This is a genomic window from Pseudomonas sp. GW821-FHT02A08 (genome assembly GCF_059422045.1).
This window is the reverse complement of the sequence record NZ_JBWKWD010000004.1, coordinates 1-57,671: the sequence shown is the minus strand read 5'-3', so window position 1 is coordinate 57,671 and position 57,671 is coordinate 1. Positions and strand designations below refer to the sequence as shown.

The 57,671-nt window shown below is 61.0% G+C and carries 47 protein-coding genes and 1 riboswitch (1 of these 48 running past the window's edge); of the genes, 34 read left to right on the top strand and 13 right to left on the bottom strand.

Features of this window, described 5'->3' with window-relative positions:
• The 8 genes from glnE to AC07W4_RS04495 all read left to right on the top strand — a co-directional run.
• Positions 1-2,860, top strand: the 3' portion of a protein-coding gene (glnE, locus tag AC07W4_RS04530) for a bifunctional [glutamate--ammonia ligase]-adenylyl-L-tyrosine phosphorylase/[glutamate--ammonia-ligase] adenylyltransferase (protein ID WP_495031662.1). It extends 80 nt beyond the left edge of the window; only the last 2,860 of its 2,940 coding nucleotides appear in the window; its start codon lies off the left edge, out of view; its stop codon occupies positions 2,858-2,860.
• A gap of 306 nt (positions 2,861-3,166) precedes the next feature.
• Positions 3,167-4,201, top strand: a complete 1,035-nt coding sequence (waaF, locus tag AC07W4_RS04525) for a lipopolysaccharide heptosyltransferase II (RefSeq protein WP_495031661.1) — start codon at positions 3,167-3,169, stop codon at positions 4,199-4,201.
• A gap of 1 nt (position 4,202) precedes the next feature.
• Positions 4,203-5,264 (top strand): lipopolysaccharide heptosyltransferase I, encoded by a 1,062-nt coding sequence (gene waaC / locus AC07W4_RS04520; RefSeq protein ID WP_495031660.1) that lies wholly within the window; start codon positions 4,203-4,205, stop codon positions 5,262-5,264.
• Positions 5,264-6,385, top strand: coding sequence for a glycosyltransferase family 4 protein (locus tag AC07W4_RS04515; protein ID WP_495031659.1), 1,122 nt, complete (start codon positions 5,264-5,266; stop codon positions 6,383-6,385). Before waaC ends, AC07W4_RS04515 begins: the two co-directional genes overlap by 1 nt.
• Positions 6,386-7,192, top strand: coding sequence for a lipopolysaccharide core heptose(I) kinase RfaP (gene rfaP / locus AC07W4_RS04510; RefSeq protein WP_008047971.1), 807 nt, complete (start codon positions 6,386-6,388; stop codon positions 7,190-7,192). It abuts the gene before it with no gap.
• Complete coding sequence (locus AC07W4_RS04505; RefSeq protein ID WP_008047973.1) at positions 7,192-7,926, top strand: lipopolysaccharide kinase InaA family protein; 735 nt, start codon at positions 7,192-7,194, stop codon at positions 7,924-7,926. The genes rfaP and AC07W4_RS04505 overlap by 1 nt, the downstream gene beginning before the upstream one ends.
• Positions 7,923-8,675, top strand: a complete 753-nt coding sequence (locus tag AC07W4_RS04500) for a lipopolysaccharide kinase InaA family protein (protein WP_495031658.1) — start codon at positions 7,923-7,925, stop codon at positions 8,673-8,675. The genes AC07W4_RS04505 and AC07W4_RS04500 overlap by 4 nt, the downstream gene beginning before the upstream one ends.
• Positions 8,675-10,126, top strand: a complete 1,452-nt coding sequence (locus AC07W4_RS04495; protein WP_495031657.1) for a lipopolysaccharide kinase InaA family protein — start codon at positions 8,675-8,677, stop codon at positions 10,124-10,126. Before AC07W4_RS04500 ends, AC07W4_RS04495 begins: the two co-directional genes overlap by 1 nt.
• 276 nt (positions 10,127-10,402) lie before the next feature.
• Here AC07W4_RS04495 and AC07W4_RS04490 read toward each other — a convergent pair whose 3' ends face one another.
• On the bottom strand, positions 10,403-11,608 hold the full coding sequence (locus tag AC07W4_RS04490) for a hypothetical protein (RefSeq protein WP_495031656.1): 1,206 nt from the start codon (positions 11,606-11,608) through the stop codon (positions 10,403-10,405).
• A gap of 377 nt (positions 11,609-11,985) precedes the next feature.
• On the opposite strand from AC07W4_RS04490, the gene AC07W4_RS04485 reads away from it, so the two are divergent.
• From AC07W4_RS04485 to AC07W4_RS04460, 6 genes are read left to right on the top strand one after another with little or no spacing between them, the layout of a single operon-like run.
• Positions 11,986-13,743, top strand: a complete 1,758-nt coding sequence (locus AC07W4_RS04485; RefSeq protein WP_495031655.1) for a carbamoyltransferase family protein — start codon at positions 11,986-11,988, stop codon at positions 13,741-13,743.
• Positions 13,727-14,857 carry a glycosyltransferase gene (locus tag AC07W4_RS04480; protein ID WP_495031654.1) on the top strand — a complete coding sequence of 377 codons (1,131 nt, stop codon included), beginning with the start codon at positions 13,727-13,729 and terminating at the stop codon, positions 14,855-14,857. Before AC07W4_RS04485 ends, AC07W4_RS04480 begins: the two co-directional genes overlap by 17 nt.
• Complete coding sequence (locus AC07W4_RS04475; protein WP_495031653.1) at positions 14,857-15,753, top strand: antimicrobial resistance protein Mig-14; 897 nt, start codon at positions 14,857-14,859, stop codon at positions 15,751-15,753. The genes AC07W4_RS04480 and AC07W4_RS04475 overlap by 1 nt, the downstream gene beginning before the upstream one ends.
• An 8-nt stretch (positions 15,754-15,761) precedes the next feature.
• Positions 15,762-17,204: a PIG-L deacetylase family protein gene (locus AC07W4_RS04470; RefSeq protein ID WP_495031652.1), complete on the top strand. Its 1,443-nt coding sequence runs from the start codon at positions 15,762-15,764 to the stop codon at positions 17,202-17,204.
• A complete protein-coding gene (locus tag AC07W4_RS04465) occupies positions 17,201-18,355 on the top strand; it encodes a glycosyltransferase family 4 protein (protein ID WP_056725537.1) in 1,155 nt (384 codons plus the stop codon). Before AC07W4_RS04470 ends, AC07W4_RS04465 begins: the two co-directional genes overlap by 4 nt.
• Positions 18,352-19,236 (top strand): glycosyltransferase, encoded by an 885-nt coding sequence (locus AC07W4_RS04460; protein WP_495031651.1) that lies wholly within the window; start codon positions 18,352-18,354, stop codon positions 19,234-19,236. The genes AC07W4_RS04465 and AC07W4_RS04460 overlap by 4 nt, the downstream gene beginning before the upstream one ends.
• 69 nt (positions 19,237-19,305) lie before the next feature.
• On the opposite strand, the gene AC07W4_RS04455 is transcribed toward AC07W4_RS04460, so the two are convergent.
• Both AC07W4_RS04455 and AC07W4_RS04450 read right to left on the bottom strand, forming a co-directional pair.
• Positions 19,306-20,529 carry an acyltransferase family protein gene (locus AC07W4_RS04455; protein WP_495031650.1) on the bottom strand — a complete coding sequence of 408 codons (1,224 nt, stop codon included), beginning with the start codon at positions 20,527-20,529 and terminating at the stop codon, positions 19,306-19,308.
• The gene (locus AC07W4_RS04450) at positions 20,529-22,391 is read right to left on the bottom strand and encodes an O-antigen ligase family protein (protein ID WP_495031649.1); all 1,863 of its coding nucleotides are present in this window, start codon (positions 22,389-22,391) and stop codon (positions 20,529-20,531) included. Before AC07W4_RS04450 ends, AC07W4_RS04455 begins: the two co-directional genes overlap by 1 nt.
• 154 nt (positions 22,392-22,545) lie before the next feature.
• Between AC07W4_RS04450 and msbA the strand changes: the two genes are divergently transcribed.
• The 3 genes from msbA to hldE all read left to right on the top strand — a co-directional run bounded on the left by msbA (position 22,546) and on the right by hldE (position 26,803).
• The gene (gene msbA / locus AC07W4_RS04445; protein ID WP_495031648.1) at positions 22,546-24,348 is read left to right on the top strand and encodes a lipid A export permease/ATP-binding protein MsbA; all 1,803 of its coding nucleotides are present in this window, start codon (positions 22,546-22,548) and stop codon (positions 24,346-24,348) included.
• Between the two features lie 184 nt (positions 24,349-24,532).
• Complete coding sequence (locus AC07W4_RS04440; protein WP_495031647.1) at positions 24,533-25,237, top strand: sulfotransferase family 2 domain-containing protein; 705 nt, start codon at positions 24,533-24,535, stop codon at positions 25,235-25,237.
• Between the two features lie 144 nt (positions 25,238-25,381).
• Positions 25,382-26,803, top strand: a complete 1,422-nt coding sequence (gene hldE / locus AC07W4_RS04435) for a bifunctional D-glycero-beta-D-manno-heptose-7-phosphate kinase/D-glycero-beta-D-manno-heptose 1-phosphate adenylyltransferase HldE (protein ID WP_032829477.1) — start codon at positions 25,382-25,384, stop codon at positions 26,801-26,803.
• Between the two features lie 109 nt (positions 26,804-26,912).
• Here hldE and AC07W4_RS04430 read toward each other — a convergent pair whose 3' ends face one another.
• The 4 genes from AC07W4_RS04430 to AC07W4_RS04415 form a co-directional block, all read right to left on the bottom strand.
• A complete protein-coding gene (locus AC07W4_RS04430) occupies positions 26,913-27,881 on the bottom strand; it encodes a metal ABC transporter ATPase (protein ID WP_495031646.1) in 969 nt (322 codons plus the stop codon).
• Between the two features lie 32 nt (positions 27,882-27,913).
• Positions 27,914-28,726, bottom strand: a complete 813-nt coding sequence (locus AC07W4_RS04425; protein WP_495031645.1) for an aldo/keto reductase — start codon at positions 28,724-28,726, stop codon at positions 27,914-27,916.
• Positions 28,723-29,898: an NAD(P)/FAD-dependent oxidoreductase gene (locus AC07W4_RS04420; RefSeq protein WP_495031644.1), complete on the bottom strand. Its 1,176-nt coding sequence runs from the start codon at positions 29,896-29,898 to the stop codon at positions 28,723-28,725. The genes AC07W4_RS04425 and AC07W4_RS04420 overlap by 4 nt, the downstream gene beginning before the upstream one ends.
• A 197-nt stretch (positions 29,899-30,095) precedes the next feature.
• Entirely contained in the window at positions 30,096-30,428 is a 333-nt protein-coding gene (locus tag AC07W4_RS04415; RefSeq protein ID WP_008048004.1) for a DMT family transporter, read from the bottom strand.
• 103 nt (positions 30,429-30,531) lie between these two features.
• Between AC07W4_RS04415 and AC07W4_RS04410 the strand changes: the two genes are divergently transcribed.
• Positions 30,532-31,434 (top strand): LysR family transcriptional regulator, encoded by a 903-nt coding sequence (locus tag AC07W4_RS04410; RefSeq protein ID WP_008048005.1) that lies wholly within the window; start codon positions 30,532-30,534, stop codon positions 31,432-31,434.
• An 11-nt stretch (positions 31,435-31,445) separates the two neighbouring features.
• The gene (waaA, locus tag AC07W4_RS04405) at positions 31,446-32,723 is read left to right on the top strand and encodes a lipid IV(A) 3-deoxy-D-manno-octulosonic acid transferase (protein WP_495031643.1); all 1,278 of its coding nucleotides are present in this window, start codon (positions 31,446-31,448) and stop codon (positions 32,721-32,723) included.
• A 118-nt stretch (positions 32,724-32,841) separates the two neighbouring features.
• Here the strand turns inward: waaA and AC07W4_RS04400 are convergent, their stop codons facing one another.
• Positions 32,842-34,281: a TolC family outer membrane protein gene (locus AC07W4_RS04400; RefSeq protein WP_495031642.1), complete on the bottom strand. Its 1,440-nt coding sequence runs from the start codon at positions 34,279-34,281 to the stop codon at positions 32,842-32,844.
• A gap of 204 nt (positions 34,282-34,485) precedes the next feature.
• Positions 34,486-34,591: riboswitch (TPP riboswitch) on the top strand.
• 165 nt (positions 34,592-34,756) lie between these two features.
• Here AC07W4_RS04400 and thiC point away from each other — a divergent pair.
• Together thiC and cytX are read left to right on the top strand one after the other, a co-directional pair.
• Complete coding sequence (gene thiC, locus AC07W4_RS04395; RefSeq protein WP_008048009.1) at positions 34,757-36,646, top strand: phosphomethylpyrimidine synthase ThiC; 1,890 nt, start codon at positions 34,757-34,759, stop codon at positions 36,644-36,646.
• A 167-nt stretch (positions 36,647-36,813) separates the two neighbouring features.
• Complete coding sequence (gene cytX, locus AC07W4_RS04390) at positions 36,814-38,106, top strand: putative hydroxymethylpyrimidine transporter CytX (RefSeq protein ID WP_495031641.1); 1,293 nt, start codon at positions 36,814-36,816, stop codon at positions 38,104-38,106.
• On the opposite strand, the gene AC07W4_RS04385 is transcribed toward cytX, so the two are convergent.
• Positions 38,075-38,821 carry an RsiV family protein gene (locus AC07W4_RS04385; protein ID WP_008048013.1) on the bottom strand — a complete coding sequence of 249 codons (747 nt, stop codon included), beginning with the start codon at positions 38,819-38,821 and terminating at the stop codon, positions 38,075-38,077. The genes cytX and AC07W4_RS04385 overlap by 32 nt on opposite strands.
• Positions 38,822-39,046: 225 nt before the next feature.
• Here AC07W4_RS04385 and AC07W4_RS04380 point away from each other — a divergent pair, with 225 nt between their 5' ends.
• From AC07W4_RS04380 to AC07W4_RS04340, 9 genes are all read left to right on the top strand, one after another.
• Positions 39,047-39,664, top strand: a complete 618-nt coding sequence (locus AC07W4_RS04380; RefSeq protein ID WP_495031640.1) for an NUDIX domain-containing protein — start codon at positions 39,047-39,049, stop codon at positions 39,662-39,664.
• Positions 39,655-40,107 carry a DUF1249 domain-containing protein gene (locus AC07W4_RS04375; RefSeq protein WP_007977461.1) on the top strand — a complete coding sequence of 151 codons (453 nt, stop codon included), beginning with the start codon at positions 39,655-39,657 and terminating at the stop codon, positions 40,105-40,107. The genes AC07W4_RS04380 and AC07W4_RS04375 overlap by 10 nt, the downstream gene beginning before the upstream one ends.
• Positions 40,108-40,219: 112 nt before the next feature.
• Complete coding sequence (gene cpdA, locus AC07W4_RS04370; RefSeq protein WP_495031639.1) at positions 40,220-41,035, top strand: 3',5'-cyclic-AMP phosphodiesterase; 816 nt, start codon at positions 40,220-40,222, stop codon at positions 41,033-41,035.
• A gap of 202 nt (positions 41,036-41,237) precedes the next feature.
• Positions 41,238-41,846, top strand: a complete 609-nt coding sequence (locus tag AC07W4_RS04365; protein WP_495031638.1) for a YqiA/YcfP family alpha/beta fold hydrolase — start codon at positions 41,238-41,240, stop codon at positions 41,844-41,846.
• 50 nt (positions 41,847-41,896) lie between these two features.
• A complete protein-coding gene (parE, locus tag AC07W4_RS04360; protein WP_008048017.1) occupies positions 41,897-43,801 on the top strand; it encodes a DNA topoisomerase IV subunit B in 1,905 nt (634 codons plus the stop codon).
• Positions 43,801-44,790, top strand: a complete 990-nt coding sequence (locus AC07W4_RS04355; RefSeq protein WP_495031637.1) for an esterase-like activity of phytase family protein — start codon at positions 43,801-43,803, stop codon at positions 44,788-44,790. The genes parE and AC07W4_RS04355 overlap by 1 nt, the downstream gene beginning before the upstream one ends.
• Positions 44,787-45,311 (top strand): retropepsin-like aspartic protease family protein, encoded by a 525-nt coding sequence (locus AC07W4_RS04350; protein ID WP_495031636.1) that lies wholly within the window; start codon positions 44,787-44,789, stop codon positions 45,309-45,311. Before AC07W4_RS04355 ends, AC07W4_RS04350 begins: the two co-directional genes overlap by 4 nt.
• 7 nt (positions 45,312-45,318) lie before the next feature.
• Entirely contained in the window at positions 45,319-47,586 is a 2,268-nt protein-coding gene (gene parC / locus AC07W4_RS04345; RefSeq protein ID WP_495031635.1) for a DNA topoisomerase IV subunit A, read from the top strand.
• A gap of 175 nt (positions 47,587-47,761) precedes the next feature.
• Entirely contained in the window at positions 47,762-48,475 is a 714-nt protein-coding gene (locus AC07W4_RS04340) for a PqiC family protein (protein ID WP_008048031.1), read from the top strand.
• Between the two features lie 286 nt (positions 48,476-48,761).
• Here the strand turns inward: AC07W4_RS04340 and AC07W4_RS04335 are convergent, their stop codons facing one another.
• Positions 48,762-50,285, bottom strand: a complete 1,524-nt coding sequence (locus AC07W4_RS04335; protein WP_495031634.1) for an AhpA/YtjB family protein — start codon at positions 50,283-50,285, stop codon at positions 48,762-48,764.
• A gap of 135 nt (positions 50,286-50,420) precedes the next feature.
• On the opposite strand from AC07W4_RS04335, the gene serB reads away from it, so the two are divergent.
• Complete coding sequence (serB, locus tag AC07W4_RS04330; RefSeq protein WP_008048033.1) at positions 50,421-51,635, top strand: phosphoserine phosphatase SerB; 1,215 nt, start codon at positions 50,421-50,423, stop codon at positions 51,633-51,635.
• A gap of 122 nt (positions 51,636-51,757) precedes the next feature.
• On the opposite strand, the gene asd is transcribed toward serB, so the two are convergent.
• The 3 genes from asd to AC07W4_RS04315 are packed head-to-tail and all read right to left on the bottom strand — an operon-like array spanning position 51,758 to position 55,032.
• Positions 51,758-52,618: an archaetidylserine decarboxylase gene (gene asd / locus AC07W4_RS04325; RefSeq protein ID WP_495031633.1), complete on the bottom strand. Its 861-nt coding sequence runs from the start codon at positions 52,616-52,618 to the stop codon at positions 51,758-51,760.
• 9 nt (positions 52,619-52,627) lie between these two features.
• Positions 52,628-53,452, bottom strand: a complete 825-nt coding sequence (locus AC07W4_RS04320) for a rhodanese-like domain-containing protein (protein WP_495031632.1) — start codon at positions 53,450-53,452, stop codon at positions 52,628-52,630.
• 41 nt (positions 53,453-53,493) lie between these two features.
• Positions 53,494-55,032 carry an HDOD domain-containing protein gene (locus AC07W4_RS04315; RefSeq protein ID WP_495031631.1) on the bottom strand — a complete coding sequence of 513 codons (1,539 nt, stop codon included), beginning with the start codon at positions 55,030-55,032 and terminating at the stop codon, positions 53,494-53,496.
• Between the two features lie 167 nt (positions 55,033-55,199).
• Between AC07W4_RS04315 and motA the strand changes: the two genes are divergently transcribed.
• The 3 genes from motA to AC07W4_RS04300 all read left to right on the top strand — a co-directional run.
• Complete coding sequence (gene motA / locus AC07W4_RS04310; protein WP_495031630.1) at positions 55,200-56,051, top strand: flagellar motor stator protein MotA; 852 nt, start codon at positions 55,200-55,202, stop codon at positions 56,049-56,051.
• 3 nt (positions 56,052-56,054) lie between these two features.
• A complete protein-coding gene (gene motB, locus AC07W4_RS04305; RefSeq protein WP_495031629.1) occupies positions 56,055-57,101 on the top strand; it encodes a flagellar motor protein MotB in 1,047 nt (348 codons plus the stop codon).
• A 262-nt stretch (positions 57,102-57,363) separates the two neighbouring features.
• The coding region (locus AC07W4_RS04300; protein WP_495031738.1) for a contractile injection system protein, VgrG/Pvc8 family at positions 57,364-57,671 on the top strand (308 nt) is incomplete at its 3' end.

Genomic DNA, 57,671 nt, shown 5'->3' with positions numbered 1-57,671 from the left:
CGTCGCCGCTCTGGACAATGACCACGGTCTGTCTGCCTGGACGCCGGAGCGCTGGGCGCAATTTTCCCGCGTCACCGCCGCCAGCGATTTCGTGATTGAACAGTGCGTTCGTGACCCTTTGATGTTGCTGGAGCTGGTGCAGTCCGGCGAACTGGACCGCCGCTTCGCGCCGGGTGAGTTGTGCGCGCAGATTGCGGCCGCCGTGAGCGAGGCCGAGACCGACGACCAATTGGGCCGCGCCCTGCGCCGCCAGCGCGCACGCCATCAGGTGCGGATCATCTGGCGCGACCTGACCCGCCAGGCCGATTTGATCCAGACCTGCCGCGACCTTTCGGACATGGCCGATGCCAGCATCGATCAGGCCTATCAATGGTTGTACGTGCGGCATTGTCAGCAGTTCGGCGTGCCGACCGGACGGCGCAGCGGCGAGCCGCAGCAGATGGTCATTCTCGGCATGGGCAAGCTCGGTGCCGTGGAATTGAACCTGTCGTCGGACATCGACCTGATTTTCGCCTATCCCGAGGGTGGCGAAACCGTTGGCGTGAAACGCCCGCTGGATAACCAGGAGTTCTTCATTCGTCTGGGCCAGCGGCTGATCAAGGCCTTGGACCCGATGACTGTCGACGGCTTTGTATTCCGCGTCGACATGCGCTTGCGTCCCTACGGTTCGGCGGGCGCGCTGGTGCTGAGCTTCAACGCACTGGAGCAGTATTACCAGGACCAGGGCCGCGACTGGGAACGCTACGCGATGATCAAGTCGCGGGTGGTGGCCGGCGATCAGGTGGCCGGCGCGCAATTGCAAGAGATGCTGCGCCCGTTCGTTTACCGGCGTTACCTGGACTTCTCCGCCATTGAAGCGCTGCGCACCATGAAGCAGCTGATCCAGCAGGAAGTGCGGCGCAAGGGCATGGCCGACAACATCAAGCTTGGTTCCGGCGGTATTCGCGAAGTCGAGTTCATTGCCCAGGCGTTCCAGTTGATCCACGGCGGCCGCGATCTGAGCTTGCAGCAGCGCCCACTATTAAAGGTACTGAGCACGCTGGAAGGTCAGGGTTACCTGCCGCCGGCCGTGATCGGCGAGCTGCGTGAAGGTTACGAATTCCTGCGTTACACCGAACACGCGATTCAGGCGATTGCCGATCGCCAGACGCAAATGTTGCCCGATGGCGAGCAGGATCAGGCGCGTATTGCCTTTATGTTGGGTTTCGCCAACTGGACGGCGTTCCACGAGCAACTGATGTACTGGCGCGGCCGTATTGCCTGGCACTTCGGGCAGGTGATCGCCGATCCCGATGAAGAGCAGGGCGCCGAAAACGAAGTGGTGGTCGGTGGTGAGTGGTTGCCGCTGTGGGAAGAGGCTCAGGACGATGAGGCCGCCTGCCGCCAATTGGAGGAGGGGGGTTTCAAGGATGCCCCAAAAGCCTTGAAAGCCCTGGCCGGCTTGCGCGGCAGCCCGCAATTGAGGGCGATGCAGCGTCTGGGGCGCGAACGTCTCGATGCTTTTATTCCGCGATTGCTGGCACAGGCCGTGGAGCATGACAATCCGGACCTGGTACTGGAACGGGTGCTGCCGCTGGTCGAAGCCGTGGCCCGTCGTTCGGCGTACCTGGTGCTGTTGACCGAGAACCCCAGTGCGTTGCGGCGGCTGCTGACACTGTGCGCGGCGAGCCCGTGGATCGCCGAGCAAATCACCCGTTTCCCGCTGTTGCTCGACGAATTGCTCAACGAAGGCCGGCTGTTCAAACCGCCGCTGGCGCCAGAGCTGGCAGCCGAATTGCGCGAGCGCCTGACACGGATTCCCGAGGACGACCTCGAACAGCAAATGGAAGCCCTGCGTCACTTCAAGCTGGCGCACCGCTTGCGGGTGGCCGCTTCGGAAATCGCCGGCAGCCTGCCGTTGATGAAAGTCAGCGATTACCTGACCTGGCTCGCCGAAGCGATCCTGGAGCAAGTGCTGGCACTGGCCTGGCGCCAGACCGTGGCCAAGTACGGCACGCCGCTGCGTACCGATGGCACCTTGTGCGATCCCGGCTTCATCATTGTCGGTTATGGGAAAGTCGGCGGCCTGGAACTCGGGCATGGTTCGGACCTGGACCTGGTGTTCATCCACGACGGCGATCCGCAGGCTGAGACCGATGGCGTCAAACCCATCGATGGCGCGCAATTCTTCACCCGGCTGGGGCAGCGGATCATTCACTTGCTGACGGCACAGACCAACTCCGGGCAGTTGTATGAAGTGGACATGCGTCTGCGGCCATCCGGCGCGTCGGGCTTGCTGGTGAGTTCCCTGGGCGCGTTTGCCCGTTATCAGGAGAACGAGGCCTGGACCTGGGAACACCAGGCGCTGGTACGGGCGCGGGTGCTGGTGGGCAGTCAGGATGTCGGCCAGGCCTTCGAGAAAGTCCGCGCCGCGATATTGGGCAAGACGCGTGACCTGCCGACCCTGCGCCAGGAGGTCAGCGAGATGCGCGCCAAGATGCGCGATAACCTGGGCAGCAAAAGCACCGCGGCCGGCACCGGGGCAAATGCCTTCGAAGCCACGGCGCCGTTCGATATCAAGCAGGACGCCGGAGGTATCGTCGATATTGAATTTATGGTGCAATACGCGGCCTTGGCGTGGTCCGAAACACACCCGCCATTGCTGCGCTGGACGGACAACATCCGCATTCTGGAAGAGCTGGAGCATGAAGGGCTGATGCCCGTCGAAGATGCCGGCCTGTTGCGTGAAGCGTATAAAGCGTACCGTTCCGCCGCCCACCGGCAGGCCTTGCAGAAGGACCCGGGGGTGATTCCGGGTGACCAGTTCGCGGACGAACGGCGGCAGGTCATGCGGATCTGGCGTGAGCTGGGGCTACGCTGAAACGCGTCATTGGAGCAACTGGATTCAAATGTGGGAGCGGGCTTGCTCGCGAAGGCGGAGTGTCAGTCGATAGAGATATTGAATGTGATGGCCCCTTCGCGAGCAAGCCCGCTCTCACAGTAGATCTGCAGTGTCATGCCGATCGAAGTACATCAATACCCAATGTGGGAGCGAGCCTGCTCGCGATAGCGGAGTGACAGTCGACAGCAATGTTGAAGGTGATGACCCATCGCAAGCCACCATGCTCCCGCAGAGATTTTCGAGGCGGGGAGGCGTAGGCCTCCCCGGTTCGTTTATGGAAACCACATGAAAATTCTGATCGTTGGGCCCAGTTGGGTCGGTGACATGGTGATGGCGCAGACACTCTTTCAGTGTCTGAAACAACGCCACCCGCATTGCGAAATCGACGTGCTGGCCCCCGAGTGGAGCCGGCCGATTCTTGAGCGCATGCCCGAAGTTCGCCAGGCCTTGAGCTTTCCGCTCGGCCACGGTGTACTGGAGCTGGCAACGCGTCGACGCATCGGCAAATCCCTGGCTGGCCAGTACGACCAGGCGATCCTGTTGCCCAACTCCCTGAAGTCGGCGCTGGTGCCATTCTTTGCCGGCATCCCGAAACGCACCGGCTGGCGTGGCGAATTCCGCTATGGCCTGCTCAACGACGTGCGCACGCTGGACAAGGATCGTTATCCGCTGATGATCGAGCGCTTCATGGCCCTGGCTTACGAGTCGGGCGTCGAGTTGCCAAAACCCTATCCGCGCCCGACGCTGCAGATCGACCCGGTTACCCGCGAAGCGGCACTGGCCAGGTTCGGCCTGACCCTCGACCGCCCGGTATTGGCCCTGTGCCCCGGCGCCGAGTTTGGCGAGTCCAAGCGCTGGCCGTCCGAGCATTACGCCAAGGTTGCCGAGGCGAAGATCCGCGAAGGCTGGCAAGTGTGGCTGTTCGGTTCGAAAAACGATCACGCCGTGGGCGAAGACATCCGCGCGCGGCTGATTCCCGGTCTGCGTGAGGAGTCAGTGAACCTCAGTGGCGGCACCTCGCTGGCCGAAGCCATCGACCTGATGTCCTGCGCCGATGCCGTGGTGTCCAACGACTCTGGATTGATGCACGTTGCCGCCGCCCTGAACCGCCCGTTGGTGGCGGTCTACGGCTCGACGTCGCCAGGTTTCACGCCACCGTTGGCCGAGCACGTCGAAGTCGTTCGCCTGGGCATCGAGTGCAGCCCATGCTTCGACCGAACCTGCCGTTTCGGCCATTACAACTGCCTGCGCCAGCTCATGCCGCAAGCCGTGAACGAAGCCTTGCAGCGGTTGCAAGGCACTGTGGTCGAGGTCAAATAGCTTGCGGGTTCTGTTGATCAAGACGTCTTCGCTGGGCGACGTCATTCATGCGCTGCCGGCGTTGACCGACGCTGCGCGGGCGATTCCCGGCATCAAATTCGACTGGGTGGTGGAAGAAGGCTTTGCCGAGATCCCGACCTGGCATCCGGCGGTGGGCAAGGTGATTCCGGTGGCGATCCGTCGCTGGCGCAAAAACATCTGGCAGACCATCAAGAGCGGTGAGTGGAAGCGCTTCAAGCAAAGCGTTCGCGCCACGAAATATGACCTGGTGATCGACGCCCAGGGCTTGCTGAAAAGCGCCTGGTTGACCCGTTACGTCAAGGCGCCGGTGGCCGGCTTCGATAAAAGCTCGGCGCGTGAGCCCATCGCCGCGCGCTTCTACAATCGCCGCCTGGCCGTTGCCCGTGGGCAGCATGCGGTGGAGCGAGTGCGTCAATTGTTCGCCATCGCGTTGGGCTATGACTTGCCCAAAGGCCTGGGTGACTACGGCCTGAATATCGAGCGCCTGGTGGAATTGCCGCGCAAGAATCCATACGTGGTGTTTCTGCACGGCACCACCTGGGACACCAAGCACTGGCCCGAAGCCTACTGGCGCGAACTGACCGAGCGGGTCGGCTACCTTGGCGTCGGGGTGAAGCTGCCGTGGGGTAATGCGCTGGAGAAGGCACGGGCCGAGCGCATCGCTGCCGGTTTCAAACACGCCGAAGTGTTGCCCAAACTGAACCTGGCCGGTGTCGGCAAGGTGCTGGCGGGCGCACAGGCCTGCGTAGCGGTGGACACCGGCCTGGGCCATCTGGCCGCCGCGCTGGATGTGCCGACGCTGTCGCTGTTCGGCCCGACCAACCCGGGCCTGACCGGCGCCTATGGCAAGGTGCAGATTCACCTGGCCAGCGACTTCCCCTGCGCGCCGTGCCTGCAAAAGAAATGCACTTACCAACCGACGGCCGAAGATGCCCGTCAGTTTGACCTGAAACGCGAGTGGCCATTGTGCTTCACGCGACTGAATCCCGAGCGTGTCGCCAGCCGACTGAGCACGTTGTTAATGGCTGAGGAGCTGCGCTGATGCAATTGGCATTTGTCTTGTACAAGTATTTTCCGTTTGGCGGCTTGCAGCGCGATTTCATGCGAATCGCCCTGGAGTGCCAGAAACGCGGCCATCAGATTCGTGTCTACACGCTGATCTGGGAAGGCGACGTCCCTGCGGGTTTCGAAGTGCTGGTGGCGCCGGTCAAGGCGTTCTTCAACCATAGGCGCAACGAAAAACTCAGCGAATGGATGGAGGCGGACCTGGCCAAGCGCCCGGTGGACCGCCTGATCGGCTTCAACAAGATGCCGGGCCTGGACGTCTACTACGCCGCCGACGGCTGCTTCGAAGACAAGGCGCAGAACCTGCGTAACTCGCTGTATCGCCGTTGGGGACGCTATCGCCACTTCGCCGAATACGAGCGGGCGGTGTTCGCCAGGGACGCGAAGACCGAAGTGTTGATGATTTCCGAGGTCCAGCAGCCGCTGTTCATCAAGCATTACGACACGCCGCTGGCGCGCTTCCACCTGCTGCCACCGGGTATCGCCCAGGACCGTCGCCGGCCGGCGGATGCCGATGAAATTCGTGCAGGGTTCCGCGCTGAGTTCAATCTCAAGGACGACGAGCTGCTGCTGGTGCAGATCGGCTCCGGGTTCAAGACCAAGGGTGTCGATCGCAGCCTCAAGGCGTTGGCGGCATTGCCCGCTGATCTCAAGAAACGCACCCGGCTGTTTGTAATTGGCCAGGATGACCCCAAGTTATTCCAGATGCAGAGTGCGACATTGGGGCTGGGCGACAACGTCACGTTCCTCAAGGGGCGCAGCGACATTCCGCGTTTCCTGTTGGGTGCCGACCTGTTGATCCACCCGGCGTACAACGAAAACACCGGCACGGTTTTGCTCGAAGCCCTGGTGGCCGGTCTGCCGGTGCTGGTGAGTGCGGTGTGCGGTTACGCCCATTACATCGCCGAGGCCGATGCGGGCCTGGTGCTGGACGAACCGTTCGATCAGGCACAACTGACGCAATACCTGACCGGCATGTTGAACGACGCTCAAGCAAGGGCGGCCTGGAGCCGCAATGGTCTGGCCTTCGCCGAAACGGCCGACCTCTACAGCATGCCGCAGCACGCGGCCGATGTGATTCTGGCGGAGCACGCTTAAATGAAGTTGATGCTGGCTGAACCGTTCAAGAGCCTCTGGGCCGGACGCGACCCGTTCGCCGAAGTCGAGGGGCTCAAGGGCGAGGTGTACCGCGAGCTGGAAGCGCGCCGGACATTACGCACGGAAGTCGACGGCAGCGGGTTTTTCGTGAAAATCCACCGTGGCATCGGCTGGGGCGAAATCTTCAAGAACCTGCTCACTGCCAAGCTTCCTGTACTGGGTGCCGGTCAGGAGTGGAAGGCGATTCAGCGCCTGCAGGAAGTCGGGGTGCCGACCATGACCGCCGTCGCGTATGGCGAGAAGGGCAGCAACCCGGCCGACCAGCACTCGTTCATCGTCACCCAAGAGCTGGCGCCGACGGTCAGCCTGGAAGATTTCAGCATCAACTGGACCCGACAGCCGCCCGAGCCAAAACTCAAGCGCGCGCTGATCGCCGAAGTCGCACGCATGACCGGCATGATGCACCGCGCCGGGGTCAACCACCGCGACTGCTACATCTGCCATTTCCTGCTGCACACCGACAAGCCGGTGACCTTTGATGACTTCAAGCTCTCGGTGATTGACCTGCACCGCGCCCAGACCCGCCCGGCGATTACCTCGCGCTGGCGCAACAAGGATCTGGCGGCGCTGTACTTTTCCGCGCTGGACATCGGCCTGACCCGCCGCGACAAGCTGCGTTTCCTCAAAGGCTATTTCCAGCAGCCGCTGCGTCAGATCCTGATTGAAGAGGCGTCTTTGCTGGCATGGCTCGACGGCAAGGCCAACAAGCTCTACGAGCGTAAACAGCGATACGGGGATGCGCTCTGATGTCGGGTTGGAAACTGGATCCGGCCTACAGCGAGCTGGCCGATGACTTTGGCAGCCTCGAGGCTGTGTTTGCGCTGCAAGGCGAGCGTTTGACCAGTGACGTGCTCTCGGAGGTCATCCGTGTCGAGCGCAATGGCGTCAACTATTACGTAAAGCGGTATGTGGGCGCTGGCAAAGGCTTGCGGCGTTACCTGGGCAAGCCTCGGGTGAAGATGGAATGGCAGAACCTCAAGCGGTTCGCCAAGTGGGGCATCCCCACTGCCGAAGTGGTGGCCTGGGGGCTGGAGCGGCGCGGTGCGGCTTACGCTCGTGGTGCGATGATTACCCGGGAACTGCCGCGTACCGAAGACTTGTCGGCACTGGCCGAGCGCCGCGACCCGAAACTGTCGGATCGCGTCTGGGTCGATACCGTCAGCCGTCAGTTGGCCCAATACACCCGGACCATGCACGACCACCACTTCACCCATAATGATTTGAAGTGGCGCAACCTGCTGATTGACGATGAGGCGCGAGTGTTTTTGATCGACTGCCCCAACGGCGATTTCTGGCGCGGTTTCTGGCTCAAGTACCGTATTACCAAGGATCTGGCGTGCCTGGACAAGGTCGCCAAGTATCAATTGTCGGCTACCCAGCGCCTGCGCTTTTACCTGCAATACCGCAACCGGACCCGGCTCAACGCCGCGGACAAAAAACGTATCCGGCATGTGGTGAGATTTTTCGAGGGACGCGAATGACTGATTTTCTGGCCGCTGAGGACCGTGCGCTGCTTGAGCGCCATGGCCTCGGCACGTTCGAGGCACTCTGGGCCAAGCAGCTCGATGCGGTGGACGAACCCAACACCGGTCGCGGCGGCTGGAGCAGCGTGTTTCGGCTGGATCTGGAAGGTCATGGTTTCTACCTCAAGCGCCAAAGCAACTACCTGACCCGCACCTTGCGCGCCCCGTTCGGCGAGCCGAGCTTCGCTCGCGAGTTCCGCAACATCTCCCGTTACCGGAAGATGGGCATTCCGGCGCTGGACGCGGTGTTCTACGGTGAGCGCAAGGTCAATGGCGAAGTCCGCGCGATCCTGATGACTCGTGCCCTGGACGGCTGGGACGACCTCGACTCGCTGTTGCAGCGCTGGGCTCAACTGAGTCCTGAGCAGCACTCGGAAATCCTCAGGGCCAGTGGCGAACTGGCCCGGCAGCTGCACGCCGCACGCCAGGTGCATGGGTGCTTCTACCCCAAGCACATTTTCATGCGCGCCACCGGCAACGGCTATCAGGCGCAATTGATCGACCTGGAAAAGACCCGGCCGCTGCTGTACGGACAGCGTGACCGAATCAAGGATCTGGAACCGTTGACGCGGCGCGCGCCCGAGTGGGGCGAGTTGCAACTGCGGCAATTGTTGGCCGCCTATCTGGATCAGCCGCAGGACAGCTCGCTGATCGACAGCTGGCTGCAGCGTCTGACCGCGCGGCGCAGCCAGAAGGGGCCGCGCTGATGCGTTTGTCCGAACTGAAGTCTGCCGGCCGTGCCCCGAGCTTACCGCTGAGCGTTTCGCTGGCCGACGCCGCCGGCCCCGCCGAGTTGCAACTGCTGAGCCTGTTGCGAGTGTTGCCGGGGCAGCGCTATGTCGGTGCCGGCGTCTGGCGTGGCCGGCCGGTATTGGCCAAATTGCTGGTCGGCAGCAAGGCCGCACGGCATTTTCAGCGTGAACTGGATGGAGTGCGCCTGCTGTCTGCCCAGGGGCTGACCACGCCGCAGCTGTTGGCCGATGGTCTGAAGGATGGCGAAGGTGGCTGGCTGCTGTTTGATTTCCTTGAGCAGGCCGAAAGCCTGGGCGACACCTGGAAGCAGGTTGAGCAGCAGCCCGTACTGTCCGATGGACAAGGGGCGGTGCTGGCCGAGGCGTTGGGCGCGATCGGTCAGATGCATCGCAAGGGCCTGTGGCAGGAAGACCTGCACCTGGACAACTTGCTGCGCCAGGGCGGGCGCCTGTACCTGATCGATGGCGCGGGCATCAGCTGCGAGACGCCTGGCCAGCCGCTGTCCCGGCAGAAGGTCCTGGAAAACCTGGGGGTGTTCTTCGCCCAGTTGCCGAAGTCGATCGAGCCCTTCATTGAAGAGTTGCTGGTGTACTACCTGCTAAGCAATGGCGAACACGCCTTGCCCATGGAAACGTTGCAGAAGCAGATCGATAAGGTCCGCAGCTGGCGCCTCAAGGACTTCCTGATCAAGGTCGGCCGCGAGTGCACACTGTTCAGTGTCCAGCGCGGGGCCTTCGAATTGCGGGCGATTCGCCGGGAGGAAGTCCCGTCGATGGTGCCTGTGCTGGAGCAGGCCGATGCCTTGCTCGATCAGGGGCATCTGTACAAGACAGGGGGTGCGGCGAGCGTCGGCAAGGTCGAGGTGGATGGTCGCACGCTGGTGATCAAGCGCTACAACATCAAGGGTTTTGCCCACTGGCTCAAGCGTTTCTGGCGCCCGAGCCGGGCCTGGCATTCATGGCGCGAAGGCAACCGCCTGGCGTTCCTCGGGATTGCCACGCCCAAGCCGCTGGCGTTGCTGGAGAAGCGTTTCTTGTGGCTGCGCAGCCGGGCTTACCTGATCACCGAGTATCTGCCGGGGCCGGACATCATCGAGCGTTTTGCGCCCTATGTTGAAAGCGGTGATGCACCGGAAACCGAGCTGGCGGCACTGGATCATCTGTTCGCCGAGCTGATTCGTTTGCGTATCAGTCATGGCGACTTCAAGGGTCATAACCTGTTCTGGCAGCAGGATCGCTGGGCGTTGATCGACCTCGACTCGATGTGCCAGCACGGTTCCCTCGGTAGCTTCGCCCCGGCGTATGCCAGGGATCGCGCGCGGTTCATGCGCAATTGGCCTGAAGACAGTGCCCTTTACCAGGTCATCGATCAGCGGTTGCCCAAAGACATCTCCAGCGCGGCCTGAATCGGACCTTCGGTCCTTTCGCGGGCAAGCCCGCTCCCACACTTGAATGCAATCAAATGTGGGAGCGGGCTTGCTCGCGAAGAGGCCCGAACAGCCAACCGAGAAAGCAGACAAGTTCTTGTGAACCGTCCTACGCGATCTTGGTAAGCCATGAACTGTGGCCGAAATCGCTCCGATGCTAGTTTGCCTGACGTTCTCGGAGGGCAGGCTTTGACGATCAAAATGGCAGTTTCATCGGGTGTTTTATCCCCGGGTCTATAGCGGCCTCGCTTATGTTTACGTGTTCAGATAGCGCACCATTCCAAGGTGGCTTCCGTTTGGGTGTGCAATCACATTTCCTGTTACTAGAAGCTTTGCGTCGTTTTGTATATGGATGCGATAGGCCATATCAATCCCCCCAAGGTCCGTCATGATCCGCCCGTCGGTGCCAAAAGTGGAGTCTACTTTTCCATTTTCGAGATAGCGCATCAGCGTGAAGTTGGATGTCTCGGCATCGCCGAACGACGATCCAGCAGCTATAGCTTTGTTGTCGGACTGTATGGCTATTGCAAAGTGTAGGGCGTCGCGGTCAAACCCTTCCGTGTTAGGTGTCCCCCCGTAAAATGAATCGTCCAACTTTCCATCTGGATGGATGCGAGTTACCAGAGGCCGATTCTTGCTCTCAAAGCGGGCGTGACCCGAGGCGACAATTTTTCCATCCGATTGTTGTGCAATTCCTGCGATCTCTGCTCCAGAACTCCTCTCTACAGGAATGATGGCAACTCCGGCGTTGCCAAAGTAGGTATCAAGCTCGCCATTTTCCAAGTAGCGGGTAAACATCAGCTCGCCATTTCTTGAGCCTGCAAACAGCAATCGACCAAACGCCAATGTGAGTATTGACGAGATGTAAACCCTGCCGGCATTCACGACTCCATTCGAGCCAAAGCTGATATCAGGCTTACCGTTATCGCGAAGACGTCGGATAATTACCTCATAGTCATCAAGGCCGTAAACCATTGTGCTCACGAACACAATTTTCCTATCGGCCTGTATTGCAACACGATTAGAGTTTTCCCTTCCAGACTGTTGTTCAAAGATGAGTCGACCATCCGTGCCAAATGTGAGGTCAAGATCACCTTCAGGCAGAACCCTGATCAGATACACCTTATGCACGGGCTCATCATCATTGCCGAAAGAGCCAAATATAACGGCTTTGCCATCGGGCTGCAGGGTAATCCCTGCTTGTATGATGTGCTGTCCAGGGACAAGGTCGATGTACTTTATTCCCTGATTGCCAAAAAGACCGTCTACAGCGCCGGTATCCAGATGTCGCACGAGCACCAGGCGGTCTCCGGCTCGAGTGACGCTGAGGATTTTTCCATCGGTCTGTAATACGGAAGAGCCAAGAGTTGTTATGCCTGGAATATTGAACAGTACCTTGCCTTCATTACCAAAAGTCGGGTCAGGGGCGTTGTTGTTTTTATGGCTGGTGAGTATGTTCATTGTCGGCTTCCCTGTACTGAATTAATAACAATTGCGCGAGTGGCAATACCTCCCCTCTAGATGTAAGCGTAATGTTTTGTAGTGGGCTACTGTCAGAAATGACAGTGGCGACCAGCGGTAGTAAGGCAGTATTTGTTATCGCTACCGTGCCAGAGAAGTTCTTCAGGAAGTGCGTGAAGGGACGGCGCCGTGGGTGGACATGCCTGCCTGTCGCTCAGGCAAGGCGAAAGCGTTCTCCCCGCGTCAATCAACCTCTGGGTCATTCCCGTCATCTTTACGCTATAATCCCGCCCTTTAGCTGTCTCTCGCCCCTTGCGAGGGCACATTAATTTTTGAGGCGCTTGCGCCTGCATGCAGACTAAAGAGGCTAGACCCCTGTGGCATTGACGATTCTTGGCCTGTCCGGCGCCCTTAGCCATGATCCTTCCGCAGCCCTGTATATCGACGGCAAGCTGGTCGCGGCGGCTGAAGAGGAGCGCTTCGTACGCGATAAACATGCAAAGAACCGCATGCCCTACGAATCGGCGAAATTCTGCCTGGAACAGGCCGGTATCAAGCCGTCCGACGTTGACGTGGTCGCGATTCCGTTCGCACCGATCAGCCTGTTCGGCAAGGCCCGCTGGCAGTACGCCAAGCGTTACTGGTACGCCCCGGACCGCGCCCTCGACGCGATCCTGATGGGCAACCGTCGCTACAAGCGCTATCGCAACAAGATCGTCTGGTGCCTGGAGCAACTGGGTTTTGATCCGAAGAAGATCAAGATCGAGCCGGTCGAACACCACCTGGCCCACGCCTCCAGCGCCTATCACTGCTCCGGTTTCAAAGAGAAAACCGCGATCCTGGGCATCGACGGCAAGGGCGAGTACGCCACGACCTTCTTCGGTTATGGCGAAAACGGCAAGATCCACAAGATCAAGGAATTCTTCGATCCGGACTCCCTCGGCGGCCTGTACGGCGCGATCACCGAGTTCCTCGGTTTCGACATGCTCGACGGTGAGTTCAAGGTCATGGGCATGGCGCCGTACGGCGACGCCAGCAAATACGATTTCTCGCGCCTGGCTTCGTTCGAAAACGGCGAGCTGGTGATCAACACCGACTACGCCAACGTCATCGGCCTGCGTCGCTATAAAGAGAAGGGCAAGGGTTACTACTTCTCGCCGAAGCTGATCGAGTGGCTGGGTCCCAAGCGCGAAGGCGACGTCGCCGACGAGCCTTACATCCACTACGCCGCCAGCATTCAAGCGCTGTTCGAAAAAATTGCGTTGCAGATGATCGACTACTACCTGGGCGATGTGCTCAAGCAAACCGGGAAGCTTGCCTACGCCGGTGGCTGTGCGTTGAACGTCAAGCTCAACCAGAAAATCATCGCCCGCGACGACGTCAAAGAGCTTTTCGTACAGCCGGCCTCCGGTGACGCCGGCACCGCAGTGGGCGCCGCGGCCTATGTGTCCCACGCCCGTGGCGTACCGGTCGAGAAGATGGAACACGTCTACCTCGGCCCGTCGTACAGCAACGAAGACGTGATTGCCGCATGCGCCCGTCACGAGAACAAGCCGACCTGGCGCAAGCTCGACAACATGCCGGAGCAGATCGCCAGGATCATGGTCGATGGCAACCCGGTGGCCTGGTTCCAGGGCCGCATGGAGTTCGGTCCGCGTGCACTGGGCGGTCGTTCGATCATCGGTTGCCCGAGCGTGCCCGGCGTGGCCGACCGCATCAACCACCAGATCAAGTTCCGCGAGCGCTGGAGGCCTTTCTGCCCGTCGATGCTCGACACCGTGGCGCCGCAGATGATCAAGATCGATCACCCGGCTCCGTTCATGACCTTCACCTTCGAAGTGGCGGAAGAATGGAAAACCCGCGTGCCGGAAGTCGTCCACGAAGACGGCACCTCCCGCGCCCAGGTGCTCAAGCGCGAATACAACCCGCGCTACTACGACATGATGAAAGCGCTGGAAGTGCTCACCGGCAACGGCGTGTCGCTCAACACCTCGCTCAACCGTCGCGGCGAGCCGATGATCTGCTCGCCGACCGACGCCCTGAACATGTTCTTCGGTTCGGATCTACAGTATCTGATCATGGAAGACATCCTGGTGGTCAAAGAGGGCGCGAACGCCTATGACACGTTCGGCTGAACGCCATGTGCTGCAGTTCTGCCACGGCTATGACGGGCCGTTCCTGGACTGCGCACGGCAGTACGCCAGCCTGTTCGCGGGGACCGGTTATCGAGTGACCACGGTGTTTCTCACCGGGGTTGCCGATGCCGAAGTCGCTGCGGGCTGCGCTTCCGATGAAGTGCTGTTCATGGAGTACAGCTCCAAGGCCATTCGTGGCCTGAAGCTGGGTGCCATCGGCGATCTGCGCAAGATCGCTGCCTCGCGCAACTTCAGTTTCTGCATCGCCCACCGCTTCAAGCCGATCTATATCGCCTTGCTCGGCACGTCGTTGCCGGTCATTGGCGTGCATCACGCTTTTGACGATTACAAACGTGGCAGCCGCAAACTGTTCGCGCATATCTTCCGCAAGCGTTTGAGTCTGCTCGGTGTGTCCGACGCCGTGCGCGACGACATGCGCCAATGCCTGCCGAAGTGGCCGGCTTCGCGGATCCAGACCTTATACAACCGTATCGACGTGGACGCCTTGCAGGCGACCCAGGTGTCGGCTCGCGAGGCCCGGGAAACCCTCGGTTTGGCGGCGGATGCCTGGATCGTCGGCAACGTCGGGCGGCTGCATCCGGACAAGGACCAGGCCACGCTGCTGCAGGGTTTCGCCGAGGCGTTGCCGGGGTTACCCGCCAACAGCCAGCTGGTGATTCTCGGCAAGGGGCGCCTGGAGGAAAACCTCAAGGCCCAGTCCCGGGAGCTGGGTATCGGTGACCGGGTTCTGTTCCTCGGTCAGGTGCCGGATGCGCGCAACTACTTCCGGGCCTTCGATGTGTTCGCCCTGAGTTCCGATCACGAACCGTTCGGCATGGTGCTGCTGGAGGCCATGGCCGCTGGCGTGCCTTTGCTGGCCACGGCGTGCGGCGGAGCGAAAGAGGTGGTTGAAGGCGTGGGCATCCTGTTCCCGTTGGGCGATGCCGAGCGTCTGGCCCAGGGGCTGCAACATCTGGCCGGCATGGATGATCAGCAACGCCGGCAGTGTGCCGAGTTGATGCTTGAGCGCTTGCGCGAAAGCTTCTCCGATCGCGCAGTGCGCGATGCTTTCTGGCACTTGCCGCATGTTACCGAACTGGCACAGAGGGGCTGATGCTCAACCGATTTCAAGGCTGGCGCGAGCGTGGCTGGGCGGTCGTCGACGCCTCGACTTACGCCGAAACCTGGCAGCGTTATGGCGGCAGCGTCGCGACTCATCCCATGGTGGTCGAGCGGCTGGCGCAACTGGCTGACATTCCGGTGCGTTACCTGGCCTGGGTGCAGGGCGACGAGGTCAAGGCGGCGATCCCGACCTGGGGCCGCGACCTGGCCTTGTCCAAGGACGTGCTCAAGCGTCGCGGCAAGAAAGGTCTGTTCGACCTGGGCAACGCCGAAATCATCCTGCCGGCCGCTGCCGATACCCAGGCGCCTTTGCGCCATCGAGCGCGGTATCTGTCGGCGCTGAATGAAGGCCGTTTCGCGGGTATCAAGTTGCAAGCCGAACAACTGGCCATGGCCCGCACTCCCGAAGAGTTGTCGAAAAAGTTTCGCTACAACCAGCGCCGCGAATTGCGCTTGCTGGAAGAGGCCGGTGGCGTGGTGCGGCCGGTGTCCGAATTCTCCAGCACTGAGCTGGCGGCGATTTACTGCGATCTGTTCCAGCGCCGCTGGGGTTTCCCGGCGACGGGTGCCGAACGCATGGCCGAGGTCATCGAGTTGTTGCGCGAGTTGCTGATCGGCTCGGTGATTTTTCTCAACGATGCGCCGATTGCGATTCAATTGGTGTACCGCGTCGAAACCCCGCAGTGGATCAGCGTCGAGTACATCAACGGCGGGGTCGATCCCGAGACTCGCGAGTTCAGCCCTGGCAGTGTGTTGAGTTTCCTCAATACCCAAAGCGCCTGGGAGCATGCCCGGGCGCAGGACAAGCCACTACGCTTTTCCTTCGGTCGCGCCGACCGTGAATACAAGGATCGCTGGTGCAACCCCGTGCCGGTCTTCACCGTATGAGCCAAGCCATGAGCCGCAAACAGCAACTGCTCAAGCGCCATCGGCGCAATAAACGTATCGGCCTGCTGATTGCGCTGGTGCTGTTGATCCTCATGGGTGTAGTGGTGGCCTGGTGGTTACCGCTGGTGCTCGCGGTTCTGGGCTGGGTTGCCCACGAAGCCTGGTTTGCCGACCATCTGTTCTACTCACCGAAAGACGATTACCAGTACAGCTTTCCCCCCTACACGCCCCAGCCCAAGGTGCACCTGAACGGTGAACATTTGCGGCTGGACGAGGGCGTGATGCTGGTCGACGATGCGACGCTGGTGCTGGCCCTGCGGGTGAAAAGCACCTGGCTGGGTCGTTTTCTCGATCCGGTGGTCGAGTTGGCGGGGGGCGAAAACCCTGACCGACAAACCTTCGAACGGGGCGTGAACGGCCTGCGTTACCTCAATCTCAGTGGTCAGGCTCAGGCGCTGTCCCGTGGTGACCTGCGCTTGCGCGGGCGTTTCTGTCGTGTGTTCGGTGAGCCTGTGCTGTGGGCGCTGGAACATCCGGATTTCCGACGTCAGCGGGTCATGGTCATCGCGCCCCACGCCGATGACGCCGAGCTGGCGGCCTACGGTTTGTACAGCCAGGCCGACGAAACCTGGATCGTCACGCTGACGGCGGGTGAAATCGAAGCCGAACATTATCAGCAGATGGGCTTGAACAAGGTCGATGCGGCCCGCTTGAAAGGGCGCCTGCGCACCTGGGACAGCATCGCCGTGCCACGTTGGGCCGGTGTGCCCGAGTCCCGCTGCGTACAGCTGGGTTATTTCTGCCTGCAGCTGGCGAGCATGCAGGCCACGCCTGCGGTGGCGGCGGGGTCGCGGGAAGCGGACTTGAGCGACATCCGGCTGTTCCGTCAGTTGAATCCTTTCACGCTGCCGGGCGATGCCGATGGCGCGCCGACCTGGAACAATCTGCTGGCGGATCTGCGAGAGTTGCTGCTGCGGGCCCGGCCCGAAGTCATCGTCCTGCCGCATCCGGCCCTGGATCCGCATCCCGATCATATCTGCGCCCAGGCGGCAGTCCTCGAAGCCTTGCAAGGCCTGGACTGGCAGCCGACCACGCTCTTGGGCTATGCCAACCACCTGCACGACAACGACCGCTGGCCGATGGGCGATACCGGTGATGGCATCGCCTTGCCGCCTGCCTTCGATCCGGCCCAACCGATGCAGCCTTATTGCCTGCCCTTGCCGCTGGAGCAACAGAGAGACAAGGCCATGGCGTTGGGCATGATGCACGACCTGCAACCGGCGATGCCGTTCAAGCGTCGCTTGCGCCGGTTGATACAACGCTTGTTGGCCGGCCGGTTGCCGCCCACCTATGGCGAGAACGAATTCTTTCGCAAGGCAGTCCGGCGCCACGAGCTTTTGTGGTCTATCAAGCACACACCAGGCAATGTTTCTCAGCGGGGAGAGTTATGAGTCAGCGGTCAAAGGTCCTGCAACTGCAGCCTGACTACAACGTCAAAGCCCATGATTTCGCCGACCTCGCGGAGCAAATCGTCAAGGCCCTGCCCAGTGATCGCTATGAGGTGACCGCTGCTTTTCTGCGCGGCAAGCCCGGGCCGGGCGAAGCGGTGAGCCGGGCCGACCGTTCGGTGTACTTCGAGTTTTCCGACAAGTCCCTCAAGGGAATGCGCCTGCGGGCCATGTGGCAGCTGTACAAGTTCTGCCGTCGGGAAAAATTCGATGTGGTGATCTGCAACCGCTTCAAGCCGGTGAACATGATGCTGGCGCTCAACCGCTGGTTGAAGGTGCCATTGTGCATCGGCATTTCCCACGGCTTTGGCGAGTACGACCGTTTTTACCGGCGCCGCCAGACTCAGCGCCTGATCGATCGTCACTGGCGTTTCGTCGGTGTGTCGCCAGCGGTGAAGCAGTATCTGCTGGACTGTGACTGCGGCTTCACCGACCAGAACACCTACGCCATCACTAATGCCATCGACATCGAGCAAGCCGAAGGCCTGCAACACAGCCGTGAAAAGGCCCGTGAAATGCTGGGCATCGATCCGTCGGTGCGGCTGATCGGTGCGTTGGGGCGACTGGTGCCGGTCAAGGGCCATGTCTATTTGCTGCAGGCCTTTGCCGCGCTCAAGGACAAATACCCCAATACCCAGCTGGCGATCATTGGTGCCGGCCGCGAAGAGTCGCGCCTGGCGGCGGAAATCGACCGCCTCGGCCTCAGCGGTCGCGCCCATTTACTGGGGTTCAAGGAAATTGCCCTGCAGTACATTCGCGCTTTCGATATCTGGACCATGCCTTCTTTGGCCGAAGGCCTCGGGTTGGCGCTGCTTGAAGGCATGAGCGGACATTTGCCGGTGATTGCCTCGAACGTGCCGGCCATGCTGCCGCTCATCGAGGGCGCCGGTGGCCTGGCGATTACGCCGAAGGATGTACCGACGCTGCAGGCGGCGCTGGACACTTACCTTGGCCTTTCGGATGACGAGCTCAAGGCCAAGGGCGAGCAGGCCTTCCGTTATCTGCAACAACACCATGACATCGAGGAGTTCCGTCGCGAATACCTCAACCTGATCGACTCCGGCCTGGAACAGGCCCGCAAGGAACAGCCATGAACGACGCGCAGCCCATCGTCACGGTCATTATCGCGTCGTACAATCACGCTCCTTACATCGAGGAAAGCATTCTCAGCGTCCTCAACCAGACCTATCGGAACATCGAGTTGCTGGTGATCGACGATGGCTCGAAGGATGACAGCGTTGAGCGGATCAAGGCGTTGCAGGCCATCCATGGTTTCGACTTCCGGGTCCAGGAAAACCAGGGGCTGACCAACACCCTCAACGGTGCGATTGCCCGGGCCAAGGGCAGCCTGATCGTGCCGTTCGGTTCGGATGACATCATGCTGCCGGAGCGAATCGCCGCCCAGGTCGCGCATATGGACGGCAAGCCCGAGGTCGGCATTTGCGCCGGTAACATCGAACTGATCGATGCCGACGGCAATCTCTACCCAGAGAAGCGCCAGCGCCGGGATGTGCCGTTCCGTCGTCTGGACTTCGATGACATGTTCCTGGAGCGCAAGCCCTACCCTCCGGCACCCACCCTGATGATCCGCCGCGAAGCGCTGGACAAGGTGGGCGGTTTCGACCCGACCATTCGCCTGGAAGACTTGCTGATCGAGTTGAAGGTGACCCACGCCGGTTACTTCATCGATGGTCTGAATATGTTGATGGCGCGCTATCGCAAGCACTCCACCAATTCCTACAAGAACCACCGCTTCATGATCGACAGCATCCTGCGCACCTACGCGCTCTTCAGCGATCACCCGCTGTATGACGAGGTGCGCTACAAGTTTCTCAATTCCATGTTCCTCAAGACCGCCAACCGTGATCGCAAGCTGGCGCGGGAGTTGCTGGCGCAGATTCCGCTCAAGGCCTGGAACAAGAAAACCTGGCGTGGGTTGGGCCGTATGTTCTTCTCACGGCTGGAGAAAGGCTGAGCCAAAGGCTGGATCAAGGGGGGGATAAAAGGCGGGGCATTGTCCTCGGCGACATGCCCTGGTGATTGCTCAACGTTGTTGAGCCGCCTCCTCCGGAAGTTCTTTGCTCGGCTTCCTGTTCTGGCGCAACCAGTGCAGGGTTTTCTTGCCGGCATTGATACCGGGCTTTTCGATGTACAGGTAAGTCAGGCTGCTGATGATGATCAGCAGGCAACTGCACACGGCCAGCAACGGCAGGAAGACCCAGGCTTGCCGGGCGTCCAGGTGCAATATCGGCGGCAGTCGCTGCACCAGTACCCAGAGCACGAAACCGTGCAGCAAATACGTGCTGTAGCTGATTTCCCCCAGCCAGCGGATGCTGCGTGGTCTCAGGGCACCGAACAGGGTGTTGCCGGACGCCACGATCACAAAGAACAGTGAAAGCAGCAGCAGCGCTCCCGGGTTGAATGCCCGGTTGAACGCCGTAAAGGCGATCGCCAAGGCGAGCAGGGCGATGATGCCTGCCAGCGGAGACAGGCTCCAGGCGACGAACTGTGGACGGCGAATCCAGTACGCCGCAGCGATGCCGCCGAGGAAGCTGGCCAGGAAGTGCTTCTTCAGCGAGTGTTCCCAGCCGACCACCTGGTACAGGGTGTAGATGCCGATCAGGCACAGCACCGTCTGCATCCAGCCCGCGCGATATATGAACACCATGGCGGCCAGTGGCAGGGCCAGGTAGAAAAACACCTCGTACCCCAGCGTCCAGGTGACGTTGGAGATCAGCATGCCGGTCTGGTGGTACTGGTTGACGTCTGGCCGGTCGAAGGTCAGCCAGGCCAGAGCCTGGCCGATGACCTGGGCGCCGGAGTCTTTGAGTTCCCAGTCCTGCAAATAGAACACACAGACAAATACGGTCAACATCAGCGGCAGGTAGAGCGGATAGAGGCGAAACAGCCGCGATACCGCAAATGCCAGCCAGTCGTGTTGCCGCCCGTGGGTGAGCAAGCGGTCCCAGAACAGAAAGCTGGTGATCATGAAAAAGAGGGCGACGCTGCCCTGGCCGAGCTGCGAGTAAAAGTTGCTCGGCGGAAAATCGATCACGCCGGTTTGCAGAAAGATCCAGGTAATGATCGAGTGGTGCACGAACACGCCGAAGGCCAGGTACCCGCGCAAGCCGTCGATGCCGGCAAAGCGGCTTTCGCCCGAATGCTCCAGCTGTCGGGTGAATCTCGGCACGCTGCGCAACAGTAGCGCAGCGGTCGCGATGGCGAGCAGGTAGGCCGTCATCGCGATAAGCGGGCTGGTTTCTATCATCAGTGAACCTGGGCCGGAGGACTCCCGGCCAGCACGTGCCTGTGCAAATGATCCACGTCGGCTTTCGAAGCCGCCGCGGCGTATCCCTGCAGCAGTGCTTCGAAGTGATCCTCGAACAGCCAGTGGCGATCCGATGCGTACCGCTGCATGTGGCGCAGATTACGCCGACGCAGGGAAGGGCTCAACGATGAAGGGTAAATTCGCAGGTCGGCCAGATCGATCAGGCCGAACTCGCCGTCCTCCAGCACCAGCACATTGCCCAGGTGCAGGGAGCGGAAGTAGACCCCTTGCTGGTGCAGTTGAGCCATGAATTTGCCGAAACGCTCCACCAGTGCCTGGCGCACCGCCGGGGCGGTGATGCCTTGCAGGATCTGGCGCAGCGTGTTGCCCGGCAACGGGGAGTAATGCACAGCGGTGCTGCCGTCTTCGAACCGGTAAAGGTCGAGGATGTGCGGCGTCGGGATGCCCAGGCTACGCAGTTGCACGCTATTGACGGCAAAGCGATCGGAGTAGGGCGTGAAACTGCCCGAGGTATACCAGCGGCGGCGCCGGAACAGCTTAAGAAAGCTGCCATCGGTCAGGCGCAGGACCTTGGGGCCAAGACCATCCTCTTCGATGACTCGGGCATCGGCTGTCAGCTGTTGCAGGGCGCTTGGCGTCGCGGTCTTGATCGGCATGTCCAGCAGGCGCCGGGCCCGTTGATTGATGCTCAATGCGGCAATCAGCGCCAAGGGGATCCACAGCAGGAACCAGTGCTCCTTGGGGCGGGAGATGATCCCGCCACCTTCGGTCAGGCCTGCACCGATACCGAAGGCCAGCCAGGCTGAGGCAATGATGAACAGCGGTTGCACGCGATGGCGTCGGCTGCTGATGAAGCCCCATACGAGAAAGAACAACCATGGCAGCAGGCCGATAATGCCGACGTAGTAGAGCACGCCCAAGGCGAAGCTATGGGGTTCCTGAAGGCTGTAACCGACGCCGGGGTCCAGGGTCAGCCTGGCGTTGTAACCATGTCCGATCCACGGGTGCTCCGCGATCTTGCCCAGGGTCAATTGCCAGAGTTCGATGCGGAAGGAGCTGCCTCTTTCGATGATCTTGTCGGCAAATAACGCGAAAGTTGCGGAACCGGCGAAAAATATGGTGCCAAGCATGAAGGCCGAGCGTCGATTCCAGCAGATGAAACACAGCCAAAGCGCAGCCAGTGTCAGTGCAACCAGTGGCGTCCTGGACCCAGTGGCCAGCACTGTGGCGAACATGATCGCCATCGCCGGTACGCTCAGCCAAAGTATCTGGCGTCGCTTGCAGGTCATGCTCAGGCTCAGCCAGTAGGTACAGAAAAAACCGAAAACGTGGGAACTGAGCAACGGATTGTCGAAAGCACCCAGGCCGATCAGACGCATTTCCGGTTGATACACCAGGTCGAACCAGTACAGGTTGTAGACAGAGAGGACCAGCGCCACCATTGCGGCGCAGAACAGCAGGGGCTGGATGATTTCACTGCGAAAGCGCACCAGCAGGTAGCAGCCAACGAACAGCAACAGGGTATGCAATGGCGGTTTGAACTGACCAAAGTCGATGTCGTCGCCCGGCCCCCACCACAAGCTCAACAGTGCCCACGCCACAAACAGCAGGGCTGCAATGACGATCGGTTCTTGCAGCAGCTCTTTGCCGATCCGTGGACGCAGGCACAGTGCGATCAGTGCGGGAATGCTGAACAGACCGTAGTAAAGTTTGTGATGCACACTGCGCCCCGGCAGGAAAAACAGCGCACAAAGCAGTAATAAATAACCGAGCGGAAGGATCCACAAGCAAATGAAATCGAAGATTCTGTTGGATGTGCTGTTCAAAGCGTTTAATTGCATGCTGGGTAACTTATTCCTGAATTGAGCGACCATACCAAGGCAGGGACAACTGGTAGCTATTTGACGCGCCACAATACACAGACTTTATGCGATTGCCAGAACCCTGGGGAAGCTGTGGTAAAGTCAGCGTCCTTTTCATCGACATTCGCGTGATATGACCGACTCCAGTCTCTGCGCAAGCCCATCAAGCTTGAAAATCTACTTCCGTCTGCTCGGCTATGTCCGGCCGTATATCAGTCTGTTTCTGATCAGCATCGTCGGTTTCCTGATTTTCGCTTCGACGCAGCCAATGCTGGGCTACATACTCAAGTACTTCGTCGACGGTCTATCCAACCCTGAAGCAGTGCTGTTTCCAACCGTGCCCTACCTGCGGGATCTGCAACTGCTGCAGGCGGTGCCATTGTTGATCATCCTGATCGCCGCGTGGCAGGGGTTGGGGTCGTACCTGGGCAACTACTTCCTGGCCAAGGTTTCCCTGGGTCTGGTCCATGACTTGCGGGTCCAGTTGTTCAACAACCTGCTGGTTTTGCCAAACCGGTATTTCGACAAGCATAACTCGGGACACCTGATTTCACGTATCACCTTCAACGTGACCATGGTCACGGGGGCGGCAACAGATGCGATCAAGGTCGTAATCCGTGAAGGCATGACGGTGATCTTCCTGTTTGCCTCGCTGTTGTACATGAACTGGCGCCTGACGCTGGTCATGGTCGCCATCCTGCCGCTGATCGCCCTCATGGTGCGCACGGCCAGCAAGAAATTCCGCAAGCAGAGCAAGAAAATCCAGCTGGCCATGGGGGACGTGACGCATGTGGCGTCCGAAACGATCCAGGGCTATCGCGTTGTGCGCAGCTTCGGCGGTGAAAAATACGAAGAGAAACGCTTCTTCGACGCCAGCCAGGGTAATACCGACAAGCAACTGCGCATGACCCGCACCGGCGCCATCTACACGCCGCTGCTGCAACTGGTGATCTACACCGCCATGGCCGTACTGATGTTCCTGGTGCTGTTCCTGCGTGGCGATGCGTCCGCTGGCGACATGGTGGCCTACATCACGCTGGCCGGCCTGTTGCCCAAGCCGATTCGCCAGCTGTCCGAAGTCAGCTCGACCATCCAGAAGGGCGTGGCCGGTGCCGAAAGTATCTTCGAGCAACTGGATGTCGAGCCTGAAGTCGATTCCGGCACCGTCGAGCGCGATACCGTCAGCGGTCGGCTGGATGTGCGCAACCTCAGCTTCACCTACCCCGACACCGAGCGTCAGGTGCTCAATGACATCAGTTTCTCGGTCGAGCCCGGGCAAATGGTGGCGCTGGTGGGACGTTCGGGCAGCGGCAAGTCGACCCTGGCCAACCTGATTCCGCGTTTCTATCACCACGACAAGGGCGAAATCCTCATCGATGGCGTCGAAGTGGAGCAGTACAAGCTGTTGAACCTGCGTCGGCATATCGCCCAGGTGACTCAGCATGTGACCCTGTTCAGCGACACTGTGGCCAACAACATTGCCTATGGCGACCTGGCTGGCGCCCCCCGTGAAGACATCGAAAAAGCGGCCAAGGATGCCTACGCGATGGACTTCATTGCTCAATTGCCAGAAGGCCTGGACACCCAGGTCGGGGAAAACGGCGTGCTGCTTTCCGGTGGCCAGCGCCAGCGCCTGGCGATTGCCCGGGCACTGTTGAAGAATGCTCCGCTGCTGATTCTCGATGAGGCGACTTCGGCACTCGATACCGAATCCGAGCGGCATATCCAGGCAGCCCTGGATCAGGTCATGAAAGGTCGCACCACGCTGGTGATCGCTCACCGCCTGTCGACCATCGAGAAGGCCGACCTGATCCTGGTCATGGATCAGGGGAAAATCGTCGAGCGCGGCACCCATGAACAACTGCTGGCGCAAAACGGCTACTACTCGCGCCTCAACGCGATGGGCCTCGACGCCCCGGCCGAAGACATCGCCTGACCCCGAAAGGGCGAGCGTGGCTCGCCCTTTCGCACACCGGGCGCGCAACGCGCCCGGTGATTTGTATCCAGTCCTTTACGCTTCTTGACCAAACCGGAATAAATCTCGGCAACTTGCTTGTTAAGGTTCCTGAACGAACTTTGACTTGAATGGAGAGGGCCATCCCTTTCCCGCGGGTGTCTGGATGTTGCAACGTTATCTCTGGAAGCTGTTGCCCAAGTCGCAACGGGCTTTTCTGCTGGGGCGCCTGTCGGTCGTGGACCGTCAAGTGGTGAACAAGTCGATGTCGGCCAACGTCAGTTTCCCCGAGCCCTTCGAGCAGCGTTCCTGTCTGTTCATCCACGTCCCCAAATGTGCCGGCAGCAGTGTCTGTGCAGCCATGTTTGACGACTGGAGCCCGGGCCACTTGCCGTTGTACTGGTACGAGCAGCAATTTCCCGAGCAGTTTGCCGCCAGTTTCAAGTTCGCGTTCGTCCGCGATCCCCTGGAAAGGGCCTACTCGGCCTACGCATTCCTGCGGGGCAACGCCTTGGGTAAACGGGATCACGCGGCGCAGAAACTGGTCAACCACTACCGTGACTTTGATGATTTCGTCGGCCGCTGGTTGCACCCGCAGACGATCCAGCGACAGTTGCACTTCGCCGCGCAAACGGATTTCCTGACGGATTCAATGGGCCATCTGGCGCTGGACTTCGTTGGCTACCAGGAACACCTGGAGCGGGATTTCAGGCTGGTTTGCGAGCAATTGGGCTATCCGGTGGAATTGCCCCACGTGAACCGGTCGCAGCAGCGGCGGCCGATGCTGGCGCGCGAGTTCTGCACGGTACGTACCCGCAGGCTGGTGCGGCGGGTCTATCAGCGGGATTACGAGATGCTTGGGTATGAATGAAGTCGAAGCGTATTCTCTCCCGGTTTGTTGCTCAAAAAATGAGCAATAAACCCCGGCGAATCATCCGGTTGCAGCCACCGCACAAGCCGACACCAACCCTGTGTTAATATCGCGCCCCTGTTCATTCTGTATGTGGGTTTCACCATGAAGTTGTCCATGCCGCGATTCGATCAAGCCCCTGTCTTGGTAGTCGGCGATGTCATGCTCGACCGTTACTGGCATGGTGGTACCTCACGGATTTCTCCTGAGGCACCGGTGCCGGTGGTCAAGGTCGATCACATCGAAGACCGCCCGGGCGGTGCTGCCAACGTTGCCTTGAACATTGCCGCCCTGGGGGCTCCGGCCTCGCTGGTCGGTGTCACCGGCGACGATGAAGCCGCCAACAGCCTGGTCAACAGCCTCAAGGGCGCTGGCGTACGTGCCATCTTCCAGCGCATTGCGCACCAGCCGACCATCGTCAAGCTGCGGGTCATGAGCCGTCACCAGCAGCTGCTGCGCATCGACTTCGAAGAACCCTTCGCCACCGACGCGCTGGCGCTGGTCGCGCAGGTCGATGAGTTGCTCGAAGGTATCAAGGTGCTGGTGCTGTCCGACTACGGCAAAGGCGCGCTGAAAAACCATCAGGCGCTGATCCAGGCCGCCCGTGCCCGTGGCATTCCGGTGCTGGCCGATCCCAAGGGCAAGGATTTCTCGATCTACCGCGGTGCGAGCCTGATCACGCCAAACCTCAACGAATTCGAAACCATCGTCGGTGGTTGCGCCGACGAGCACGAATTGGTAAGCAAGGGCGCGCAGTTGATGCACGACCTGGACCTCGGTGCCTTGCTGGTGACCCGTGGTGAGCACGGCATGACCTTGCTGCGCCCGGATCATCCGGCGCTGCACTTGCCGGCCCGGGCCCGTGAAGTGTTCGACGTGACCGGTGCCGGCGATACGGTAATTTCCACCCTGGCGGCCGCGATTGCCGCTGGCGAAGAACTGCCCCATGCGGTGGCCCTGGCCAACCTGGCGGCGGGCATCGTGGTCGGCAAGCTCGGTACGGCGGCCATCAGTGCGCCGGAACTGCGTCGTGCGATTCAGCGAGAGGAAGGTTCCGAGCGCGGTGTGCTGGGTCTTGAGCAGCTGTTGCTGGCGGTCGATGACGCCCGCGCGCACAACGAGCGGATCGTGTTCACCAACGGTTGCTTCGACATCCTGCACGCCGGCCACGTGACCTATCTGGAACAGGCGCGGGCCCAGGGCGATCGACTGATCGTGGCGATCAACGACGATGCATCGGTCAGCCGCCTGAAAGGGCCGGGCCGTCCGATCAACAGTGTCGACCGGCGCATGGCCGTATTGGCCGGCCTGGGTGCGGTGGACTGGGTGATCAGTTTCTCGGAGGGCACCCCGGAAAACCTGCTGAGCGCGGTCAAGCCGGACGTGTTGGTCAAGGGCGGCGACTACGGGATCGACCAGGTGGTCGGTGCGGACATCGTGACGGCCTATGGCGGTACCGTGAAAGTGCTGGGGCTGGTGGAAAACAGCTCCACTACCGCGATTGTCGAGAAGATCCGCAAGTCGTAGGCGCTGGCGTAGCCTGCGATCTATTCAGGTGGCCAGGGGCTCGTAAAATCAAAAGATCGCAGCCTGCGGCAGCTCCTGCATGGAGTACGCAGACTGCGATCTTTTGCGTTTAAGAGCTTACCTTTTTACGCGGGACGATTTTCTTCAGCAGCAATTTGGCCTTGCCGCCCAACCGCGCCAGGCCCGAATCCTTCCCCGGCGGGGTCAGACCCTGCTGCCTCACCCAGTCCTTCCAGCGAATTCGCTCGTCGCGAACCAGCCAGCCTTCCTGCCGGGCAAAACTCTCGGCCAGGTACAGTCCGCGAGTGCTGGCGGGGTATAGCTGATCCTTTTTCAGGGTGTACAACTCAGCCATAGGGTGGCCGTCCTGCAAGGGCATCAAGTACAGATCGGGGCGCTTGCGGTCGAGGCGGGCGACGAGTTGATCGCCTTCCAGTCGTTCGTCGACATGGAACAGGCTCAGGGATTTGGCATCCTTGGGAACGTCCAGGCGCAAGTCGTAGATCAGTTGCAGCGAGGCCGTTGGCAAATGCACGTAAGCCCGCGGACGCTCCATCAGCATCAGGTTGGCGCAACGTACCGGCCGCGCCGAACCGGATAGTGGCGACAAGCGAAACGGCAGGGCTTCACGGTAATGCAGGGCGGCCGAGTAGGGCGCCGGCAGCCAGGTGTCGTTGAACCGCCCACCGAGCCAGCCTTCCGGGGTTTCGAGCAGGCATTCTTCGGCTATCTCCTGGATTGCCGTGTGCAAGGGCAGGTTCAGTTCATGGGCCGGCACGTACCCCGAGATCAGCTTGAGCACCACATCGCCACGGTCCTGCCGGCGTTGGCGCACCAGCACCCAATAGTCGCGATTCTGCCAATGCAGGGTCAGGCGCACCGAAACCCCGAGGTTGGCCAGCTCCAGGGCAAACCGTTCGCTGTCGCCAACCGTCACCGGGCGACGACGTTGCAGGGTCTGGGAGAAATTCAGCGGCCTGCCGACGCTCTGATAAGCCAGGCCTTCGGGGGTCGCTTCGACGAATAACGGCAGGGTCTTGAAGTTGCTCGGGTTCTTTCTGATGAGCGTACGCGACATGTCGGCTCCTGCTTAAGGCCGCGCGGGCGGCGTCAGTGGCTACGTAGGACCTGGGCAACGGTCGCGACATTGTGGGCGAGGTGCAGCGGATTGATGGTCCCGACAATAGCACTGGCAACACCCGGATGTTCAAACAGCAACTCGAAACTGGCGCGCACCGGATCCACGCCCGGACTCAGGCAAACATGACCACTGGCGAGGGCTTTCTTGACCAGAATGGCTTTGCCGTGTGCAGCAGCATAGTCAATGACGGCCTTCTCGTTTTGTTCGTTCAGATTGTAGGTGACCATCGCGCAATCGCCTTGCTCCAGTGCTTTGAGGCCACCGTCGACGGTTTTGCCGGAAAAGCCGAAACCGCGAATCTTGCCTTCGGCCTTGAGCTTGGCGAGGGTGTCGTAGACTTCGCAGTCATTGAGGATCACCAGGTCGTTGCCATCGGAGTGCACCAGCACCAGGTCGATGAAGTCTGTTTCCAGGCGTTGCAGGCTGCGCTCCACCGACATACGTGTGTGCGCGGCGCTGAAATCGTGACGGGACTGGCCGTCGGCAAACTCTTCGCCGACCTTGCTGACAATCACCCAATCCTGACGCTGACCACGCAGCAGCGGGCCGAGGCGTTCTTCGCTGCGACCGTAGGCCGGGGCGGTATCGATCAGGTTGATGCCCATGTCGCGGGCGAGTTTGAGCAGCATGCGTGCTTCGTCGTCATCGGGAATCTGGAAGCCGTTGGGGTACTTCACCCCTTGGTCGCGGCCCAGTTTTACCGTGCCCAGGCCCAGGGGTGAAACCAGCAGGCCGGTGCTGCCCAGCGGGCGATGCAAGTCGTGCAGGGTCGGCTGGTTCATGGCAGCAGTTGCTCCCAGGCCGGTACGCCCATCGGCGGCTTCGGCAGTTCAGGCAGCGCGGCCGGGTGGCTTGGCTGGATGCCGTCGCGGGTCAGGCTGGCGATCACACGGTCGGCGAAGTCCGGCGCCAGGGCGAGTTTGGTCGGCCAGCCCACCAGCAGTCGGCCTTCCTCGGCCACAAAGGCGTTGTCGGGACGGGTCAGGCCTGATTGCAAGGGTTCGGCGCGATCCACGCGCAAGGTGGCCCATTGCACCGTGCTCAGGTCGATCCATGGCAGCAACTGGCCGAGTTCTTTCTGTGCGGTGGCGATTTGCTCGGCGGGCTCACGGGTCACGCCTTCGGATTCCGCGATATCGCCGCCGAGGTACCAGACCCATTGGCCATCCGCCGCCGGGTGGGTGGTCACGGTGATGCGCGGTTTGGTACCACCACCCAGGCAGTGGGCGTACAGCGGTTTGAGGCTTGGCCCCTTGGCGATGATCATGTGCAGCGGGCGGCGTTGCATGGCGGGTTGGCTCAGGCCCAGGGTTTCAAGCAAGGCCGCGGTGCCGGCGCCGGCGCTCAGGACGATGCGCTGGGCGCGGATCTCGCGTTCGTCCACCTTCAGGCCGACCAGCACGCCGCCATCGAGCAGCGGCTCGATCTTCTGCCCGGCGAGCAAGCCATCTCCGGCCAGATCGGCCAGGCGCTGGATCAGGCTCGGCACATCGACCACCAGTTCCGCCAGGCGATAGACCTTGCCCTTGAAGCGCTTGTCCTGCAGGGCTGGCGGCAATTGCTCGCCCTTGACCTGATCGACGCGACCGCGCACGGCTTTGCTGGCAAAGAAACTGGTGAGGTTGCCGGCCAGGGTGCCGGGGGACCAGAGGTAATGGGCCTCGGACAGCAGGCGCACGCCGGACAGGTCCAGCTCGCCGTCACCGGCCAAGGCTTCACGCCAGCGGCGCGGCATGTCGGCGATGGCTTCCGAGGCACCGGTCAGTGCGCCATGCAGCGCGTATTTGGCGCCGCCGTGGATGATGCCCTGGGACTTCACGCTCTGCCCGCCGCCGAGGCTGGCGCTTTCCACCAGCACGGTCGAAAAACCCTGGCGACGCAGGCGTGCATTCAGCCAGAGGCCGGCGACACCAGCGCCGACAATCAGAACGTCGGTGGAAATAACGGATGGCATGCAGCGACCTCTGTGTTCAAGACGAGGGCGCAGTATACAGACTCGAAGTGCAGGGGAGAGGTGATCGCAGAACCTGTGGGAGCGGTGGTGCGGCATTCCGACTTGCTCGCGAAGGCGGTGTGTCATTCAACATTGATATTGACTGAACTGACACCTTCGCGAGCAAGCCCGCTCCCACAATGGACCTCAGTTCGGGCTTAGTGACCGGCCGTTTTGGAGAACAGCTGGATGACCACGACGCCCAGCACGATCAACGCCATCCCCAGCATCGCCGGCACGTCCAGCTTCTGCCCATAGATAAACAGCGCCGCGACGCTGACCATCACGATCCCCATGCCGGCCCACACGGCGTACGCCACGCCCACCGGAACGCTGCGCACCACCAGGGTCAGCATCCAGAAGGCAATGCCGTAGCCAATGATGACCAGCACTAGTGGCAGCGGAGTGCTGAGGCCTTTGACGGCTTTCATCGAAACAGTGGCAATCACTTCGGCGCAGATGGCAATGGCCAGGTAGTAGTAAGCGGTCATGGGTCAATCCTCGTGTGAAGTGTTGCTCTCTGAGGTCGGCATTCTAGAGATTCGCCAGATGCGGTAAAGTCATTACCTATCTGTTTTGAAGATGGGTTTAGCCATGAGCATGCAATGGAATCTGGAGCAGCTGCGGTTGTTTGTCAGCGTAGCGGAGCAGCGGTCGTTTTCTGCCGTGGCGCGGGATCAGCGCAAGGCGCAGTCGGCGGTCAGCAGCTCGATAGCGTTGCTGGAGGAAGACCTGGGCGTCAGCCTGTTCGATCGCAGCAGCGGCCGTCAGCCGAAACTCACTGAGGCTGGTACGGCTTTGCTGGACGAAGCGCGGGAAGTGTTGCGCCAGTGCGAACGGCTCAACGGCCGGGCGCTGGCGATGATGCGCGGGCAGGAAGCGCGTCTGCGCGTGGCACAGGATGAGGCGATGCCTTATCAACCGATCATCGAAAGCTTCGAAGCCCTGGCGGAAAAATTCCCCAGTCTTGAAGTGCAACTGACCAGCGCCGCCCAAGGTGATGTCGCGCGCAAGCTGGTGGAGCGGCGCGCCGATCTGGGTCTGCTGTTTTTTCACGATCAGATTCCTGAGGCACTTGAGCGGCGGGTGCTGGGCAGCGTGGAAATGGTCACGGTGTGCGGCAAGGATCATCCATTGGCGCGCAAAGGCGCAGTGGACGACCAACAACTGGCACAGCATCGGCAGTTGCTGATGTCCACGGAGTCGAGCATTTATCCCGGCAGTGACCCGGCCAGCCCGCAAGTCTGGCGTGCCGACAGCTTCTATGTGATGGCCGAATGGCTGGTGCGTGGCCTGGGCTGGGCCTGGTTGCCGCGTCACGTGGTGCAGTACCCGACCTATCAGAATCAGATGGTCGAACTGGTCAGCGAATGGACCCCGCCGGCCCTGGTGGTGGAACTGGTGTGGCGCCGGGATGAGCCGCTCGGTCCGGCCGCGCGCTGGCTCGCCGAACGTTTTGCCGTGCACTTGCAGACGATAGGCGAAAAAAGCCGATAAACTCCGCCGCCATGAATAGAACTCTCTACACCACTCTGTTTTATCTGGGGCTGCCATTGGTGGCGATTCGGCTTTGGCTGCGCGCGCGCAAGGCGCCGGCGTATGCCAGGCGCATCGGCGAGCGCTTCTCCTACGGGATGCCGGTGATGAAACCGGGCGGCATCTGGGTGCACGCCGTGTCGGTGGGCGAAAGCATTGCAGCGGCACCGATGATTCGTGCCTTGCTGGCGCGTTATCCGGATCTGCCGATCACCGTGACCTGCATGACCCCGACCGGTTCGGAACGCATCCATGCACTGTTCGCCAATGAGCCGCGCATCCAGCACTGCTATCTGCCTTATGACCTGCCTTGCGCTGCCCGGCGTTTCCTCGATCGGGTCCGGCCGAAACTGGCGGTGATCATGGAAACAGAGCTGTGGCCCAACCATATCCATCAATGCGCCAAACGCGGGATCCCCGTGGCGCTGGCCAATGCGCGGCTGTCCGAGCGTTCGGCCAGGGGTTACGGCCGGTTCCCCAGGCTGACCCGGCCGATGCTGGCTGAGATGAGCCTGTTCGCGGTGCAGACCGAAGCCGAGGCCCAGCGCTTGCGCGACCTGGGTGCACGGACGGATACCGTCGAAGTGACCGGTTCGATCAAGTTCGACCTGACCATCGACCCGCAACTGCTCAAACGCGCTGTTGAGCTGCGCGGGCAATGGCAGGCGCTGGAACGACCGGTGTGGATCGCGGCCAGTACCCATGACGGCGAAGACGAGGTGGTACTGGCGGCTCATCGTCAGTTGTTGGCCAGTCACCCCGATGCTCTGCTGATTCTGGTACCGCGTCATCCGGAACGCTTCAATTCGGTGTACGGGTTGTGCCAGCAACAAGGCTTTGCCACGGTCCGGCGTTCCAGCGGCGATGCGGTCAGCGCGAATGTTTCAGTGCTGCTGGGCGACACCATGGGCGAGTTGCTGTTTCTCTACGCCCTGGCTGACAGTGCATTCGTCGGTGGCAGCCTGGTGCCCAATGGCGGACATAACCTGCTGGAGCCGGCGGCCCTCGCTAAACCGGTATTAAGCGGGCCACATCTTTTCAACTTCCTCGAAATCGCCGCGCAGTTGCGCAGTGCCGGGGCGTTGCAGGAAGTGGAGGATGCCGAAGGGCTGGCGGTGGCGGTACAGCGGCTGTTCGAGCTGCCCCGTGATGCGCAGCGCATGGCAGAGGCCGGTTTGAAGGTGATGCGCACCAATCAGGGGGCATTGCAGCGCTTGCTGGATGGGTTGGGGCGGTTGATCGAGCGGTAGACCGCGCTGCCTTCATTCGCGAGCAAGCCCGCTCCCACATTGGGCTACTGTCGTACACAAAACCTGTGCTCGCAGAAGATCCAATGTGGGAGCGGGCTTGCTCGCGAAGCTTTTGCTTTTACTGCTCCGGTCGCGCTTTCAACTGCTCCTCTGCCGCCTTGGCCAGGTCCGGTGGCAGGAAATCCTTGTCCGGGTTGTAGTTCGGATTGAGCCAGCGCGCCAGGGTTTGCAGATCCCCCGGATTCAACGTGCCGGCTTGTTGTTTCAAGCGCAGATTGTCGAGGATGTAGTCGTAGCGGGTGTTGTTGTAGTCGCGCACCGAGGTGTAGAGCTGGCGTTGCGCATCCAGCACGTCGACGATGTTTCGCGTGCCCACCTGATAGCCGATTTCAGTCGCTTCCACCGCGCTCTGGTTGGAGATGATCGATTGCTTGCGCGCCTGGACCTGCTCGACATCGGTGTTCACCGCGCGGTGCAGGTCGCGGGTGTTTTCCACGATGCTGCGACGCAGGGATTCGCGTTGCTGCTCGGTCTGGTCCAGTTGTGCATAGGACTGACGCACCTGGGAGCTGATCAGGCCACCGCTGTAGATCGGGATGTTCAGTTGCAGGCCAACGGTCGTTTGCTCGACATTGCCACCGTACGGCTGGGGCTGGTTGTTCGGGTTGCTGAAGCCCAGTGCGTCGTTGTCGCCTTTCTCATACTTGGCGATCGCGTCAACCGTTGGCAAGTGCCCGGACTTGCGTTGCTTGAGTGTCTGCTCGGCGGCGCTGACGGCATAGTTGCTGGCCAACAGATTGAGGTTCTGCCTGCCTGCGGTTTCGACCCAGGCCTTGGCGTCGTTCGGTACCGGCGGCAGGATCGGCAGGTTATGGCTGATGCCCCAGATCGAGTTGTACTGGCGGTTGGTCAGGGTGATCAATGCTTCGAAGGCGTCGTCCACCTGGCGCTGCGCAACGATCCGGTTGGCGCGAGCGGTGTCGTAGCTGGCCTGTGAGTTCAATACGTCGGTCTTGTCCGAGAGGCCGACATCGAAACGCTCGTTGGATTGATCGAGCTGGCGTTTGAACGCCGCTTCTTCGGCCTTGGTCGAGGCCAGGTTGTCCTGGCTGCGCAGCACGTTGAAATAGCTGTCAGCGGTTTGCAGGATCAGGTTTTGCTCGGTCGCCGAGAGTTGCAGGGCGGCCTGTTCGTTGACTTCCTTGGCGGCCTGGAACTGGAACCAGCGATCAGCCCGGAACAGCGGCTGCGCCAAAGTGGCCTGGTAGGAATGAGCGTCGCGGTTGGACGTGGCGGACGGCTGATCGAGATCCGTACGCACCTCGGAAATATTCGCGCCGCCCGAGAGGTTCGGCAGCAGCCCGGCACGGGCCTGGGGCACGACTTCCTTCTGCGCGCCGTATTGGGCGATGGCAGCCGCCAGGTCGGCGTTGTTGTTGACGGCTTCCTGATAAACGCTGACCAGGTCCGTCTTGGCCGATAAGGGCGCATCTGCTGCCCAGGCCATTCCGTTGGACGCACAAGACACGGCAAGGGCCAGCGAGAGTTTGCGCAGCATAGACGATCCCTAGAATTGATATTACAGAGGTAATTTGAGCGCCAAGGCTAAGGCCCCGCTTTGACAGCGTCAATGCCGGCTCAGCGTAGCGAGTGTAGATGTGCATTGGGGCGGCAACAATCCTGATACTGCGTGTAAATACGCCATTCATCACGGTATTTGCAGTGGGGTTGGCGTTCTTTGCCCGTTGTGTCTAGACTGGCCGGGTTCTTGTCGGGGTGCCTTGCTATGAGGCTGAGATCGAATAATTTCGGATCCCGTTGAACCTGATCAGGTTAGCGCCTGCGTAGGGAACAAGATTTCTCGTCACCCGGCGAGTCCTCTTGTGCTTCGTCCGGGATGTTGTTCGACAATCGAACACCCCTCGAGCACTGAGCACAGCACAGCTGGTTTTCCCAGCGCCCGTGCGTCCATTCGTTTACAGGTTCGCTCCGACAAAAATCCACTGCCTGGATGTGTGTCTGGAGAACCCGTGATGACTACAAAAGCAAAAATCGCCACCAACCTGAGTGACTCGGCCAAGGTCGATCAGCAATCGGTTCAGCCGTTTACCCGCTCGCAGAAAATCCATGTTCAGGGCACTCGCCCGGACATCCTCGTGCCGATGCGCGAAATCAGCCTGGACGTGACGCCGACCGACTTCGGCGGCGAGGTCAACGCACCGGTGGTGGTGTATGACACCTCGGGCCCATACACCGACCCCAATGTCGTCATCGATGTGCGCAAAGGCCTGGCCGATGTGCGTTCGCCGTGGATCGAATCCCGTGGCGACACCGAGCGCCTGAGCGGCCTGAGCTCGAATTTCGGCCAGGAGCGCCTTGCCGATCCGGAGCTGACCAAGCTGCGCTTCGCCCACGTGAACAACCCGCGCCGCGCCAAGCCGGGTGCCAACGTCAGCCAGATGCACTACGCGCGCAAAGGCATCATCACGGCCGAGATGGAATACGTTGCCATCCGTGAAAACATGAAGCTGGAAGTGGCCCGCGCCGCCGGCCTGCTGGACCAGCAACACGCCGGCCACAGCTTTGGCGCCAGCGTGCCGAAAATCATCACCCCTGAATTCGTGCGTGACGAAATCGCCCGTGGCCGCGCGATCATTCCGGCCAACATCAACCACACCGAACTGGAACCGATGATCATCGGCCGTAACTTCCTGGTGAAGATCAACGGCAACATCGGCAACAGCGCGCTGGGTTCGTCCATCGAAGAAGAAGTGGCGAAACTGACCTGGGGCATTCGCTGGGGTTCGGACACGGTCATGGACCTGTCCACCGGCAAGCACATCCACGAAACCCGCGAGTGGATCATCCGTAACTCGCCGGTGCCGATCGGTACGGTGCCGATCTACCAGGCCCTGGAAAAAGTCGGCGGCGTGGCCGAAGACCTGACCTGGGAGCTGTTTCGCGACACGCTGATCGAGCAGGCCGAGCAGGGCGTCGACTACTTCACCATTCACGCCGGCGTGCTGTTGCGCTACGTGCCGATGACCGCCAAGCGTGTGACCGGCATCGTCTCCCGTGGCGGTTCGATCATGGCCAAGTGGTGCCTGGCGCACCACAAAGAGAACTTCCTCTACACCCATTTCGAAGACATCTGCGAAATCATGAAGGCCTACGACGTCAGCTTCTCGCTGGGCGATGGCCTGCGTCCGGGCTCGATTGCCGACGCCAACGACGAAGCGCAGTTCGGCGAACTGGAAACCCTCGGCGAGTTGACCAAGATTGCCTGGAAGCACGACGTGCAGTGCATGATCGAAGGCCCGGGCCACGTGCCGATGCAGTTGATCAAAGAGAACATGGACAAGCAGCTGGAGTGCTGCGACGAGGCGCCGTTCTACACCCTCGGCCCGCTGACCACCGACATCGCACCAGGTTACGACCACATCACCTCCGGCATCGGTGCGGCGATGATCGGCTGGTTCGGCTGCGCCATGCTCTGCTACGTGACGCCGAAAGAGCACCTGGGCCTGCCGAACAAGGATGACGTGAAGACCGGGATCATCACCTACAAGATCGCGGCCCACGCCGCCGATCTGGCGAAGGGGCATCCGGGTGCACAGATCCGCGACAATGCCTTGAGCAAGGCGCGTTTCGAATTCCGTTGGGAAGACCAGTTCAACCTGGGCCTCGATCCGGACACCGCGCGTTCGTATCACGATGAAACCCTGCCGAAGGATTCGGCCAAGGTCGCGCATTTCTGCTCGATGTGCGGGCCGAAATTCTGCTCGATGAAAATCACCCAGGAAGTCCGCGAGTATGCGGCCAACCAACGGATCGAAGCGGTCGACGTGGATGTCGCCCAGGGCATGGCCGAACAGGCCGAGCGCTTCAAGCAGGAAGGCAGTCAGTTGTACCAGAAAGTTTGATCTGACCTGTGATTGACGGCGCCTGTGCTGCCGTCTTCGCGAGCAAGCCCGCTCCCACATTCGACCTGTGTACGCAGGACCAATGTGGGAGCGGGCTTGCTCGCGAAAGCGCCAGTTCAGACACCGAAACTCCCAAAAACAAAATGTGTCCCTCTGAGATAACACCCTTGAGCATTCAACCCAGCACTTACTCCCCCGATATCGCGGTGCCGAGCGACAAACGTGTGTTCGGCGGCCGCGATCTGTTTTCCCTGTGGTTCTCCCTCGGCATCGGCCTGATGGTCCTGCAGACCGGTGCATTGCTCGCTCCGGGCCTGGGTCTGTCCGGTTCGTTGCTGGCCATTTTTCTCGGCACTCTGGTTGGCGTTCTGCTGCTGGCTGCGGTCGGCGTGATCGGCAGTGACACCGGCCTGTCGTCGATGGCCGCACTCAAGCTCAGCCTCGGTGCCAAAGGCGCGAGCCTGCCGGCGGTGCTGAACCTGCTGCAATTGATCGGCTGGGGTTCGTTCGAAATCATCGTCATGCGCGATGCCGCCAGTCTGTTGGGCGCAAAGGCCTTCAGCGAAGGCAGCCTGCTGTCCAATCCGGTGCTGTGGACGCTGTTCTTCGGCGCACTGGCGACCTTGCTGGCCGTCAGCGGTCCGCTGACTTTCGTGCGCAAGATCTTGCGCAAATGGGGCATCTGGTTGCTGCTGGCTGCATGCGTCTGGTTGACCTGGAACCTGTTCGCCAAGGCTGACCTGGCCGCGTTGTGGGCCCAGGCCGGTGATGGTTCGATGCCGTTCGCCGTGGGTTTCGACATCGCCATTGCCATGCCGCTCTCGTGGTTGCCACTGATCGCCGACTATTCGCGCTTCGGCAAGCGGGCGAAAAACGTCTTCGGTGGCACCGCCATCGGTTTCTTCATCGGTAATTTCTGGCTGATGAGCCTGGGCGTGGCCTACACCCTGGCGTTCGCGCCGAGCGGTGAAGTCAATGCCTTGCTGCTGGCGCTGGCTGGTGCCGGCCTGGGGATTCCGCTGTTGCTGATTCTTCTGGATGAATCGGAAAACGCCTTTGCCGATATTCACTCGGCGGCGGTGTCCAGCGGGATTCTGTTACGCGCCAAAGTCGAGCACCTGGCCCTGGCCATCGGCGTCATCTGCACACTGATTGCCCTGTTGGCGCCGTTGGCCCAGTACCAGAATTTCCTGCTGCTGATCGGTTCGGTGTTTGCGCCGTTGTTCGGCGTGGTGCTGGTGGACCACTTCATCCTGCGCAAGCGTAGCGCCCAGGTGGCGTCAACTGCACTGCGCTGGCCGGCGCTGCTCGCCTGGCTGGGCGGGGTCAGCACCTATCACTTGTTGGCCAACCTGTATCCGGATATCGGCGCAACCCTGCCGGCATTGGTAGTGGCAGGGTTGCTCCAGCTCGTGCTGGGCCGGGCCTTCAGTTACGGCCGGGAAACAGCTCGGGCTTGATGATGCCGTTCAGGCGAGGGTAGGGGATCTTCAATTCGACATGACCCAGCGCGTAAGGCGCGATGGTGCTGGTTTCGTACTTGAGGATCACCCCGCCGTAGGTCAGCGCCACGTTCCGGGTTTTCTGGAACGGCCAGCTCTTCACGAACTCCGGTTCCTGATCGAGCTTGGTGCTGATCAGCCAGTTATTGTGTGCCACCTGCGCGGCTTTCCAGAACGCGTCTTCCTGCCCGGGCACCAACATGTCCGACAGCGTCAGCACTTTATGCTGCTGGCGCGAATAGTTGATGAAACCTCGACCGGGGGTGCCATGGGCGCCGCCGGTGTCCAGGTAACTGGACAATTCGACGATCACCAAGCCGTCATGCTGCTCACGTACCTTTGCTTGCAGATAGCTGCTGTTGCGCGGGCCGGCGGTGCGCAAAAACTCTTCGCGATAGGCCGCCAGGGTCGGGGCCACCGGGGCGTCGGGCGAGGTACGGGTCATTTGCAGCAGGCGTTTTTCGATGATGCCGTCAAGTGCAGGCTCGGCCGGGAAGTGCACGGTATCGATGTTGACCAGCGGGCAATCCGGGTTGCTGCAACCGGGCTTGAGCTGCTCGGAGGCATCGCGGGTGGTTTCCAGCGGCGTCCGGTAATTGGGCTGGAACAGGCTCGCGCAAGCGCCCAGGGTCAGGGCGATAGCGGCCACGGAGGCGATTTTGAAAAGCGACATGAGCGTCCTTTCTGAAACAGGGGAAGGCAAAAAGTTACCGGCTTCGACTCTCAACAAAGCAGTCAGTTCGCCACTAAGCTAATTAGAGTGGGTTTCGCCCTCACCGTCCATCCCGCTGACGGGAAAGGGGCTGCATCAAACGTCACGGGCGCGTTAGGATGGCGCGAAGTCGAGGCCCAGGGAAAAAGCAGCCTCGAACAGGATTTGCAGTAAAAGAGGATAGTCATGACGGATTTTACCAACGCCATTCCGACCGCCGTTGATATCGTGCGGCGCGAAAAGTGCTACGAGGGCTTCTACAAACTCGAACGCGTGCACTTGCGCCACGAATTGTTCGCCGGGGGCATGAGCCGCGAAATCAATCGTGAAGTGTTCGTTCGTCATGACGCGGTATGCATGCTGCCTTACGATCCGCTGCGCGATGAAGTGGTGCTGATCGAGCAGTTTCGCGTCGGGGCCATGGACAAGACCGACAACCCGTGGCTGATCGAACTGGTCGCTGGTCTGATCGACAAGGATGAAGTGCCGGAAGCTGTTGCTCACCGCGAGGCGCAGGAGGAAGCTGGGCTTGAAATCGGGGCGCTCTGGCCGATGACCAAATACTTTCCATCGCCGGGCGGCAGCAACGAATTCGTGCATCTGTACCTGGGGCGTTGCGACACTACCGGGGTTGGCGGCCTGCATGGGCTGGAGGAAGAGGCAGAAGACATCCGCGTTACGGTCTGGGCTTTCGAAGATGCCCTGCAAGCCGTGCGCGACGGGCGTATTGCCAACGCGGCGAGCATCATTGCCTTGCAATGGCTGGCTTTGAACCGCGTTGAAGTGAGGGGGCTATGGTCGTAAACAAGCTGCGCGATCGCTATCGGGTGGACCTGGTGGGGCTGCAAGCATCCTGCGAGGCGAACTACGCGCGCTTGATGCGACTGCTGCCGGACATGCGCAGCGAGCCTGCCGCGCGGCGCATCGCCGTGACCCATGGCGACCAGATGCTCGGTGTGCTGGCTCTGGAGGTACTGCTGACCTGTCCTTACACCACGACCCTGCAAGTGCGTCAGGAACACAGCCTGCCCTGGCTGCCGGTGCCGCAACTGGAAGTGCAGGTCTATCACGACGCGCGCATGGCCGAAGTGGTCAGCGCCGAACATGCACGACGCTTTCGCGGCATCTATCCTTACCCGAATGCCTCGATGCACCAGCCGGACGAAAAGGCCCAGCTGAACATGTTTCTGGGCGAATGGCTGAGTCATTGCCTGGCGCTGGGGCATGAGTACGAAGTAGTGCGTTAATTGTGAGCCGCAGTTGTGAACTGCGTCAGGTTCACAGATTTCCTCTTTCGATCGTCCCCCAGCATAATTGCGGCACTTACCCATCCCCGTGATCACGCCCTGGGAGAACGCCTTGCCGAGCGTATCCACATTGACCACCGCCGATCCGGCGTTGCTGGTGCAACTCTCCGACAGCCACCTGTTTGCCGAAGCGGACGGCGCGTTGCTGGGCATGAACACCCGCGACAGCCTGCAAAGGGTCATTGAGCTGGTGCGCGGGCAACAGCCGCGGATTGACTTGATCCTGGCCACGGGCGACCTCTCTCAGGACGGGACGCTGGAGTCTTACCAGCAGTTTCGCGACATGTCGCGCCAGCTCGATGCGCCGGCGCGCTGGATTCCCGGCAATCACGATGAGCCGCGGATCATGGCCGAGGCGGCGGTGCAGAGCGCATTGCTCGAACCTGTGGTGGATATCGGCAACTGGCGGGTCACGTTGCTCGATTCGGCGGTGCCAGGCTCGGTGCCGGGTTATTTGGAGGATGAACAGCTGCAGTTGCTCGCCCGCGCGTTGAGCGAAGCGCCGGAGCGTCATCATCTGGTGTGCTTCCACCATCATCCGGTTTCGATTGGTTGCGCGTGGATGGAGCCTATCGGTCTGCGCAATCCCGAGGCGTTTTTTGAAGTGCTGGATCGTTTTCCACAGGTGCGTGCCGTGCTGTGGGGGCATGTGCACCAGGAAATCGATCAAATACGTAACGGCGTGCGTCTGATCGCCTCGCCGTCGACCTGCATTCAGTTCGAACCGGGCAGCGAGGATTTCAAGGTTGGGGAACAGGCACCGGGTTATCGCTGGTTGCGGCTGTTGCCCGACGGGCGGCTGGAAACCGGGGTGGAGCGGGTTACCGGGTTTGATTTCACCGTGGATTATGGCTCCAACGGCTACTGATTTTTCATTTTGCTGGAAAACCGGGGCGCGGCCTTCGCGAGCAAGCCCGCTCCCACAGGGGATTGGCGTCGGTCACAAATCCCCTGTGGGAGCGGGCTTGCTCGCGAAGGCGCCTACACAGACACCTTGAATTTCGCGGATATCCCCGATTCCCCAGAGTCCCTGTAAACTCAGCCTCTTTAGCCGACGTCAGGGAGCTCAAATGTCCGGTTCGATCCTTTATATCCACGGCTTCAACAGCTCGCCGTTGTCGAAGAAGGCCTGTCAGTTGGTCGAGGTGATGGAGCGTCTGGGCCTGAGCGAACACTTGCGCGTTCCGGCAATGCACCATCACCCGCGCCAGGCTATCGGGCAGCTGGAGCAGGCGATTGCCGAGTTGGGGCGGCCACTGCTGGTCGGCAGCTCGCTCGGCGGCTACTATGCCACTCACCTGGCCGAGCGCCTTGGCTTGAAAGCCCTGTTGATCAACCCTGCCGTCAGCCCGCACCGGATGTTCGACGGCTTTCTGGGGACGCAGAAAAACCTGTATACCGAAGAGACCTGGGAAATGACCCACGACCACGTGACGGCCCTGGCCGAACTGGAAGTGCCGGCGCCCCAGGATCCACAGCGTTATCAGGTATGGTTGCAGACGGCTGACGAAACGCTGGACTATCGCCTCGCCCAGCAGTATTACCGGGCATGCGCCTTGCGTATCCAGGCTGGCGGCGACCACAGTTTCCAGGGATTTGCCACGCGACTGCCGGCCATATTGAGTTTTGCCGGCATTGGCGCCGATTCGTATCAGGCAATCGATTTCACCGCATTGTGAGCGATAGCCCCATGAATTCTTTTTTCACCGAACACTGACGACGAGACCCCATGGCCACTCCCAGCGCTAGCTCTTATAACGCAGACGCCATCGAAGTCCTCTCGGGCCTCGACCCGGTGCGCAAACGCCCCGGCATGTACACCGACACCAGTCGGCCGAACCACCTTGCCCAGGAAGTCATCGACAACAGTGTCGACGAAGCCTTGGCCGGGCATGCCTCATCGGTGCAGGTGATCCTGCATGCCGACCACTCCCTGGAAGTCAGCGATGACGGCCGTGGCATGCCGGTGGACATTCACCCCGAGGAAGGCGTTTCGGGTGTCGAGTTGATCCTCACCAAGCTGCATGCCGGTGGCAAGTTTTCCAACAAGAACTACCAGTTCTCCGGCGGTCTGCACGGGGTGGGTATTTCCGTGGTCAACGCCTTGTCCACCGAAGTGCGGGTGCGTGTAAAACGTGACGGCAACGAATATCAGATGACTTTCGCTGACGGTTACAAAAAGACCGAGCTGGAAGTGATCGGCACCGTCGGCAAGCGTAACACCGGCACCAGCGTGTTCTTTGCGCCGGATCCGAAATACTTCGACTCCCCGAAATTCTCCATCAGCCGCCTCAAGCATGTGCTCAAGGCCAAGGCCGTGTTGTGCCCTGGGCTGCTGGTCAGCTTTGAAGACAAGGCCACCGGCGAGAAAGTCGAATGGCATTACGAAGACGGCCTGCGTTCCTATCTGGTGGATGCGGTCAGCGAATTCGAGCGCCTGCCGGACGAACCGTTCTGCGGCGCCTTTGCCGGCAACAAGGAAGCGGTGGACTGGGCGCTGCTGTGGCTGCCCGAAGGTGGCGACGCGGTCCAGGAAAGCTACGTCAACCTGATCCCGACCGCCCAGGGCGGTACCCACGTCAACGGCTTGCGCCAAGGCCTGCTCGACGCCATGCGCGAATTCTGCGAATTCCGCAGCCTGTTGCCGCGTGGCGTGAAGCTGGCGCCGGAAGACGTCTGGGAACGCATTGCCTTTGTGTTGTCGATGAAGATGCAGGAGCCTCAATTTTCCGGCCAGACCAAGGAGCGCCTGTCGTCCCGTGAAGCGGCGGCGTTCGTCTCCGGTGTGGTCAAGGATGCGTTCAGCCTGTGGCTCAACGCCAACCCGGAAACCGGCATGCTGCTGGCGGAACTGGCGATCAACAACGCCGGCCGTCGCCTCAAGGCCAGCAAGAAGGTCGAGCGCAAACGCATTACCCAAGGCCCGGCGCTACCGGGCAAGCTGGCCGACTGTGCCGGGCAGGACCCGATGCGTTCCGAACTGTTCCTGGTGGAAGGTGATTCCGCCGGCGGTTCGGCCAAGCAAGCGCGGGACAAGGAGTTCCAGGCGATCCTGCCGTTGCGCGGCAAGATTCTCAACACCTGGGAAGTCGACGGCAGCGAAGTGCTGGCCAGCCAGGAAGTGCACAACATCGCCGTGGCCATCGGCGTCGATCCGGGCGCGGCGGACATGAGCCAGCTGCGCTACGGCAAGATCTGCATCCTCGCCGACGCCGACTCCGACGGTCTGCACATCGCGACCTTGCTGTGCGCCTTGTTCGTCCAGCATTTCCGCCCGTTGGTGGATGCCGGTCACGTCTACGTCGCGATGCCGCCGTTGTACCGCATCGACCTGGGCAAGGAGATCTACTACGCCCTCGATGAAGCCGAACGCGATGGTATCCTCGATCGCCTGGTGGCCGAGAAGAAGCGCGGCAAGCCGCAGGTCACCCGATTCAAGGGGCTGGGCGAAATGAATCCGCCGCAGCTGCGCGAGACCACCATGGACCCGAACACCCGGCGTCTGGTGCAGTTGACCCTGGAAGATTTCGAGGCCACCTCGGAAATGATGGACATGCTGCTGGCGAAGAAACGCGCCGGTGACCGCAAGACCTGGCTGGAGTCCAAGGGCAACCTGGCCGAGGTGCTGGGCTGATGCGTCTGGGCTTTGCCCTGGCCTGTGGGTTGCTGCTGACGTCGATTACGGCATCCGCCGAGCCGGCGCCACAGCTGCGCGTGTTGTCCGGGCATGTCATCGACGGCATGCGCGGCGGCAACTTGTCCGGGCTGGCGCAGTGCGGCAATGACCTTTGGGCGGTTTCCGACCGTGACGATGACCAGATCTACCGCCTCGATACCCGCGAATCCGTGTGGCGGGCACAAACGGTGCACATCGACGTACCGCCGGTGCCTGACAGCGGTTTGCCCTGGGGGCTGAAGACTCGTGTCTGGGGGGCTTCGTTCGTGCGCGGCGGTGATCTGGACTTCGAAGGCATCACCTGCGACAACGCCGGCAATCGCTACATCGTCAGCGAAGGCCATGCCGCTGTCTTGCAAGTGCCACTGATGGGACCCGCAAATTGGCTGAAAATCTCGCCGATGATGGTTCGCGAGGCACGGGCCAGAGGCCTGCTGTTGCAATTCAATGCGCTGTTCGAAGGGCTGGCGATCAATTCGGCGGGCGATCAGATGTGGCTCGCCGCCGAGCGTCAAGGCCGGGGGCTGCTGATGATCAAGCGCAAACAGACCCTGTGGGATTGCGACGGTGGTTGCGTGCTGCTGAGCGAGGCGGGCATGGAAATGCAGCCCGAGCAGTTTCCCCATGCCAAGGCTGTCCCGCGGGATTTTTCTGACCTGTCGCTGTTCAACGGCAAGCTGTTCACCCTTGAACGCAACGCCTTCCAGATCTGCCGCCGGGATGCGCAGACGGCCAAGGTCGAGCGCTGCTGGTCGTACGCCGCCGAGTTGTTGCAGGAAAACCGCCGTTATTCTCAGAATTACGGGCTGGAAGAAGCGTTGATCGTGGATGCCGATGGCGCCTGGATCGGTGTCGACAATAACTTCGGCGCGCGCGCCGATGGCGAAGTCCGCCCGGTGGTCTGGCGCTTCGCTGCACCGGAAGGTGGCTGGAGTGCCAGGCCATGAGGCAACAAAGCCCGGGGCAGCGCATCGGCCGGGTGTTCATGGTGCTGGCCTGGTGTGCGGCACTGTTCCTGGCCACGCGGTTTTTTGCCCAGTGGGAAGCGCGTCAGCAAAATCCGAATGTGGTAGTCAGTTCGGAGCAGGGCGAAGGTTTCATCGAGGTGAAACTGGTCAGCAATGTGCAGGGGCATTTCGTTGCCAGCGGCCAGATCAACGGCCAGCCGGTGGACTTCATGCTCGATACCGGGGCGACCGATGTGTCGATTCCGGCGGACCTGGCCAAGCGCTTGAAGCTCGAAGAAGGATTCGGCGTGACCCTGAGCACGGCCAATGGCCTGAGCCAGGGCTATCGCACCCGTATCGAACGCCTGCAACTGGGCGACATCGTGCTGCGGGATGTGCGCGCACTGGTGGCCCCGGGGCTGCATGGCGATCAGGTGTTGCTCGGCATGAGTGCACTGAACAAACTTGAATTTACCCAGCGCGGTGGCACCATGCTGCTGCGCCAGACAACGAACCGATGAGGCCCGCATGAGCGACTCCCTTGATCTCAGCCTGGACGGTGTAGAACGCCGGTCACTGGCTGACTTCACCGAAAATGCCTACCTCAACTACTCCATGTACGTGATCATGGACCGTGCCCTGCCGCATATCGGCGACGGCCTGAAACCGGTACAGCGCCGCATTATTTATGCGATGAGCGAGTTGGGGCTGGACGCCGATTCCAAGCACAAGAAGTCGGCGCGTACCGTCGGTGACGTGCTGGGTAAATTCCACCCCCACGGCGATTCGGCCTGCTACGAAGCCATGGTGCTGATGGCACAGCCGTTCAGCTATCGCTACACGCTGGTCGATGGCCAGGGCAACTGGGGTGCGCCGGATGATCCCAAGTCCTTCGCGGCCATGCGTTACACCGAAGCGCGGTTGTCGCGTTATTCCGAAGTGCTGCTCAGCGAACTGGGCCAGGGCACGGCGGACTGGGGCCCGAACTTCGACGGCACGCTGGACGAGCCGCTGGTGTTGCCGGCCCGCCTGCCGAACATTCTGCTCAACGGCACCACCGGTATCGCCGTGGGCATGGCCACCGACGTTCCGCCGCACAACCTGCGGGAAGTCGCCACGGCCTGCGTGCGCTTGCTCGACGAGCCCAAGGCCACGGTCGAACAGCTCTGTGAACACATCCAGGGCCCGGACTACCCGACCGAAGCGGAAATCATCACCCCGCGCGCCGACCTGCTGAAAATCTACGAAACCGGTCGCGGTTCGGTGCGCATGCGTGCCGTGTATCACATCGAAGACGGCGACATCATCGTCACCGCGCTGCCGCACCAGGTCTCGGGCGCCAAGGTGCTGGAACAGATCGCCGCGATGATGCAGGCCAAACCGTCCAAGGCGCCACAAATTGCCGACCTGCGTGACGAATCCGACCACGAAAACCCGTGCCGGATCGTGATCATTCCGGGGGCGCGGAAAAACTTCGACCACGATGCGCTGATGCAGCACCTGTTCGCCAGCACCGAGCTGGAGTCGAGCTACCGGGTCAACATCAACATCATCGGCCTGGACGGCAAGCCGCAGCTGAAGAACCTGCGGGCGCTGCTGGTCGAATGGCTGGAGTTCCGGGTGCAGACCGTGCGTCGTCGCCTGCAATTTCGCCTCGACAAGGTCGAGCGTCGCCTGCACCTGTTGGACGGTTTGTTGATTGCCTACCTCAACCTGGATGAAGTGATCCACATCATCCGTACCGAGGAGCAGCCACGGGCCAAACTGATCGAACGCTTCGCCCTGAGCGAGATCCAGGCCGACTACATCCTCGACACCCGTTTGCGTCAGCTGGCGCGACTGGAAGAGATGAAGCTGCGTGCCGAGCAGGATGAACTGCTCAAGGAGCAAGCCAAGCTGCAAGCCCTGCTGAGCAGCGAAGCCAAGTTGAAAAAACTGGTGCGCAGCGAACTGATCAAGGACGCTGAAACCTACGGTGATGACCGCCGGTCGCCTATCGTCGAGCGCGCCGAAGCCAAGGCCCTGACCGAGCACGATCTGCTGCCGAACGAGAAAGTGACGGTGGTGCTGTCGGAAAAAGGCTGGATTCGCTCCGCCAAAGGCCACGAAATCGACGCCACTGGGCTTTCCTACAAGGCCGGGGACGGTTTCAAGGCGCTGGCAGCCGGGCGCTCCAACCAGTTTGCTGTGTTTATCGACTCCACCGGTCGCAGTTATTCGGTGGCCGCCCACACTCTGCCGTCGGCCCGTGGCCAGGGCGAGCCACTGACCGGTCGCCTGACGCCGCCGCCAGGGGCGAGTTTCGAATGCGTGCTGATGCCCGAAGACGATGCGCTGTACGTGATCGCTTCCGACGCCGGCTACGGTTTCGTGGTCAAGGGTGAAGACCTGCAGGCCAAGAACAAGGCGGGCAAGGCGCTGTTGAGCCTGCCGAACAACGCCAAGGTCATGCTGCCGCGGCCTGTGGCCGATCGTGAGCAGAACTGGCTGGCGTCGGTGACGACCGAAGGTCGCCTGCTGATCTTCAAAATCAGCGACCTGCCACAATTAGGTAAGGGCAAAGGCAACAAGATCATCGGGATTCCCGGTGAGCGAGTAGCCAGTCGCGAAGAGTTTGTGACGGACATCGCCGTATTGCCGGACGGTGCAACACTGGTGTTGCAGGCCGGCAAACGTACCTTGTCACTGAAAGCGGACGACCTCGAGCACTACAAGGGTGAACGTGGCCGTCGTGGCAATAAATTGCCGCGTGGTTTCCAGCGGGTAGATGCACTGCTCGTCGAAAACCAAAATTAGGCGACATAGAAGCGCCGAACTACGAATTAACCCGTAGTTCGGCGCTTTGCGCTGGAGTCGGAACGCATATTCACGGATGATATGGCCTTTCAAGCGCCGGCACTGCCGCGCGTTCTTCATATTTATTGAGTATTTTTACTGTGGTCAGCCTTTTTGCGATCACCTGGATGGGACGATGACTGCTCTGCGCCTTCCTTTTATTCTTTTGCTCGCCGGCGTTCTTGGCTTGGCGGGTTGCAGCGTTCACCAACCGGTGTCGTTGTATCAGCTGGACGCTGGAAGTCCGGTTCAGCCTGCACAGAACGCAGGCATGGCGGTATTGTTGGGGCCGGTCACCGTGGCCGACTACCTGCAACGCGAAACCCTGTTGCAGCGTCAGCCCGATGGCAGCCTGCAAGCCTCGACGGACGGTCGTTGGGCCGGCAGCCTTTCGTCGGATATCGACCAACTGCTGCTGCGTCAGGTCGCAGGTCATCTGGACAGCCAGCGCGTAGTGCTGGCCCCGGCGACAGTGGGCTTCACCCCGGATGTTCAGGTACTGCTGACCATCACGCGGCTGGACTCGGGTGAAAAACAACCGGCGATTCTCGACGCGCAATGGCGCCTGATCGATCGTCGCGGGCAGGTCCGCGACAACCGCATCATCCATTTGCAGGAGCAGCATGCCGGTACCACGGCGGCGCAGGTCCAGGCACAGGGTGTGTTGTTGCAACGACTGGCCGAACAACTGTCGGTGGCGCTCAAGCCCCTGGCCAATCAGCCGCCGATCGCCGAAGTTCCGCGCAAACCGGCAGCCAAGGCGCCAGCACCTGCGGTAGAGCAGGAAAAGCAGCCGAAGATCCCGATGGCCGCGCCTATTCGTACGGATATGGAAGTGTTCCGCTTCTAAGCCTGGATGGATTTGAAACAAAGCCCGCATTGATGCGGGCTTTGTTGTTTCTGCAGGTTGGAGATATTTGGTGTCAGTTCCGGCCTCTTCGCGGGCAAGTCGGATCGCCGCACCGCCGCTCCCACAGGTTCAGGGGGTGTTCACATAATTTGTGTACGACGCGGACACTGTGGGAGCGGGCTTGCCCGCGAAGGCGTAGGTACTGACAACAAAAAAGCCCGCAGACGATCACTCATCTGCGGGCTTCCATGTTTAAAGGCTAAAAGATCGCAGCCTTCGGCAGCTCCTACGCGCGGCGTTCGTGCATCCGCGCCAATTGCCGTTCCAGCATCGATGGGTACGGCTCCATCAACCGTTCCACGCAGCATGCACCTTCAGGGCTGGCAATCGGGCGGATCCGTGCGCGCTGGCGGATCAACGCGTCGTCACTGATCTTGCGCTCCACCAGCAGCAGGTTACGGCTGTGTTGCGACAGGGCCAGGGCGTCCTGGGCGGGGTCGGTCAGCAGCAGGTCGATCTGGCTCAGGCCGAACAGCTCATCGCCCAGGGTCAGGCCCAGCTGCAATTGCAGGGTGATGCCGCTGTCCGCGACTTCGATCTGCAACTGGTGGCCCAAGGCCCGCAGCAGCTCGCCACAGCAAATGGCGTTGGTCAGGTAGTCGTCGCCGCTGTCTTCGGTGTGGAACAGCATCAGTGTGCTGCCATCGTTCAAGGTCTCCACTTCGCCTTGATACAGCGAAGCGGCCTGGTCGAGGCAGTCGCGATAGCGTTCGAGCAGCTCTTCAAGTCGCGCCCGCGGCAGGCGTCGCAGTTGCTCCTGGGAGCCCAGTTGCACCGCCAGTACCGCGCTGTGTTGCGGCACGCTCGGCGTGGCCTTGCGAATAACCGGTTGTGGGGTGCTGTCCAGCGACTCGTCGCGCAGGTCGGCGAACGGGTCTTCATCATCGTCGTCTTCGACGGTGCTGACGATCTGCCGTGGCGCTGGCTTGAGCGCCGCTACCGGGCGGCTCTCGTCGAAACTCGGGTCGCGCAGGTTACGGACTTCGAAGGCCGGGTCGGCCTCGTCATCCATGTCGTCGAATTCCGGTTCCGGTTCCGGCTCCGGCACGGGGGCGGGTTCCGGGGCGAAGTTGGCGTGCAACTGGCGCGCCAGGTCGCCGATTTCGTCCTGGCGGTCGGTGGCCGGGGTGTATTCATCGATATTGCGCAGCCACACCCGCAGTTGCAGCAGTGGGGTGGAGAGATAGCGCCCCATGCGCAGGCTCAGGGCCAGGGACAGGGCCAGCAGGATGGCGCTCAGAATGCCCATGCTTTGCAGGCTGATAGTCATCGGCTGCTGGAACTGGTCCATGTCCAGGCTGATACGCAATTGCCCGGCAGTCACGTCCTGGAAGGTGATCTTGCTCTGGTACATGCCCTCGGCTTCACCCAGCAGGCCATGCTTGGGACGCTGGCCGGATTCGGCAAGGATGCGGTTGTCCGGACTGTAGATGGCGGCGTGGGCCACCAGCTTGTTCTTGGTCAGGTTATTGAGCAGCACATTGAGGCTGAGGATGTCGTTGGACACCAACAGCTCCGTGGCCGAAGTGGCCGTCTGCGTAGTCAGGCTTTCGCCCAGCGCATCCGCCTGCTCGTGCATGGCCTGCTTGAACTGCAGGCCCATCACACCGGCATAGATGACCAGGGCCAGGGCGACCAGGATCACGTTATGGCTGGCGATGCGCAATGCAATCGGTACACGGCGGTGGCGCAGTGCCCGGAAGATCAGCAGGAAGAAGTTATCGGTTTTTACTGGCGTAGGCCGGTTCACTTGAGCTCGGCTCTTTTGTCCGTGAAGTTGACGCGCAGTATAGCGACAGGCCCTAGACCGTCAAAGCGCTCACGGTGCCCGATGGTCACTGAAAGTCGGTAGAATGCGTTTTTTTTCCACCTGCGGGGGTGCGCCTTGCGCGAAATCGTCCTGATAAACATCACGGGAGTCGACCGTCCGGGTCTGACTGCGGCCATTACCGGCGTTCTGGCCCAGGGTGGTGTGAACATTCTCGACATCGGTCAGGCGGTGATCCACGACACCTTGTCGTTCGGCATCCTGGTTGAAATTCCCGACACCGAGCAAGGCAAGTCCGTGCTCAAGGACATCCTGTTCAAGGGCTACGAGCTCGATCAACAGGTGCGTTTCACGCCGGTGTCCGAACAGGATTACCAGCAGTGGGTCGGCAACCAGGGCAAAAAGCGCCACATCGTGACCCTGTTGACCCGCAAGGTGACAGCCGGGCAGTTGCAGGCCGTGAGTTCGATCACCGCCAAATATGGCCTGAACATCGACCACATCGATCGTCTGTCCGGGCGCATGCCGCTGGACACCCCGGCCGACAAGGGCAAGGGCTGCATCGAGTTTTCCGTGCGTGGCGAAGCGGCTGATCCGCAGGCGCTGCGGGCCGAATTCCTCAGCGTCGCCCAGGAACTGAACGTCGATATCGCCTTCCAGGAAGATTCGCTGTTCCGTCGCAACCGTCGCCTGGCGGTGTTCGACATGGACTCGACCCTGATCGAAGCCGAAGTGATCGATGAACTGGCCAAGGCGGCTGGCGTGGGTGACAAGGTTTCGCAAATCACTGAGCGGGCGATGGCCGGCGAACTGGACTTCCGCGCCAGCTTCAAGGAACGCCTGGCCTTGCTCAAAGGTCTGGACGTCAATGTGCTGGACTCCATCGGCGCCTCGCTGCGCCTGACCGAAGGCGCCGAAACCCTGTTCGCCGAACTCAAGCGCCTGGGCTACAAGACAGCGATTCTGTCGGGCGGCTTCACTTACTTCGCCAAGCAATTGCAGGCCAAGCTGGGTATCGACTACGTGTTCGCCAACGAACTGGAAGTGGTCGACGGCAAAGTCACCGGTGTGGCGGTCGAGCCGATCGTCGATGCGCAGCGCAAGGCGGATTTGCTGAAGGAACTGGCACACAAGGAAGGCTTGCGCCTGGAGCAGACCATTGCGGTCGGCGACGGTGCGAATGACTTGCCGATGCTGGCGATTGCCGGGTTGGGCGTGGCGTTCCGCGCCAAGCCGCTGGTGAAACAGTCGGCCAGGCAGGCGATTTCGACGCTGGGTCTGGATGGCGTGCTGTATCTGCTGGGATTGCGCGATCGCGACGGCCAGCTCTGATACACCCCATATAAATGTGGGAGCGGGCTTGCTCGCGAAGGCGTCGTCACATTCAACATCTATGTTGACTGTCAGTCCGCTTTCGCGAGCAAGCCCGCTCCCACATTCAGATCTTCAACAGGTCAGGCTTTTGGTGAGCCCATGCCCTGACCCATCTGCACCGCTGTACCGGCGGACATTTCTTCAGCCCACTTCACCTGATCCGGCCCGAACAGCACGACGGCGGTCGAGCCCAGCTTGAAGCGGCCCAGTTCCGCACCTTTTTCCAGATGGATCGGCGCGCGCGCGGCTTCGTCGTAGCGGAAGGTTTTCAGCTCGCGCTTCGGCGGTGTGACCAGCCCGGCCCAGACGGTTTCAATCGACGCCACGATCATCGCGCCCACCAGCACCACGGCCATCGGCCCGCGCTCGGTGTCGAAAATGCACGCCACGCGCTCGTTGCGGGCGAACAGTTCCGGAACGTTTTCAGCGGTGGTCTGGTTGACCGAGAACAGACGACCCGGAATGTAGACCATCTCGCGCAGGGTACCGGCCAGCGGCATGTGCACGCGGTGGTAGTCCTTCGGCGACAGGTAGATAGTCGCGAAGTCACCGCCCATGAACGGCGCAGCATTCGCCGCATCGCCACCCAACAGTTCCAGCACGCTGAAGCTGTGGCCCTTGGCCTGGAACACGCGGCCGTGCTCGATCGGGCCAAGCTGGCTGATCGCGCCGTCGGCCGGGCTGAGGATCGCGCCCGGAGTCTCGTCCAGCGGGCGGGCACCGTCTTTCAGCGCGCGGGTGAAGAACGCGTTGAAGTGCTCGTAGGCGGTCAGGTCTTCGACCAGCGCCTGGGACATGTCCACTTGATAGCGCTTGGCGAACCAGGCGGTAAAGGCATTCTTGAACCAGCGCACGCGGCATTCGGCGATGCAGCCGGCCAGTCGCGAGAGCAAATTGTGGGGCAGCAGGTACTGGCCGAGGAGAAACAGACGCTTGTTCATTAACAGTCCTTAAAAATCTTGAATTTCTACCGGGGTATCGGGATGGTTGCCCCATTCGCCCCAAGAGCCGGCGTAGCCCTTGACCCGCGGATAACCGAGAGCCTTGGCCACCAGATAGGTGAAGCCAGACCGATGGTGTGTCTGGCAGTGGGTAATCACTTCTTTGTCTTTGCTGATCCCGAGTTGTTCGAGGATCTGCGGCATGTCGGTGCGGATGCGCAGCTGGCGTGCCTGATCCATGCCGGCGGTCCATTCGAAATTGACCGCGCCGGGAATGTGCCCGCCCTTGGCCGCCAGGACCTTCTCGCCGGAATACTCCAGCGGCCCGCGTGCGTCCCAGATGGCCAGGTCGGCGGCGCCGAGACGGCTTTGCAGGTACTCACGGGTGGCGGTGGGTTCGTCGTGCAAGGTCAGAGAAACCGGGCCGCCCACGGCTGGCGGGATCTGGATCGACATGGGCAAACCTTCTGCCAGCCAGGCCGTCAGGCCGCCGTCGACATAGTGGTACTTGCTGTGGCCGATGACGTCCAGCAGCCAGATGAAGCGCCCGGCCCAACCGCCGCCTTCGTCGTCATACACTACGTAGACCGCATCGGGATTGTGTCCCAGTTCGCCAAACAGCGTTTCGAGTGCTGCCTGCGGGGGCATCAGTCCCGGGGCGGGTGCCTGCCCCAGCTGCGTGCGTTTCGGATCGACAAAGCGCGCGCCGGGAATGTGCCCTTCGGCGTAGCGGGCGGGACTGGTCAAGTCCACCAGAATCAGTTCGCGGGCGTCGAGGCGGGGGAGCAAGTCGCTCGGCTCGATCACCAGCGGCAAGCCAGAGAAGTCAGACATGTGAGGTCTCCAGAGCACAAAAGGGAAGATTGTAACGCAGCTTATTGGCCTCGGTGGCTAAAGCTGTGCAGGGCTTTTTCGATGCACTGCGCGGTTTTGCCGAAGGCCTGTACGGAAATTTCCGAAAACGGCCCGCCGCCCTGATCCGCCACGACGATCATGATCACCCGGCCATTGTTGACGAGCGAACGCAGCAGCAGGTGTTCGCCGCTGAACTGTGAGCGCAGGTTGTTGGGCAGCAGGGCCGAGAATTGCGCGTTGTTCGCTGGCGTCAGGCGCACCTGGGCCTGTTGCGCGAGCAGGCGTTGCAATACGTTGCTCTGGCTGACCACGAAATTCAGCCCGGCCGCTTCCTTCGGCAGGCCGGCCGTCTGGTGCACGCGCAGGTTGGCATGGGTGCGGTCGGCCATCAGGATCATCACCCGACGCATGCCGCAGGCCACCAGAGCATCGCGGGCAGCGATGGTCAAGTGCATGGCATTGGTGAAGCGGCTCGGCTCGACCAGCAGTTCGGCGCATTGCTTGCGCCACTTCGCCAGATCTTCGGCAGTGGGTCCGGCGGCCGGTAGCAAGCCTGAGTGGACACGGTTCATGCCCCACGGCCAGATCAACGATTCGGCGGGGTGCCAGAGGTCGGGCATGGCGTGATGGCGCGCGCTGTTGGCGGCTTGCTGGTGCAGTTGCTGTTGCACCTCATCCATCGGCATTTGCAGGTAAAGGCTGGTCAGGTACTGCCAGCGTTCACTGTGCGGGCTGTCCCAGGCGTGTTGTGCCGACAGCGCCAGACCGTTGGCCAGCAGCACCGTATTGGCCGGTTGATTGAGCCAGCGGCGCAGGGTCGGATCGTCATCGAGGCGGTTCTGCTGGCGCAGTGGATGTTCGCTGTCACGGGCGATACGCAGGACCTTCACCAGTTCTCGCTGTTCAGTAAGCAGTAATCGATAGCCCTGCTGCACCCAGATCGGCAAGCGCCAGAGCTCCACCAGCGCCTGGCCGATGTCCAGCAGGCGTACGCCAAACAGTTGCTGTTCGACTTTGCGTGCCGACTCGCCTTTATGGATGACCCGCAACTCCCAGTCTTCGAGCAGTTTCGGATGGGTCAACGCCAGCGGCCACAGGGGCGAAAGAAACAGCAGGCTGCCCCAGTGGATGTCCTGCCACAGCCGCGCCAGGCGACTGGCAAAAAAACCGTTGGCCTGTTGCGTGGCGTGCTGGCTGATCATCTGCAACTGACGCAGGGCTTTGGGGATCTCGGACTGGGGTTCGGCGGGCAACCGCGCGAGCAGTTCTTCGGTGCGCTTCAGGCCGAGGCGATTGATCGCAACCTCAAGGTTTTCCGCAGGCTCGGTCATACCGCCATGGGTATGCCGGTTGGCTTCGCGAATCACGCTCAAGGCCAGGGCAGGGCTGCCTTGCATGAGGTCAGCGATATCGCGCAGCGAGCTGCGGTTGTCGCCGATGGCCTTGCAGACCCGGTCGTGACTGGCTTGCGGAACCGGCAGGCGCACGCCATCGAGAAGCTTGACCCAGCCTTCGAGCGTCGTCGGTTTCGGGGTTGGAGCGTTCGTTTCGTTAACCATGGTGGGAGGCGATCATCGTCAACATTACCTGTGCCCGGAAGGGGTCAAATTAGCTTTTCGCCTGAACTGGCTATAGTCTGGCGCAGTTTTGCCGATAAGTAGAAGAAGAGATTTTTTAACTTCCGAATATGACCTTGAACCCGACTCAGTAAGTGCTCTCCTAACCTATGGCTAAAATTATCGGCATCATCGTCGTATTCGCGAGCGTGCTTGGCGGATACGTGCTTTCCCACGGCAAGATTGCCGCCCTGATCCAGCCTTTCGAGGTCATGATCATTGGCGGTGCGGCCCTCGGCGCCTTCCTGCAGGCCAACCCCGGCTACATGACGATGCACGTGCTCAAGAAGTCCCTGGGCATGTTCAGTTCGCGTTTCAACCACGGCTTCTACCTTGAAGTGCTGGGCCTGATCTACGAGATCCTCAACAAGAGCCGCCGCGAAGGCATGATGGCCATCGAAGGCGACATCGAAGATGCCGCCGCGAGCCCGATCTTCGCCAAGTACCCGACGGTCCTCAAGGATGAGCGCATGACCGCGTTCATCTGTGATTACCTGCGCATCATGTCCTCCGGCAACATGGCCCCGCACGAGCTGGAAGGCCTGTTCGACATGGAGCTGTTCAGCCTCAAGGAAGACCTGGAACACCCCTCCCACGCGGTCAACGGCATCGCCGACGCCATGCCCGGTTTCGGTATCGTCGCGGCGGTACTGGGTATCGTGGTGACCATGGCTTCGCTGGGTGAAGGTGACCAGAAGTCCATCGGCCTGCACGTGGGTGCGGCACTGGTCGGTACCTTCTTCGGTATTCTCGCCGCCTACGGTTTCTTTGGCCCGCTGGCCCATTCCCTGGCCCACGATGCCAAGGAAGAGCTGAACGTCTACGAAGCCATCAAGGCTTCGCTGGTGGCTTCGGCTTCCGGCATGCCGCCATCGCTGGCCGTGGAGTTCGGGCGCAAGGTTCTGTACCCGGCACACCGTCCTAGCTTCGCTGAGCTGGAACAAGCGGTTCGTGGTCGTTAAGAAATGGAAAATAACCAGCCGATAATCATCAAGCGCGTCAAGCGCTACGCCGGCGGTCATCATGGGGGCGCCTGGAAAATCGCCTTCGCCGACTTCGCCACGGCGATGATGGCGTTCTTCCTGGTGTTGTGGCTGCTGTCCACCGCCACGCCGGAACAGAAGATCGCCATCGCCGGTTACTTCAAGGACCCGATCGGCTTTTCCGAAAGCGGCACGCCGTACATCATCGATCTGGGCGGCACGCCGACCATGGCACCGGAAAACACCCTCAACCCCGAGGTGAAGTCCCAGCCGCAGCCGGACAAGGTCACTGTGGATACCGACCAGGTCGAAGGCATGGCCGAGCAGGTCGAAAAGGAACGCCTCGAACTGTTGCTGCAAGAACTGCAGAACAAGGTTGATGAGAACCCGCAGTTGCAGAAGTTCAAGGACCAGATCCTGTTCGAAATTACCCCGGACGGCCTGCGTATCCAGATCATGGACGCGGAAAATCGCCCGATGTTCGACTCGGGCTCTGCCCGCTTGAAGCCGTATTTCGAAGACATCCTGCTGGCCATGGCCGACACCATCAAGGCGGTGCCGAACAAGATCAGCATCAGCGGCCACACCGATGCCAAGCCATACACCGGCTCTGGTGATTTCGGTAACTGGGAACTCTCGGCCAACCGTGCCAACGCCGCACGTCGTGCGCTGGTGGCGGGCAGCTATCCGGATGCACAGGTGGCGCGCGTGGTCGGTTATGCCTCGTCGGCGTTGTTTGATCGCGAGCATCCGTTCAACCCGGTCAACCGCCGTATCGACATCGTCGTGCTGACCAAGAAAGCCCAGCGTGCGATCGAAGGTTCGCAAGGCGCGGAGCCAGCTCCCGATGCGCCGCAAGGTTCGGCTGCACCAGGCGCAGCACCGACCGCACCGGTCGACCCGAACGCGTTGCCGGCGGACAAGGAACCGCTGCCGGCTCACGAACTGCGCGAGCGTTTGAATCTGTTCGACGACCCGGCACCGAAACCGGGTGAGTCAGCCAAACCGGCTGAAGCGCCCAAGCAGTGATGTCCAGTCCTGAAACAGGTTCACGCCTGCTTCAGGACTCGCCCCCGATACCCACGTATCTCCCGCCGCCCAAAACAAAAAAATGTACAGAGCCACTCCGTCGATCGCGATTGTGCTGACAAATCCGCATCTAAAAAAGGAAGCGTCCTACATACAAGCAAATTCCTGCGCGTCTTAATCCCTCGTTTTGGATCTTGCCGGGAACAGGTGCATGCCGTTTCTGGGGCAAACACGGATCGCTGATGCCGCAGGAAGCTTGTTAATGGAACTGACAAAAATATTCTCGCCACAGAACCGGCGTCTGATCAAGTTCACCTCCCCGATTGCGAACCAGCAGGAGCTGCTGCTCGAGCACTTTTCCGGCGCCGAGGGCGTGTCGACCCTATTCAGTTTCGAGTTGTCGCTGATCAGTCAGGATGCGCGCCTGGAACTCAAGTCGTTAATGGGACAACCGGCCTCACTCGAGATTGAACTGGCGAGCGGCGAGGCGCGTTACATTCACGGCTACATCAGTCGATTCAGCCTGCAGAACAGTGACGGCGGCCTGGCTTGTTATTCGGCCACCTTGAG

Bases quoted from the DNA above. Each gene is read 5' to 3' on its own strand.
- AC07W4_RS04375 (WP_007977461.1), top strand. From the start codon at position 39,655: ATGGTCGTAAACAAGCTGCGCGATCGCTATCGGGTGGACCTGGTGGGG.
- AC07W4_RS04475 (WP_495031653.1), top strand. From the start codon at position 14,857: ATGCTCAACCGATTTCAAGGCTGGCGCGAGCGTGGCTGGGCGGTCGTC.
- AC07W4_RS04515 (WP_495031659.1), top strand. From the start codon at position 5,264: ATGCAATTGGCATTTGTCTTGTACAAGTATTTTCCGTTTGGCGGCTTG.
- asd (WP_495031633.1), bottom strand. From the start codon at position 52,618: ATGAACAAGCGTCTGTTTCTCCTCGGCCAGTACCTGCTGCCCCACAAT.
- parE (WP_008048017.1), top strand. From the start codon at position 41,897: ATGGCCACTCCCAGCGCTAGCTCTTATAACGCAGACGCCATCGAAGTC.
- AC07W4_RS04450 (WP_495031649.1), bottom strand. From the start codon at position 22,391: ATGCAATTAAACGCTTTGAACAGCACATCCAACAGAATCTTCGATTTC.
- AC07W4_RS04350 (WP_495031636.1), top strand. From the start codon at position 44,787: ATGAGGCAACAAAGCCCGGGGCAGCGCATCGGCCGGGTGTTCATGGTG.
- AC07W4_RS04460 (WP_495031651.1), top strand. From the start codon at position 18,352: ATGAACGACGCGCAGCCCATCGTCACGGTCATTATCGCGTCGTACAAT.
- AC07W4_RS04495 (WP_495031657.1), top strand. From the start codon at position 8,675: ATGCGTTTGTCCGAACTGAAGTCTGCCGGCCGTGCCCCGAGCTTACCG.
- parC (WP_495031635.1), top strand. From the start codon at position 45,319: ATGAGCGACTCCCTTGATCTCAGCCTGGACGGTGTAGAACGCCGGTCA.
- waaA (WP_495031643.1), top strand. From the start codon at position 31,446: ATGAATAGAACTCTCTACACCACTCTGTTTTATCTGGGGCTGCCATTG.
- AC07W4_RS04355 (WP_495031637.1), top strand. From the start codon at position 43,801: ATGCGTCTGGGCTTTGCCCTGGCCTGTGGGTTGCTGCTGACGTCGATT.
- AC07W4_RS04380 (WP_495031640.1), top strand. From the start codon at position 39,047: ATGACGGATTTTACCAACGCCATTCCGACCGCCGTTGATATCGTGCGG.
- AC07W4_RS04505 (WP_008047973.1), top strand. From the start codon at position 7,192: ATGTCGGGTTGGAAACTGGATCCGGCCTACAGCGAGCTGGCCGATGAC.
- motA (WP_495031630.1), top strand. From the start codon at position 55,200: ATGGCTAAAATTATCGGCATCATCGTCGTATTCGCGAGCGTGCTTGGC.
- AC07W4_RS04385 (WP_008048013.1), bottom strand. From the start codon at position 38,821: ATGTCGCTTTTCAAAATCGCCTCCGTGGCCGCTATCGCCCTGACCCTG.
- AC07W4_RS04340 (WP_008048031.1), top strand. From the start codon at position 47,762: ATGACTGCTCTGCGCCTTCCTTTTATTCTTTTGCTCGCCGGCGTTCTT.
- AC07W4_RS04470 (WP_495031652.1), top strand. From the start codon at position 15,762: ATGAGCCGCAAACAGCAACTGCTCAAGCGCCATCGGCGCAATAAACGT.
- AC07W4_RS04365 (WP_495031638.1), top strand. From the start codon at position 41,238: ATGTCCGGTTCGATCCTTTATATCCACGGCTTCAACAGCTCGCCGTTG.
- AC07W4_RS04465 (WP_056725537.1), top strand. From the start codon at position 17,201: ATGAGTCAGCGGTCAAAGGTCCTGCAACTGCAGCCTGACTACAACGTC.
- AC07W4_RS04500 (WP_495031658.1), top strand. From the start codon at position 7,923: ATGACTGATTTTCTGGCCGCTGAGGACCGTGCGCTGCTTGAGCGCCAT.
- AC07W4_RS04415 (WP_008048004.1), bottom strand. From the start codon at position 30,428: ATGACCGCTTACTACTACCTGGCCATTGCCATCTGCGCCGAAGTGATT.
- AC07W4_RS04420 (WP_495031644.1), bottom strand. From the start codon at position 29,898: ATGCCATCCGTTATTTCCACCGACGTTCTGATTGTCGGCGCTGGTGTC.
- AC07W4_RS04410 (WP_008048005.1), top strand. From the start codon at position 30,532: ATGAGCATGCAATGGAATCTGGAGCAGCTGCGGTTGTTTGTCAGCGTA.
- AC07W4_RS04315 (WP_495031631.1), bottom strand. From the start codon at position 55,032: ATGGTTAACGAAACGAACGCTCCAACCCCGAAACCGACGACGCTCGAA.
- msbA (WP_495031648.1), top strand. From the start codon at position 22,546: ATGACCGACTCCAGTCTCTGCGCAAGCCCATCAAGCTTGAAAATCTAC.
- AC07W4_RS04440 (WP_495031647.1), top strand. From the start codon at position 24,533: ATGTTGCAACGTTATCTCTGGAAGCTGTTGCCCAAGTCGCAACGGGCT.
- AC07W4_RS04455 (WP_495031650.1), bottom strand. From the start codon at position 20,529: ATGATAGAAACCAGCCCGCTTATCGCGATGACGGCCTACCTGCTCGCC.
- AC07W4_RS04490 (WP_495031656.1), bottom strand. From the start codon at position 11,608: ATGAACATACTCACCAGCCATAAAAACAACAACGCCCCTGACCCGACT.
- hldE (WP_032829477.1), top strand. From the start codon at position 25,382: ATGAAGTTGTCCATGCCGCGATTCGATCAAGCCCCTGTCTTGGTAGTC.
- AC07W4_RS04425 (WP_495031645.1), bottom strand. From the start codon at position 28,726: ATGAACCAGCCGACCCTGCACGACTTGCATCGCCCGCTGGGCAGCACC.
- thiC (WP_008048009.1), top strand. From the start codon at position 34,757: ATGACTACAAAAGCAAAAATCGCCACCAACCTGAGTGACTCGGCCAAG.
- AC07W4_RS04430 (WP_495031646.1), bottom strand. From the start codon at position 27,881: ATGTCGCGTACGCTCATCAGAAAGAACCCGAGCAACTTCAAGACCCTG.
- AC07W4_RS04480 (WP_495031654.1), top strand. From the start codon at position 13,727: ATGACACGTTCGGCTGAACGCCATGTGCTGCAGTTCTGCCACGGCTAT.
- AC07W4_RS04320 (WP_495031632.1), bottom strand. From the start codon at position 53,452: ATGTCTGACTTCTCTGGCTTGCCGCTGGTGATCGAGCCGAGCGACTTG.
- AC07W4_RS04400 (WP_495031642.1), bottom strand. From the start codon at position 34,281: ATGCTGCGCAAACTCTCGCTGGCCCTTGCCGTGTCTTGTGCGTCCAAC.
- rfaP (WP_008047971.1), top strand. From the start codon at position 6,386: ATGAAGTTGATGCTGGCTGAACCGTTCAAGAGCCTCTGGGCCGGACGC.
- waaF (WP_495031661.1), top strand. From the start codon at position 3,167: ATGAAAATTCTGATCGTTGGGCCCAGTTGGGTCGGTGACATGGTGATG.
- motB (WP_495031629.1), top strand. From the start codon at position 56,055: ATGGAAAATAACCAGCCGATAATCATCAAGCGCGTCAAGCGCTACGCC.